Source organism: Bacteroides sp. OF03-11BH (assembly GCF_003604005.1).
Taxonomy (GTDB): Bacteria; Bacteroidota; Bacteroidia; order Bacteroidales; family Bacteroidaceae; genus Bacteroides; species Bacteroides ovatus.
The window spans coordinates 1-57,671 of sequence record NZ_QTMW01000012.1 but is presented as its reverse complement, the minus strand read 5'-3'; the positions used below and the strand labels follow the sequence as shown (position 1 = coordinate 57,671).

Sequence of the window (57,671 nt, the reverse complement as noted above, 5' to 3'; positions counted from 1 at the left end):
TCCGGCAAGTAGTCAATGTATATATTCTGTCGGAATAATTTTCGTTCGATATTAGTCTTAGAACTTTTCATGTTCTTTTGCAGCCATTTTAGGTCGATTGCCATATTAGTTCCCAATAAATTGGATGACAGTCCGAATTGTGTATTGCCGGCTCTACAGAGGCTGTTTTTTATTTCCTCACGTATAGCCCGGAAGCGATTACGGATGCCTTTGCGGTTTTCTACTATCGTATGTAGTTGGATGGCTTGTACACCGGCATCATAGGCATTATATATCTTATTCAGGAATTGCGGAGATAAAGCGCATGCTGTATTGGACAGGAAGAGAACCAGATCATATCGTTCCTGATCTAAACTGTTGATTGCCTGATATAGATCGCTGTATGTGATAAACTCGTACTCTTCTTCTTTATACACATCCGGAAGAATACTTCCCTCCGGAACGAGAATGGCGCAACCATATTCCTTTTGAGCCTTCGGGTAGGTGATATGTTTGAAATGTGAGGCTATGGCCATCACAAAGAGGTATAGGAGCAAAAGCCCTGTACAGAAGAATACCAGATCATCTATTATGTAGATATAAGAGCCTATCATCTGGAAGGAGATTATACGTTCTCTTTTTGAATGAATGCAGTAACTGTTTTCAGAATAATCTTTATATCCAACCAGAAAGAGAATGTCTTTGCATAGGTGATATCCAATTGCTTGCGTTCTTCAGCAGAAAGTTTACCGGCTTCGCCTCTTTTCTCTACCTGCCATAAACCGGTCAATCCGGCCGGACCCATGAAACGGTCGATGTGTTCATCGCTTGTCAGCAACTCGGCTTCATAGAGTGGGAGAGGGCGGTTGCCTACTATTGACATATCCCCTTTTAAAATATTAATAAGCTGGGGTAACTCGTCAATACTATATTTACGTATAATACGTCCAATCTTAGTTATTCGAGGGTCATTTTCCAGCTTAACGAAAGCATTGCTTTTTTCCTTGGACTTCTTGTTTATGTAGTCTTCTTCGGAGATTACGAAATCGTCAGATATCAAGAGGATTTCTTCTTCATCGATTTCTTCATTCACTTCCGCTTCCGGTTCTTCTCCCCAAATATCCTCATCTTCCTGCTGATATTGGTTAAGGGCATTGAAATCCTTTAAATGCTTGTCTGCATCAGTATACATCGAACGGAATTTAAGGAAGTCGAATATCTGATAATTACTTCCTACGCGCTTGGATTTGTAGATAATAGGACCCTTACTTTCTATCCGGATAGCTAGTGCAGTAAATATTAAGAGAGGAGAAAGACATAATATCGCCATTCCTGAAAAGAAAATATCAAAGGTTCTTTTCCATAAAGGCAGGCGGAAAGCATTTATATTTTGTGCTTTAAGTTGAAGTGCCTTTATTTTCTGATCTTTTCTTCGTTTAAGGAAAGTTGATAAATCTTTTAAAGCCTCCTGGCTTGTTTCATATTTTATCGTATTGTTGATACCGGCTTTAAGGTATTCGGATGCTTCTTCCTTAGATAAGGAGTCGATAACGAGTACCATATAAAGCCCCGGATACTTTTTACGCATGTATTGGATATCTGCAATATCTTTGGATATGTTCACTTGTTCGAAAAATAGAGCTGCGTCATATTTTTCGCGTATTTTCTCCAATACTTTGACAGCTTTGCTACAATTGGGTGCAGCATAGAATACCCCAATACTTAGTCGGGAGAGTAGTTCTATTGTTTTGCTATCTCTGCCTATATAAACAAAATATTGCATGTGTAGAAGACCCGGTATTAGTCAATAATCTTTTTGATTCGGATTTTGAGTTCCAAAGGGTTGAATGGTTTCAGGATATAGTCTTCTGCTCCTTCTTCCAATAGTCTGATTCTTTCCGTTGTACTTTCCTCACTGGATAACATAACGATAGGAATTGACTTGAATAATTCATTGTTCTTCATGTATCTTAAGAATTCATCCCCCATCATGAGAGGCATACGAATGTCTGAAATAATGAGGTCAGGTACATTGCCTTCATTAAGCCATTCTATTGCTTTGATGGGATCTTCCAAATAGGTAAAATCATACTCTTTTCCTAGATACACACCGGCCACTTTTCCGATTGTCGATTTATCGTCGACTAGTAATATTTTTTTCTTCATACGAATAGACCTTTCTATCGCTTGCTTTGTTATTTGATTTATAGATTAAGATTGTTGTCACATAATATTTGTGATACACTGCAAATATAGATATTATTTTAGAATAATCCCCAATCAGGAGAGTAAAATTCGTGATATATCTTTTTTTTCTATTAATTGCAACTTACAGCATCTTAATGAAAAAACACGGATTCCATAAAAACTGGAATCCGTGTTAAAGATTAATTGTTAGGCTTATTTATATACTCTTGATGAATCAAAAGTTTTCCACCATTCTTCATTCTTAGTACCGCCACTGGTCACCCAACTTTCGAATAACGAGTAAGCTGATTTGATATTCACATATTCCAAAGGCCATTTGAAGTCTGTCGGAACCATGATTCCCCATGCCAGGTTATCTTTGCTGATGTAATATCTCTTGCGGGAAGTAGAACTATCGTCGTTGTTGCCTCCGAACAAGTCGGTATTTGCCAACTTAGTTGGTTGATAACCGACAATATGAATCTCCTTACGCTGGTTTCTGTTTCCTTCTACGAAAATGAAAACATTCAGTTTATTGATATTAAGCTCATCCACAGAGATAGGATTGCTGAACTTTATAGTGAAACTGATATTTTTAGGACTCGTATTGGCAGAGTGACCTGCAATCGTATTGATCTGTTCGTAACGGTCTCTTCCCAATGCTTTGTGAGCATCGTCAAATAATGGAATAACCGCATAGTCCTGTCCGTTCTCAATCAGATTACTATTCACATTGAAACCTTTAAAAAGAGAGTTGTCACTGAATTCCACCGGCTGCGTAATGGCACTGGCAGGAACACCGTCCAGCATGATAGCAGCTCCAATACTCTTGGTAGCTCCGGCAGCCGATAAATCAAGACTTAACGTGAACTCTTCTGCCTTATTGCTCTTATTGATGGAGATCTTTCTTTCCTTGATAATCAGAACAAGGTCGTTCATATCGTAATCCCCATATAAAGGCCATTGGTCTTCAAACAGATAAGCATAATTGCGATTATCATCCATGATGATCGGGAACTTAGGATCTTCAGGATCTCCTCCTTCATTTCCACCATTTTTAATTCCTGTACAAACATCGATGATGACTTTAGAGTCTCCCATTTTGGTGAAGTATGCGCCATTCAGTACATGGAAGTTTTCCCACCATTGGTTCTTTTCAACGTGGCTGTCACATTCAATAACCAAATTTCCATCATATGTGAAACCTTGTCCGGTGATAACCGGTGATTTTATCATAGAAGTATTTTCACCTTTTCCATAAAACTTGGCATAACCGGGAGGTATGCTGATACTTGTCGTAGCATCCAGCATAGAACCATCACTTAAATTTACTGTTCCATTAACAAACTCCATTTTAGGAGCTTTCAAATATCCTTGAGTAAAGTTAAACGTCGCTCCGTTGGCATAGAAAGAAGTCGTTGCTTCCATGCTACAAGCGTTGTTGACAGTCGTATTGGTGAGACTGATGGTTGTAAACTTCATGATGTTGTTGTTGGTAGCAACAGCGTCGGAATTTGCAATTAATTTCTCTCCATAAATCTCTCCGTTATTTTCCAAAGAGAAATTAGACGGCAGATTTAATTCTCCTTCCAAACTGATTTTATTGTCATTTACAATTTTCGTATTGGAATTGATTGAGATATTCTTGCTGGTTATGGTTCCTTTGTTGTAGAGTGTTGCACCGGAATGTAGTGTCATTGTGTTCGCTACAGTCAGTGCACCCCAGTTTCTTAATGCAGCAGGCGCTCCATTGGTGAATGATATATCCTCTGCATTCACTTCTCCCTTTTCCATAATGGTCAACATGGAGTTTCTAATGAACGTCATGGTTCCTGATGCTTCAATTTTAGCATTATTCATCACAATGATTTCAATACCGTTTTGGAATTGGAATGTTGCGGGAATCGTCCATTTAGCATCTACATAAACTTTGGTTGCAATTTCACCGTCATAACCGTCAAACTTGAATGTGCCGGCATAGTCAGAGGTGATTTTGTAAGAAGCATCACGCAGCAAAGTGGTTCCTGACATTTCAGTCACTTCTTTTGCATTAGCAGGTATGGAATAGTAATCCGGCTTTTCAAATGAAAGGCCTCTTGTAGCAGCGGCACGACTCATCAACGCTCTATTTTGTGCAGTAGATCCTGCATAATAGAGTTTACAGGTAATATTATCGCTGTTTTCCGGCACATCGAACTGATATACCTGTTCACGTCCTCTAGGGTCGGTTTGCTTCACATAAATACCCTTTTGAGTTGGCAGCAGACTGACAGCGGTTGTAAATTTAAAGTTGTTTTCTTTATTAGCTGTCCTTGCAGCGAGCACGGAAGCGCTTTCATTAGTCAAAGGATCTTCTGCATATATTTCAACTAAATAAGCAAATAGTCCTCCTTCTTCATCTTTCACTTCGACCGAGACATTTTTAGTGGTTATCATGTTCCAATCGATATCATCGGGAGCAGCAAAGCCATCTCCCATCGGGTTAGGTGTTTCGTAAGACGGATCATAGAGATCCTTTCCAGAGTCAACACAACTAGACATAGTACCTGCCATCGCTATTGCAATGATGGGTACAAATTGAATTGTTTTCTTCATCATAATGTATTATTGCTTGATTGTTTGTAACCAAATCCATCACAAAAATAACTGCATATCTTTTATTGGAAATGTTTTTTCTGTTATTTTATGGAGTGAAAACAACTATACTTCCGTTTTGGTTCTTCTTTGGCTCTTTTAGGTTTGATTCGGTCTTGATGATGATGAAGAGAAATCCCCTGATTTTCACTTTTATACAACTGTTTAAAATGAAAATCAGGGGGTTACAATAGATGGATTTAACTTAAGACTTGGTGATTTCTCCTATTAAGCAGGAGTTCATTTTATATCGGATATCCTTGTTGGGTAATCCATGTCCCAATAAAAACATGAGCTTTGTTATGGCACATTCGGGGGTACTGTCATATCCACTGATTACACCTGCTTCCAGAAGATGCATTCCTGTTTCGTAACGTCCCATTTCTACTGCTCCGGAGGCACATTGTGTAATGTTGACAATGATAATTCCACGATCGGTAGCTTCCTTTAGTTGGCGGATGAACCATTCTTTTTGCGGAGCATTTCCCGAACCGAAGGTTTTCATGACAACCGCTTTCAATCCCGGAACATGAAGCAGAGAAGTCACGATACTCTCTTGAATGCCCGGAAAAAGCGTTAGAATAACTACATTGGTGTCAAACAGGTAATGCGGCTTTAACGGTTTTGTCGGGTCTGGTTTTCGAATGAGATTAGGCTCATATTTAATGTGGATACCTACCCGTGCCAATGGCGGATAATTGAAAGAGCGGAAAGCATTGAAATTCTCCGCATTGATTTTGGTGGTACGGTTGCCACGCATCAAATGATTCTCAAAGAAAATACAAACCTCCGGAACAATGGCTGTACCATCCGGATTTTTAGCTGCTGCAATTTCGATGGCTGTGATGAGGTTTTCCTTTCCGTCTGTGCGCAAAGTCCCGATCGGGAGCTGGGAACCTGTGAGGATGACAGGTTTGCTTAGATTTTCGAGCATGAAACTTAGTGCAGAGGCAGTGTAAGCCATTGTGTCTGTTCCGTGAAGGATGACGAAACCATCGAAATAATCATAATTGTAATTGATGATCTTTACCAGTTTTGCCCAGTAAGCAGGTTCCATGTCCGAAGAGTCGAGAGGGGGATCGAATTGGTAGGAGGAAATGCGGTAGTTGAATCTTTTCAGTTCGGGGACGTGCTTAAGCAAATGATCGAAGTTGAAATTTTCTAAGGCACCTGTTTCCGGATTCTCTATCATTCCGATAGTCCCACCCGTGTAAATTAACAAAACGGAAGGAGTTTCTGCTCTCATAATTGTTGAATTACTGTTAAAACATTGGCAAAGATACGGATTAAATGCGAATAATGAGTGCTAAACGACGAATTATATAAAGTTGGAAGGACAAGACTATAAAAAATATCTATGTTGCATTTTTGCGATATGTAGTATGAAAAAATGTCCCCATCTTTGGGGCAGGTTGGACGAAGTGTCCGGCTTTAAATAAAAAACGAAAGAGAAAATGAAAAATGACCGGTATTTTCCGTTAGAAATCTGTTTTTGGGCAGGCGACAATTTGAGCGTCATGATGTATCAGACAGGGGGAGTGCAACTTGTAGGGATTTATGTGTTGTTGCTGTATCTGTGTGCAAAGAATGACTACAGCAAATCAGTGGTTAATAGTATGCAAAAACCAGTGGAAAAAGTGCAGTGGAAAAAAACTCTGAAACGCCGATGGATAAAGGGCAAAAACCGAATGAAACCCAAGAGAGTAGAAGAGAAATATTACTACTGTTGTAAACAACAGCAGCAATATTGGCGAGGAAAGGAAGACTGCTGCTGTTGTTGTTCGGACTTCGGATTCGGTGAATGACAGGGGCAACGAGATTGTCAGCCCACGCCTCGATCCTGTTCAGTCCACGTCTTGTTTTTGTTCAGCTCACGGCTTGTCTCTGCTCGTCCCACGGGTGAAGTACGGCCTCCCCACGGCTTGCAGAAATAGCCCCACGGTTTGCGGAAATAGCCCTGCGGCCTGCGGAAATTTTCATCCGAGGCTCTTACTTCAGGGCTTCTTTCAGTCTGGTAATCGCCTTTTCCGGGTCTTTTTCTTCTTCGAGCAGAGTGACGAACTTACTGCCGATGATAGCTCCGGAAGCGTGTTCGCAAGCTGCTTGGAATGTTGCTTTATTGGAGATACCAAATCCCACCATCAACGGATTGTTCAGATGCATACCTTCAATCTTTTTGAAGTAAGCCCGTTTTTGTTCGTTGAAATCTTGTTGCGCTCCGGTGGTTGCTGCTGATGAAACCATATAAATAAATCCGTCGGTATGTGTATCTATCTCGCGTACCCGTTCTTCGCTAGTTTCCGGTGTGATGAGCATAATCACTCTGATGTTATAGCGTTCGGCAATGATACGATAATGTTCTTGGTAATCACGGAAAGGGAGATCAGGGATAATGACGCCGTCGATACCACATTCCACACATTTACGGCAGAAATTCTCAAATCCGAATTGCATGATTGGGTTTAAATATCCCATAAGCACAAGTGGGATTTTTACGTCCTTGCGAATATCCCGTAATTGTTCAAAAAGAAGTTTTAGAGACATACCATTGCGCAATGCCTGCGTAGCGGCATTCTGAATAACAATGCCATCTGCCATCGGATCACTGAAAGGAATGCCGACTTCAATCATACTCACTCCGTGCTTTTCGAGCGTGCGGATTACATCAGCGGTACCATCCAAAGTAGGAGTACCGGCACAAAAATAAATAGAAAGTATGTCTTTCTTGTTGCTATTGAAAAGTTGATTAATTCTATTCATGACGTTGGAATTTTTAGATTATGATTTTAATTCGTTTAAAAATGTCCGGATACGCTCCGGATCCTTTTCTCCCGGTTTCAATTCAAAACGGCTGTTGAGATCGTATCCGGCAAGCCGGGGATGTTTAAACTCTTTCAGGGCATTGGCACTGTATGAGTTAATGCCTCCGCTCAATAGGAAGGGTACATGTCCATTGTACATATCCAGAATACTCCAGTCGAATTGATTTCCCGAACCACCATACTGTTCGCATTTGGTATCGAACAGAAAAAGATCACAGACTTTTTCGTAGTCATATACCTTTCTCAAATCTTTGGGACGGTCTACTGAAAAGGCCTTGATGATTTTCAATCCAGTGGAATGTAAGGACCGGCAGTATTCCGGCGATTCATTTCCGTGGAGCTGTACATAATTCAGTCCGAAACGATCAGCATACATGCTGATTGTCTGCTTGTCTTCGTTGACGAAAACTCCGACACGCCGGGCATGAATGGGCAAGTAAGCCGGAAGCTCGTAGACATATCGGGGAGATTTAGGATAGAAGATGAATCCCAGCATATCTATGCCTTCGATAGACTCTACGTCCTGTATGTTTTCAGCTTCACGCATACCGCATACTTTGATAATTTTTCCGTTAATCATAGGGCTGTCCGTTTTGAATAATTAGTTTATTGGATTGCTTGCAGGAAATTCTGTAAAGTTTCTCCCGGTTGCTGTGTTTTCATAAATGTTTCACCGATCAGGAATCCACGGAATCCGGCTGCCCGAAGTCGGTTTACTATTTCCGGATCGGAGATGCCGCTTTCGGATACCAATACAGCATCTTGGGGAAGCTGTCCGGCCAAGCGGAAAGAGTTTTCTACATCAGTGAAGAAAGTACCCAGATTACGATTGTTGATTCCTACCATATCTATTTTCTTGTCGATGTATATTAATTCCTCGGAGCTATGAATCTCCAGAAGAACTTCCAGACCTAGTTCATGAGCTTTTTCTGCAAGTTCATTACATTTCTCCGGTTCTAATGCGGCTGCGATAAGAAGTACGGCATCGGCACCGACAATTTTGGCTTGATAAAGCTGGTATTCGTCAATGATGAAGTCCTTCCTAAGAATGGGGATCTCTACCAAAGGGCGTGCAGTGCGGATGTCCTTCAGGCTTCCTCCGAAAAATTTCTCGTCGGTGAGGATGGAAAGGGCAGAGGCTCCTGCTACTGCATAGGAGGGAACAATTTCTTCCGGGCATGCTTCTTCCTTTATCCATCCTTTGGATGGAGACCGACGCTTGAATTCAGCGATAATACCCGATGCAGACGAGGCTAATGCCTGCTTCATAGAACGAGAGGTCGGAACTTCGCTGATACCTTCCTGTAATTGCTCGATGGAGATAGCCTGCTTTTGCAGGTCAACTTCAAATCGTTTGTTTGCTATAATCTCTGATAATATATCTTTCATTGATGTGGGATTATTAATTGTAAATGATGGATTTGCAAAAATAAAACATTAACTGTTCAATTCAATGAATTTTTTTAGGGTAGCTAATGCGCGTCCACTTTCCAATGACTCTTTGGAGAGAGCAATACATTCTTCAATAGTCTTCTCCGGACAAATCACATGGATGGCGAAAGCTGAATTGACTACCACTACATTTTTTTGAGCTTCCGTAGCCGTGTTATTCATGATCTGGTCGAAAATCTTAGCTGCATCTTCCGGTGTTTGTCCACCATCCAGGTCAGTTTCCTTATAGCGGGAGAATCCGAGACTCTCGGGAGCGTAAATCTTTTCATGATCGCTGGTCGCCACTTTAAACTCATTTGTCAGAGAGATTTCGTCATATCCGTCGAGACTATGAACAACGGCAAATTTCGTCTTGCTTTCCTGATAAGTATAGGTATAGAGGCGAAGTAACGGGAGGTTGTAAACTCCTAAAAGCTGATAGGCCGGTAATACCGGATTAACCAACGGACCGAGCATATTAAAGAAAGTGCGCACTGCCAATCCTTTACGAACCGGAGCAACTGCCTTTAATGCCGGATTGAATAAAGGAGCATGCAGATAGGCAAGATTACATTTCTCCATGCTACGGCGCAGTTGATCGACGTTACTGGTGAACTTTACACCGTGTTGCTCCATTACATTACTGGCACCGCTGACTGATGTTGCTCCGTAATTACCATGTTTCACAACCGGGAAACCGGCTCCGGCAACAGTAAAACAGGAAGCTGTAGAAATATTAAATGTATTTTTTCCATCACCTCCGGTTCCTACGATATCTATCGGAGCAAATTCACTTAAATCAACCGGAATACGCATTTCAAGCAATGCATCGCGGAAACCGCATAATTCTTCCACAGAGATATTACGCATCAGAAAGACGGTAATTAAAGAGGCTACCTGTACATCATTATATTTTCCTTGTGCGATGTTCTGTAAAATGGTGCGAGCCTCATCGCGTCCCAAATATTGATGTTCGAAAAGTTTGTATAGAATCTGTTTCATAAGTTTAATCGTTTAAGAAGTTTTTAATAATTTCTTTTCCTTGCGGAGTTAATACTGATTCGGGATGGAACTGAATACCATGTACATTGTAGGTCTTATGGCGGATTGCCATGATTTGTCCTTCCTGACTTTCTGCCGTTATTTCCAGGCAATCGGGAAAACCTTCCCGGCTGACTACCCAGGAATGGTATCTTCCAACAGGGATTTCTTTTCCCAACCCTTCAAAAAGCAAATCCTGGTGAAGGATGGTAATCGGAGTCTGTACCCCATGATATACTTCTTTGAGATTTTCCAGACGTGCTCCGAAAGCTTCGCCGATGGCTTGATGACCGAGGCAGACACCCAGAATGCTTTTGGTCGGAGCATATCTTTTAATAATAGGTAATAGCAGTCCGGCCTCTTCGGGTATGCCCGGTCCGGGAGACAGGATGATTTTATCAAATCGGTCTACTTCATCAAGCTCTATCTGGTCGTTGCGAACTACTTCTACATCTGTAGCCCCTAATTCTTTCACTGCGTGCAGTAGGTTATAAGTGAAAGAGTCGTAGTTATCTAAAAGTAATATTTTCATTTTTATTGTCATTGTAAAATGGTTGTTCAAATACTATCTCTGCTTTCAATTTTTTAATTTGACAGCTAAATCAATCGCCTTTTTCAGTGCTCCCAGTTTGTTGTTCACCTCTTGCAGTTCATATTCATCCTGACTGCGTGCTACAATACCTCCTCCGGCTTGGAACCAGAGTTCATTGTTGCGGCTTACAAAAGTACGGATAGTGATAGCCTGATTTAATTCGCCGTTCAATCCGATAAAACCGATACAGCCACCATAGGCTCCACGATTATGTGGTTCGATTTCGCTGATTAACTGCATAGCGCGTACTTTGGGAGCACCGCTTAATGTGCCGGCAGGAAACGTATCAATAAACGTTTTTATTTTATCTGCGCCCTCATTCAACATACCGCTGACACGGCTTACCAGGTGAATGACATGACTATAATATTGTGGTTCCTTATAGAATAGTACGCGTACATCATGACAATTACGGGAAAGGTCGTTTCTGGCAAGATCAACCAGCATGACATGCTCTGCATTTTCTTTAGGGTCAGCCAATAAAGCTTCTGTCAGTTCCCGGTCTTTTACTACATCTCCGGTACGGCGGGTAGTTCCGGCAATCGGATCGATGTAAGCACGACCATCTTCGATTTTGCAATGTGTTTCCGGTGAAGAACCGAAGATGCGGTATCCTCCGAAATCGAAGTAGAAAAGATAAGGAGAAGGATTGATGCTGCGGAGTGCGCGGTACACTTTGAAATCATCTCCGGCATAAGGTTGGATAAATCTTCTGGAAAGTACGATTTGGAAAACATCTCCACGCATACAGTGCGCGATTCCTTTGCGGACATTGGCTTTATGCTCCTCGTCGGTGATAGGGCTAGTAACGGGACCTGTTACAGAGAAGTTGTAAGAAGCATAATTCCGGTTTTCGATGGCTGCTTCCAGTTCCGGTAAGCCGCTTTCTTCTCCTTCGGACAACATTTCAACGAGTGTCAATTCATTTTTGAAATGATTGAAAACAATGACATACTTATATAATATGTATAGCAAATCCGGAGCGTCATTTTGCTCATCGTGACTTTCTTTCACCGGGATGTGCTCGAAGTATTTCACAGCGTTGAACGTCGTGTATCCGTAAAGTCCACATACATTCTTATTATCCCCGGTCACCTGGAATTGATTGATAAACCGGTTCATGGCCTTTTCTACATGGAAGGTTTTTGTCAGGGGTTCTTCCGTGCGGCTGTTATCGGGATAGTTGGAAGTGACAATGCCGCCATTTATACCGATACTTGCCAGGGGACAGAGGGCTATAAATGACAAGGAATTTTCTCCGGCATGATAGTCGGAACTTTCCATTAATGCAGATTGCGGATACATGTCGCGCACTTTCAGGTAAATGCTGACAGGAGTATGCATATCTCCGAGCACTTGTTTGCTATGAGTTGTATAATTAAATGTTTTCATTTCTATAATTGCTTGATTATTGATTACGAATGATGGTTTACTAATTACTTATTGCTGTTCATTAAACGATAAATAGGTTTCAATATCTTTGTCTCCTCGTCCTGAAACAGTCAATACAACGATATCTTCCGGTTTGAACTTCAATTTTCTCAAAGCTCCTAATGCATGGGCGGATTCCAGTGCAGGGATAATACCTTCGAGTTTAGTCAGTTCGTAAGCGGCTTCTATTGCTTCGTCGTCATTGATTGCCAAAACGTTGGCACGTCTTTGTGCGGCAAGATTGGCGTGTATCGGACCAATGCCCGGATAATCCAGTCCGGCGGAAATCGAGTAAGGCTCTTCAATCTGTCCGTCTTCGTTTTGGATGACGTAAGTACGCGCTCCGTGGATAATTCCCATTTTACCGAGTTGGATGGTGGCGGCGGTCATTCCGGTTTCTATTCCTTTACCTCCGGCTTCCGCCAGAATGATGCCTACCCGTTCATCATTGATATAATGATAAATCGTTCCGGCAGCATTACTTCCTCCTCCAACGCAGGCTATCAGATAATCCGGATAGTCACGTCCTTCTTTTTCTTGCAGTTGTTTTTTTATTTCTTCGCTGATAACAGATTGCAGGCGTGCCACCATATCAGGATAAGGATGAGGGCCTACGGTAGAGCCGATAATATAATAAGTGTCGGCAGGATGGCAACACCAGTCGCGGATCGCTTCGTTGGTTGCGTCTTTCAAGGTCATGTTTCCGGAAGTAACGGGAATAACGGTAGCTCCCAGCATTTTCATTTTCTCCACATTGATATGTTGGCGTTCTACATCCGTCTTTCCCATATAAACGATACATTCCATATCCATCAACGCACATACGGTAGCTGTTGCTACTCCATGTTGTCCGGCTCCGGTTTCGGCGATGATGCGTTTCTTTCCCATGCGGCGTGCCAGCAAGATTTGTCCGATGGTGTTGTTGATTTTGTGTGCACCGGTATGATTCAGGTCTTCCCGTTTCAGATACAACTTGCAACCATACTTTTCGGAAAGGCGTTTTGCTAGATAGAGTGGGGAAGGGCGTCCTACGTAGTCGCGTAATAATTGCTCAAATTCCTTTTTAAACTCTTCGCTTTCAATCACTTCGAGGTACTTGTTTGTCAGTTCCTCAACACATTTGTGGAGGATTTCCGGTACATAAGCACCACCGAATTCTCCGTAATAGCCATCCTGGTCAACTAAAAAACTTTTCATAATCCTATCTATTTTTTTATGTTATTATCTAAATCTGTTCGAAAATGGGCAAATAAAAAGAGCCCTGCCGCAAGTTGCGACAGGGCTCTTTCAAATCTGTTATATCTTTAATGAGGTATATACATACGAGCACTGCTCCCTTACGACTGTCGGAGTTGTAACGGGTGCCACCACCAATATGTATTTACTAACATTGTTCTCATTGTCTTTTGTAATTTTATGGGGGCAAATATAGACACTTTGTTTGAAACAGCAAACAAAAAATGACTTTTTTTCTCTTTTGCCTTCATTTTTCTGATATAGAACAATTTTCAACCTGAACTGTTCTTATAAATATTGAATATTTAAACAAAAACAATTATGAAACAGAGAAAAGTTTTAGTAGGTATCGCTATTGCCATTTTCATTATATTATTATTGTATTGGTTATTGGTAGCAGAGGATATGAAACCCTGGTTGTCGGCTATGGTTCCTTCCGTGGCACAACAATTCTTCGCTTGATTCTGACAGGGTTCGGATAAATCATATATCTTTGCAAGGATAGTGGCTAATAACCAAAATAATAACAATAGACTAAGATATGGAAAATTTTATTTTTCAAAATCCCGTGAAACTGATAATGGGAAAAGGGATGATTGCTCGGTTGGCTAAAGAAATACCGTCCGACAAGCGTATTATGATTACTTTTGGCGGTGGAAGCGTGAAGAAAAACGGAGTGTACGATCAGGTAAAGGAAGCATTGAAGAATCATTTTACAGTAGAATTCTGGGGAATCGAACCCAATCCTGCCATTGAAACTCTCCGTAAAGCTATTGCTTTGGGAAAAGAAGAGAAAGTAGATTATCTGCTGGCTGTTGGTGGTGGTTCCGTTATTGACGGTACGAAATTGATTTCCGCAGGAATCCTGTATGATGGTGATGCCTGGGATTTAGTACTTGCCGGACGTCCAGTCACTCATACTGTACCTCTTGCCACTGTATTGACTTTGCCCGCTACCGGTTCGGAGATGAATAACGGGGCAGTTATTTCCCGTCGTGAAACAAAAGAGAAATATCCTTTTTATGCTAACTATCCAATCTTCTCTATTCTTGACCCGGAAGTAACTTTTACCTTGCCTCCTCATCAGGTGGCCTGTGGTTTGGCTGATACCTTTGTTCATGTGATGGAGCAATATATGACTACTCCCGGGCAGAGCCGCATTATGGATCGTTGGGCGGAAGGCATTTTACAAACTTTGGTAGAAATAGCTCCGAAAATCCGTGAAAACCAGCATGATTATCAACTGATGGCTGATTTTATGCTTTCGGCTACAATGGCATTGAATGGATTTATTGCTATGGGAGTGTCGCAAGACTGGGCAACTCACATGATTGGTCATGAAATTACTGCTTTGCACGGATTGACACATGGTCATACGTTAGCCATTGTTCTTCCTGCCACTTTACAGGTGCTTCATGAAGAAAAAGGAGATAAACTTTTGCAGTATGGTGAAAGAGTCTGGGGAATTACTTCCGGTACGCGAGAAGAACGGATTGATGAAGCGATTTGTCATACCGAAGAGTTCTTTCGTTCGCTTGGGCTGACTACACGTTTGCATGAAGAGAACATCGGACAGGATACTATTCTGGAAATCGAACGCCGATTCAATGAACGTGGTGCTAAATATGGAGAGAATGGAAATGTAACGGGTGCTGTTGCCCGCAGGATATTAGAGACTGCACTTTAAGTATACTCTTACATTAAAAATATAGGATAAAGAGGATATTGGAACATACTTTTCACAATATCCTCTTTTCTTTTTATTATTTCTCAATTTTCTCTGACCTTGGAATTCTGAACCAGAAGCGAGAGCCTTCTCCTTCTTTAGATTCCACTCCGATAACCCCGCCCAGTCTTTCTACTATGACACGGCAGATGGCTAGTCCGAGTCCTGTCCCTTTAATAAAGGAGTTCAGTTTGACGAAGCGCTCAAACACTTTATCTATCTTGTCAGCAGGAATTCCGATACCTGTATCTTTTACATAAAAGTATATTTCATCTTTGGCTTCTTCAATCCGGTATCCCATTTCGATAGAACCTTTAGGGGTGAATTTCAAAGCATTATTTGTAAAGTTGATGATAACCTGTGATAGACGTATGCGGTCGGTATACATCATGCATTGATCTGCTTTCTCTGTGAATAAGATTTGAATGTCTGGGGAAGAATTCTTTTCTTGCATTTGTCTGCAAATACCTTCCATCAATTCGTTGATATCAGTCTGTGCAAATGTGAATTCCATAGTACCGGCTTCAATTTTAGAAAGATCGAGGATGTCGTCTATTAGTTGCAATAATAAGATATTGTTGCTGGAGATGATTTTTACAAATTCTTTTCTCTCTTCCTCTTCCTCCGTTTGGCAAACCATTTCGGAGAATCCTACAATCGCATTTAGCGGGGTTCGTATTTCATGGCTCATATTAGCGAGAAAGGCAGATTTGAGCCGATTGGATTCTTCGGCTTTTTCCTTTGCTTCCTGCAGCATTTTGTCCATCTTTAATTTTTCAGTGATGTTTTCAAAACGAAGTAATCCTCCAATAATTTCAGTTTCCTTTTCATCGCCGAATACAGGTGTTGCGGTCACTTCAAAATCTACATCGTCTACTCTGATGGTATGCCGGATAATTTTGCCCTGTTCGATAGCTTTCTTGAAAGCACATTGTCCACACGGTTCATTACGAAGTGCACTGGTCTGATAGCAAATTTTTCCCGGTATGTATCGTCTGCCTTTTACCAGGCTGGCTATTTGTCTTGTTTCCTCCCATTGTACCCGGTAATTTTTATCAATATAGATAAGGCCGAAGTCGATACTTTTTAGAGCTAGTTTTTGCTTCTTCAATGCTTTTTCCAGTTCTTCCTTGGCGGCAACTAATTCTCTTTCATAATTCTTGAGTTGTGTGATATCCCACCGGGTTGCCAACAGCCATTTCTTTTCTCCTTCCCATGAAATAATAGATTTAACGGCAATAGTATCATGGGTGATTCCATCGGGAGTGGTGTATTTCTCTTCTTTGCGATATACTTTGCCTGCTTGTATGAGTTCTTTGTCGATATGCCGGTATTTTTCACCTCTTTCTTCTCCGTAAATTTCATAATCAGTATGTCCGATGGCCTCTTCACTGCTAATGCCGGATTGAGCGGCTGATTCTTTATTCCAGTAATAGTATCGGAAATCGTTTGTAATATCTTTTACAAAGATGGGGAAAGGAAGGTTATCGAGAATATCAAAGGAGAAACGGTAGGAATGATTGGTCTTTTTAATCGTTTTTTGCAATTTTCGGATTCTATATAGTAAGATGCTGATGACAAGGAGCAAAATAACTACTAGTAAATAATTATAACCCCAATGAACTTCGTTAATCCAATAATTTAACAAATAATTGTTTGCCATAAAATGTTTGATATAAATGAGGTGTAAAGATATGAATTGTTCTTTAACTTTCAAAAAATAATACATAAATATATTGTCTTTCAACATTATATTGTGAGACTGTAATTATATGCGATGAAGAAATAGTGGAGGTATGGTGTCTTGTAGTTCTTGTATGGTATCATATTTTGCTTGATTTCGAGTCTTTTTTCAGAAAGAAAATGTATTAAAATATTAAATGATGTCTCATGAACTAAAATCATTTCTAGTTTGTTTTAATAACGCTGGAGTATTTTCTATTTTTGTTCACCTAAATAAGTTTTGATAGAGTCAAAATAAAACAATCATTTAATTACGTATGCTAATAACCATTATTATTCTCGTTCTTTCGGCTGTCTTTTTCGTGAACGGCAAGGTTCGTTCGGATATTGTGGCACTGTGTGCACTGATAGCCTTACTTATTTTTCAGATATTAACTCCTGATGAAGCACTTTCCGGTTTTTCCAATTCGGTAGTCATTATGATGATCGGATTGTTTGTAGTGGGAGGGGCTATCTTTCAAACGGGATTGGCAAAGATGATTAGTTCCCGTATTCTTAAACTTGCGGGAACCAGTGAGATCCGGTTATTTCTGTTGGTGATGTTGGTGACTTCGGCCATTGGTGCGTTTGTCAGTAACACAGGAACGGTGGCACTGATGCTTCCTATTGTTGTCAGTCTGGCAATGAGTGCCGGTATGAATCCGAGCAGGCTGTTGATGCCGTTGGCTTTTGCAAGTAGTATGGGAGGTATGATGACTTTAATCGGTACTCCGCCGAACCTTGTGATACAAAATACGTTGACTTCTGCCGGACTTGAACCGCTTTCCTTCTTCTCTTTCCTGCCTGTCGGCATTGTCTGTGTGATTGTCGGTACGCTGGTATTGATGCCACTTAGCAAATGGTTTCTTTCTAAAAAAGGCCAGAAAGATGATAATAAACGTTCGGGTAAGTCACTGAAACAGTTGGTAAATGAATATGGGCTTTCCAGCAATCTGTTTCGTTTGCAGGTAATAAAAGATTCCCGGCTTTTGGGCAAGACGATTATTGACTTGGATATTCGTCGCAAATATGGTTTGAATATCATGGAAGTGCGTCGTGGTGATGCATCGCAACATCGTTTTCTGAAAACGATTACCCAGAAGTTTGCTGCACCGGACACGATGTTGCAAGCCGAGGATATTTTGTATGTGACAGGAGAATTTGATAAGGTACAGCTTTTTGCAGAAGATTTCCTGCTAGAGATTTTAGGTGACCATGCAACGGAAGAAACAAAAAGTACGACTAATTCGCTGGATTTTTATGATATCGGTATTGCTGAAATAGTATTGATGCCATCCTCTAATTTGATAAACCAGACCATTAAAGAAGCTGGCTTCCGTGATAAATTTAATGTGAACGTATTGGGGATTCGTCGTAAAAAGGAATACTTATTGCAAGATTTGGGGAATGAGCGTATTCATAGTGGTGACGTGCTTTTGGTGCAAGGAACATGGAATAATATAGCCCGTCTTAGCAAAGAGGATTCTGATTGGGTTGTTTTGGGACAACCTTTGGCGGAAGCGGCTAAAGTTACGTTAGACTATAAAGCTCCGGTGGCAGCTGCTATTATGGTGTTAATGGTGGCAATGATGGTTTTTGACTTCATTCCGGTTGCTCCGGTTACAGCTGTTATGATAGCGGGTATATTGATGGTGCTCACGGGATGTTTCCGCAATGTAGAAGCGGCTTATAAAACGATTAACTGGGAAAGCATTGTATTGATTGCAGCCATGCTTCCTATGTCTCTGGCATTGGAGAAAACGGGAGCTTCGGAATATATTTCCAACACATTGGTGAACGGCTTGGGATCATACGGACCGGTTGCATTGATGGCAGGTATTTATTTTACAACTTCGTTGATGACGATGTTTATTAGTAATACGGCTACCGCTGTTTTGCTTGCTCCGATTGCTTTGCAAAGTGCCATACAGATTGGAGTCAGTCCGGTTCCTTTCTTGTTTGCTGTGACGGTAGGTGCAAGTATGTGTTTTGCTTCTCCGTTCTCTACACCGCCTAATGCCTTGGTGATGCCTGCCGGTCAATATACCTTTATGGATTATGTAAAAGTGGGATTGCCGTTGCAGATTATTATGGGAATCGTGATGATTTTTGTATTACCATTGATTTTCCCCTTTTAGTTTTTAATTTTTATCCTTTTAATAAGGAGATGAAAGAGCTCGGTATTTTGTAGTTGTAGTGCTTTGTAACACTGGATCTTTGTCGTTTAATTGAGAGTTGCATAGAATCTGCAACTCTTTTTTTTGATTGCATATTGCATATTTGTACTTCTAAGCTTTTAATATTCAATAATGTAATAGGTCGTTTTTTATTGGGAGTAATTAAAGCCTTATCTTTTAAAAGATGTTAACCGTAGGTCGAAAAATACAACTTTATCCGTTTCTTATTTGTAAATACAACTATCTTTGTACATTCATTGCTGATTGTTGATTCGTAATGATTTTTATTTTTTGTGCAAATAAAGCAAACTTAAGTATTTAAAGATTATGAAACAAAGCATTGTAAAAATCTTCACATTTTCGTTGTTAGTATCTTCTATCAGTTTTATTAGTTGCGTTGATAATGAGAAAAATCTGTTTAATGCAGATCAACTGAAACAAATTTACGAAGAAACTTTTCCTGTAAAAAACATCGACTCTGATGGTGATTGGACAATGTCACGAAGTGTAACGGCACATGTGTCAATCAATGGGGATCAAGGAGTAGATTATAAGATACAGATATTTGATGCCGATCCATTAAGCCCGGAAAGTACAGCAAAACTCTTAGCGGAAGGAACTGTCACTCAAAGTATGACTTTGGATGTGGTGATGGATTGCGCAACATCTCTTGATAAAGTGTTTGTTGCGCGTATAGATGAACACAAACGTTATCTGGTCCAACCGACAGCGATTGAAAATGGTACAGTGACAGCGCACTTTGGAGACAAAGGTACGCCAACACGTTCTATATCACGAGCTGTGATGACTAGTATACCAGTCATGGAAGCTCCTTATACAGCCGATTTTATTAGTGCTAAAAAGGCAATTTCTACTGTCATTCAGGCTAATTGGGATCTTTCTGCAAAGTCTGGCTGGGGTGGAAGTTATGGTCAATTTCCTGTTTTTACAGAAAGTGAGCGTTGGTTTAAGATTCAGGAAGGAACTTTTAAAGCTGGATTTAGTGCAACTGGAAATAGAGATGGAAAAATAAGTGCTGTGAAAGTAATCGTTCCTCAAGGAAGCACATGGGTTATAGAGAATAGTAATCAATTTTCTGATATTACAGAAATTATCGTTGAGAATGGTGGAAAGATAGAGATTGCTAAAAATGGGAGTCTGATATTAACGCGGGCTTCTTATATAACTGTGATGCAGGGAGGAAGTATTGTTGGTGACAGAGGTATTCAGATAACAAATAGTTCGGCTGGGCGTACAAACTATAATGCGGGTACGATTGATTGTGACTTTTTGAAAATTGATGGAAGTGGAAACGGAGTTGATTTTGTGAATTATGGAACACTTAAACTGAATTCTTATAATGCTTCTACAAATGGTACGACATTGATAAATCATGGAACCATTGAAGTCGAAAATATAGATGGCAACAATAATACTAATATTAAAAACGGTTGTTATCTGAAAGCTGGAAAATTACAATTTGGTACGCTTGTTATGGGAAATACTTCCGAAGCTATTTGCAAAGAATTGACGGGTAATGGAAATGATAATAATATCGTGATGGAAGCACAATCCATGTTGACTTGTACGGGCAAAGCTAATTTATTCAGAACAGTTTCCGGTCCGACACAAGGAACTGCCTTATTAAGAATTCACGAAATAGATAATACTTCCGGTCTGGCTCAATCTGCTTCTAAAGTAAGTAATAATATCATTTGTGAAATAACAGATCAAACATATAAAGGCGAAGCACATTATAACTGGTCTCCTTTTGCATGGCTAGTAAATAAGGGATTACAGCAAGGTGCTACCTATTGTAATCCGGGCAAAGCAGAATTTATACTTCCTGCTGACGGTGACTGTGTTAAAGAAGGGTATAACTCTGATGAAAAACCGGATGATGTAGAAATTCGATATGCAGTTTATTCTTATGCTTTCGAAGATAACTATCCGAAAGCAGGAGATTACGATTTCAATGATATTGTGTTGAATGTAACTTTGCCTGCAGCCGGTAATGATGTGAAAGAACTAAAATATAAAATTGACCTTCGGGCAGTTGGTGCCGTGAAACAATTAGGTGCTGGTTTGAGAATACGAGGAATAGACAAAAATAATGTGGAAGAGATAAGTTTTGGTGCAGGCGCTGCTCAACGTACCGGCTCATTAAATTCTGGTATATTTGAAAATGCATCTTATGAAGCCAATGGCAATGAACTTGTGATTCCTTTATTTGGAGACGCACATTATGTATATGGATATACAGGAGCACAACGCCCCATGTTGAATACTGGGAATGCTAGTACTCCTCTTACAGATATATATACTCTTGAAGTGAACGTCAAACTTAAAAATGAAATATCCGTCCCTAGTGTGACAGATGGTTTAGACTTCTTCATTGCTTATCAGGGGATAGGTCAAAAGAGAACAGAAATCCATTTGACTCATTTTAATTCGGCTACGGCGAATGGACAATTGGCGGATAATGAGGTGCTTGAGGTAATCAAGGCAGTTAATAATACATGGGCTTTGTGTGTTCCTGATAAATTTGCTTATCCAACAGAAACAACAGTGATAACGAACGCATATTCTAAATTTGCAGATTGGGCACACGATCAGAGCTCAACTACTGATTGGTATAAGACAGTTAGTAGTGATAAAGTGATTCAGTACTAAAACTATTAAAGAGAAATATTGCAAACAGTTTTATTCGAAAAGAACTTGTGTGCATTGATTATGGGGAGATTGTAGGGAAGTAAGTGCTGCCTTAATGCTCCCCTTTTTTATGTAATTACCCATTCGATGACAAAGTAAATACATAAAGTTTTAGAATCTCTGATTATTCTGACGATTGTTCGTGTAATCAAGGGTTTTGCTATCTCTCATGTTCTATCATTCTTCTCTATTAGCAGGAAAATCCCCATGATTTATTGAAAAACAATGCCTTTATTGCGTAAAGCACCGCATATTTACATCAAAAGCGCCGCTATATTTGTAAAAAACATAAGGATAAAGTAAGTAAAAGATGCGGATAATGTCATCAAAAGCTATGGATGAAGTAAACAAACCATTGGGATAGTGTCGCTATATCGTAAATGTTGTTAGAATTTCCTACTTTCTTTCCATTGATTTTTCTATTTGGGGCTTTGATAATGGTAAAAAGAAAAAAGTAAAAGGGAACTTTATTAGTACATGTGATGCCCGTTTGATTGTAGAAATGCTGTGCGCGTATTAAAATGTATATATATCATGCTTAATTGTAGAATAGTGAATTGAATAAAGCCCTCTACAGTGGCAGAAAAATTTTACTTCAGCCAAAGGGAGGAAAGAAGCGATCCCTGATAGATTAAGAATTACAAAGTGTCAGTAGTATCTTTTTGTAAATTCAAATTTCTCATGTTGAATGTTTTGTAACTGCAAAGATACGAAGAATGGTAACTATATTGAATGATAGTTGCTTAATATCATAGCAGGACCGAGCTCCAGAGATGTACAAATCAGGCGATTTAGGTTATTCAACCTTAATTCGCTTTTTTCTGCATCACTACTATCTGATTAAACCGTTTTTGTGACGGAGTACCAACTACCATTTCTTTTGGAGGAAATCGCTTGTCGAACTCATTAGCAGCAGATTTATCAATCTGATATATTTTATCTTCTATATAACGGCCTTTTACATTGGCTAAAGCATTATCATATAATTCACAAACATGAAGAGCAGTAGCATACATATTGTCTTCAGTGCGAATCCCTAATGTTTCGGCAGGAATGAATCCTTGTCGGAGATAATAATCCGGGTCACCACAAAGTAAAATAGCACGAAATCCCATTTCGGAAGCTAATTTTTTGGTAAGTGCAATCATTCTTCCTCCGATACCTTGCTGTTGGTATTCGGGGAGGACAGAAATGGGCCCCAGGCTCAAAACCTCATATTGGTTACCGTCATCTGCCATGATAAATGATTTGAGGCAGACAACATTACCGACAATCTTGTTATTATGTTCTGCAACAATATCGAGCTCCGGCACAAACTTAGGATGGTTACGCATAATATGAAGGAGGTAATGTTCGTCACATCCCGGAGAATAATGATTCCAGAATGCTTCCCGTGTAATGTTTTCGGTTTCATGATAATCCGAAGATTGCTCAATTCTAAGTTTTATATCCATATTGTTTCAAATATATAGTTGCACAAATATAAAGAACAAAATCCGAATACCTAACTCTTTTAAAGATGAATCTATACATTATAGCAAGATGAGACAAAAACTCCCGATACTAGTATATCCAGACTTAGTATCAGGAGTTTTTTATATATTCATTCATCGAGATTGCGGAGAATCAGGCCTGTTCATGTTTTGCGTGTACAAGCTGTCTATAATACCGTCGGACAGTCCGATGGTAGGTACAATAATTCCGGTAGCTTTTACATGAGTAGCTATCTCGAGAAATATCTCTGCAGCAGGAACAATAACATCGGCCCGGTCCGGTTTCAACTTATATTGCTTAATACGTTGTTCGGTAGAGAGGGCTTTTAATGTTTCATATATATCTTGCAGTGATTCGATGGGTAGGAGAGACGCTTTTTTGTCTTTCTTGTCCGCTAAACGAAATAACTTATTAATATTTCCTCCCGAACCGATGATGCTGATAGGGGTATATTCTGTGGCAAGCCCTATCAGGTCAGTGCGCAAAGCTTCCTTTTCTTCTTCCTTTACCATACCGCTAAGCATACGTACCGTACCTATATTATATGAACGGGAATTTTTCAGTTCACCGTTGCTGATGAGATTAATTTCCGTACTACCACCTCCTACATCTACATACAAGTAATTTTGTCCTGAAGCAAATAACTGTTCGATATGATTGTCGTAAACAATATGCGCTTCTTCCTGCCCGTCGATGATTTCTACACGGATACCCGTCTTTTTGACGATCTGCTGAACGATATCCTTGCCATTACGTGCATCACGCATGGCAGAGGTGGCACACGCACGATAGTCTACCACATCATATATCTTCATTAATTGTTTGTAGGCTTTCATCAGCCGAATCAGTTTCTTCTCTTTTTCTGTAGAGATAACCCCCACAGTAAAGGCGTCTTCTCCCAACCGTAACGGAATACGGATGAGCTGTACCTTACTCATTAATTCGGGCGCATTCTCCTCGTTTACACATTTTATCAGCAGTCGCACCGCATTAGAGCCTATATCTATTGCCGCATAATTAACTTTCTTCATACTTATCATAATGTATTCTTGTATTCGTTATATAATTTTTCTTGTGAGCGGAATGGGACACTGTTCTCTTCCCGTTCTTTTTCCCGGTTCTCGCCTGTACCATCCACAATTCTTCCTTTTGCCGTATCCCGGAATCCGTAGCAGACAATTCGTTTTAAATCTGCCTGGATTTCTTTATCATAGACCGGTGCCGCCACCTCAATACGATTATCCAGGTTGCGAGGCATCCAGTCGGCAGAACCAATGTAGTATTTTTCTTCTCCACCATTGGCGAAGATGAAAATGCGCGAATGTTCGAGATAACGGTCGATAATACCATTGATGTGTATATTCTCGCTGATACCCGGAACGCCTGTCACTAAAGAACAGTTACCGCGTACTACCAGTTCCACTTGAACACCCGCTGTTGAGGCTTCGTATAGCTTTTCAACAAGTGCACGGTCAGTAATATGATTTACTTTAGCAAGGATATAAGCCTCTTTTCCCTGTTCCTTATTTTTTATCTCTTTGTTGATAAGCGCAATGAATCGTTTACGCATATCATTGGGAGAAACGAGCAATTCTTTGAAATCAACAGGAGTATAAGGCTTTTCGATAAAATCGAATACGGCATTGACTTCCCGGACAATGGGACGGTGAGCAGTCATAATGGTATAGTCAGTATACATACGTGCATTTCCTTCATGGAAATTTCCTGTACTGATGCAGGCGATATCTCCGTGCCGAGTGCCGATATGCAGCAATTTAGAATGAATTTTCAAACCCTCTACTCCGAAAATAACATGAATCCCCGCATCCTGCATTTTCTTGCTCCAGTTGATATTAGACGCTTCATCAAAACGTGCCAACAGTTCGATAACTACTGTGACTTTTTTTCCGTTTTTGGCTGCACTGATTAAAGCCTTTATCACTTTGGAGTCTTTAGCCAAACGATAAAGCGTCATCTTGATACTTTTTACTTCTTTACTGATAGCGGCTTCTCGCAACACACGGATGAAAGTATCGAAACTATGATAAGGATAATGTAAGGAACGATCTTTCCGACGAATCAAAGTGAGCAGACTTTCCATGCCATTCAGTTCAGGCTTGAAGATAGGTTCCCAAACAGGATATTTCAGTTCATGATGACCGCAAACCGGAAATTTCATCAAATCCTTGAAATTGTGATAGCGTCCTCCGGCTACACGCGTGTCATTCTTATCCACGTTCAGGCGGCCGGTCAACTTTTTCAGCAAGTCTTTAGGAATTTGTTCGTCATAGACGAAACGGATCGGTTCCCCTTTCTTCCGGCTTTTCACACCTTTGGAAATCTTCTGAAGTACCCCTGTCCGCAGATCACTGTCAATTTCCATTTCGGCGTCTTTAGTGAATTTGAAAGTGTACGCCTCATAATCTGTGTACTTCATGCCAACAAAAATCATCGGCAAACAATAGCGGATCACGTCATCAAGAAACATGAGATATGTTTTTCCATCCGAATCAGGTAATTGAATAAAACGGCCGAAGTCTCCGGTCGGCAGTTCAATCACTGCATAGTCTTTCTCCTTTATCTTTCCCGTTTCATCTTTGCGCAGCAGACGGATGGCAAGGTAAATATCCTCATCTGTCTGATCGTCCAGCGGGCGGGTTCCATTGAGGAAAAGCGGATTGGTAGAACCATTCAGTTTGTTGCGATAGAAAGAAGTGACGAATGCTTTCTGTTCGTCCGTCATTTCCGCATCTTTGATGACGTAGATATTCTCTTTCTTCAATTCCTCCATAATGGAAGCGAATATCTCCTCAAACTGCTTGTAGTAACGATTGTGCAGCTTTCCTATTTGTTTCAGAGTGCAGGCGGCGGTTTCTTGTTCTGCTTGTATGTTTTTATCGGCATATTCTACGATCCGGTTCAGAGTCGCTACACGGACACGGAAGAATTCATCCAGGTTATTTGAATAGATGCCAAGAAAAGTGAGTCGTTCCAGCAGTGGCACTTCTGGACGGGCGGCTTCTAGCAGAATACGTTGGTTGAAGTACATCCAACTGATGTCACGCTCTACATAAGGGTATTTCTTTTTTATTTCGCTTTGTTTCATTGTGAAAAAGGAACTGTTTAAAATTTCTGCAAAAATATCAATGTGAGATGTAATCGTCATAACGATATTATTACGAACTTATTACAATGTTTATTTGTTATTTTTATATATCAGTAGAAACACTTATATTCGCAAAAGTATTGGAACAGACTCGGTTAAAAAATATAGAATTTATGAAAACAATGAATTATTCCCTTATTCGCATTCTCTTCGCACTTGTGATTGGATTGGTACTCGTGATTTGGCCCAATGCGGCTGCCAGTTATATTGTCATTACGGTAGGTGTTGCCTTCTTGATTCCCGGTGTTATCAGCCTTTTTGGCTATTTCGGCCGGAAAAGACCGGAAGGTGAAGCAGCTCCCCGTTTTCCGATAGAAGGAATCGGTAGCTTATTATTCGGACTTTGGTTGATTGTGATGCCTGAATTCTTTGCAGATGTCCTGATGTTTTTATTGGGATTTATCCTGATTATGGGAGGAGTGCAACAGATTGCTTCTTTGTCGATGGCTCGTCGGTGGATGCCCGTTCCGGGAGCTTTTTATCTGATTCCTTCGCTGATTCTTATTGCGGGTATTATCGCTTTGTTCAATCCGACAGGAGCGCGTAATACTGCATTTATAATTATTGGTATCAGCAGTTTGGTTTATTCTCTTTCCGAATTGATAAACTGGTTCAAGTTTGCCCGTCGCCGCCCGAAGGCTCCGGTTATGCATGACGATGATGATATTGAAGACGCAAAGATTATCGAATAAAAAAAGAAGAGGACTGCTTCACAGCACCCCTCCCCGCAAACTTAAAACAACCAACAAAAGAAATAGATAATTTTTTTTCTATCTCACAAATAACAGTTCCCTGTATTTTGGAAGCGTCCACATCTGATTGTCAACAATCAGTTCCAACTTGTCGATGTGATAACGGATTTCTTCTAGTGCCGGGACAATCGTGTCGTGGTAGGCAATGGCTTTTTCCCGTTCGCTTTCTATCTTGTTTGCAACCTTACGAGCCTCAATCATTGCATCTACATGCTCCTTGATGAAAGCTGTACGGTCGGCAATCTCTTCAATAAGCTCCAGGTTCTTAGCAGACAATTTCGCTGCCTTTTCTGCTGGGAAAAGAGATTGCATCTTATAGACATTATTAATTAAGTCCGTCTGGTATTGAGTGGCAACCGGAATGATATGATTCATTGCCAAGTCACCCAATACACGTGCCTCAATCTGAATCTTCTTCGTATAAGTTTCCCATTTCACCTCGTTACGGGCTTCCAGTTCTTTCTTGGTCATTACACCGGTAGCTTCGAACATGGCAATTGTTTCCGGTTTCAGGTAATTGTCGAAGATAACAGGAACACTGGTTTCGCAATCCAGTCCACGACGGGCAGCTTCTTTCTTCCATTCGTCACTGTAACCGTTACCGTCGAAATGAATGGCTTTACATTCTTTGATATATCCGCGGATGATTTCAAGAATGGCGGAAACTTTGGGTTCTCCCTTTTCAATCAACGCATCCACGTCCTTTTTAAACTTCACCAATTGATTTGCTACGGCCGAGTTCAATGCAATCATGGCAGAAGCACAGTTTGCTTCGGAACCTACGGCACGGAACTCAAAGCGGTTGCCTGTGAAAGCAAATGGAGAAGTACGGTTACGGTCTGTATTATCGATCAGTAATTCAGGAATCTGCGGAATATCCAACTTCATTCCCTGTTTACCGCTAAGGCTGATTAAATCATCTTTCGTACTGTTTTCGATATGATCCAATACCTGCGACAACTGTTTTCCAAGGAAAGAGGAGATAATTGCAGGAGGTGCCTCATTCGCTCCCAGACGGTGGGCATTGGTAGCACTGGAGATAGAAGCTTTCAGTAGTCCGTTATGATGATAAACTGCCATCAATGTATTGACAACGAATGTAACAAAACGCAGATTGTCTTCCGGAGTCTTGCCCGGTCCCATCAATAAGATACCTGTATCAGTGCCCAAAGACCAGTTGTTGTGTTTACCCGAACCATTGACACCTTTGAACGGCTTTTCATGAAGCAGTACACGGAAACCATGACGGCGGCTTACCTTACGCATTAATGACATAATCAGTAAGTTATGGTCATTAGCAAGGTTACACTCTTCAAAGATAGGAGCCAACTCGAACTGGTTCGGGGCAACCTCGTTGTGACGAGTCTTAACAGGAATACCTAATTTTAACGCTTCAATTTCAAGGTCCTTCATGAAAGCGGCTACGCGGGTGGGGATAGCACCGAAGTAGTGATCCTCCAACTGTTGGTTTTTGGCACTGTCATGTCCCATCAAAGTACGACCGGTCATTAGTAAGTCCGGACGTGCGGCATACAATCCTTCGTCTACCAGGAAGTATTCCTGTTCCCATCCTAAGTAAGCAACTACTTTTTTCACTTCCGGATTAAAATACTGACATACGGCTACGGCTGCTTTATCTACAGCACGCAATGCCTTCAGTAAGGGAGCTTTATAGTCAAGAGCTTCACCGGTATATGCGATAAATACAGTCGGGATGCAAAGTGTATCATCCACGATGAAAGCAGGTGACGAGGGGTCCCATGCGCTGTATCCGCGAGCTTCGAATGTATTACGGATACCGCCATTCGGGAAAGAAGAAGCATCCGGCTCCTGCTGTACGAGCAGTTTACCTGTAAATTCTTCCATCATACCACCTTTGCCGTCATGTTCAACGAAGGCATCGTGCTTTTCTGCCGTACCCTCGGTCAGCGGTGCAAACCAGTGCGTGTAATGAGTGACACCCATTTCGATAGCCCATTTTTTCATGCCGGCAGCTACCTCGTCGGCAATGCTGCGATCTAGCGGAGCACCATTGTCAATTGCATCAATCAGTGCATTGTATACCTTACTGGGAAGGTATTTGAACATCTTTTCCTTGTTGAATACATACTTGCCGAAGTATTCCGAAGGACGTTCGGCAGGTGTTGCTACCTCAACAGCCTTTTTCTTGAAAGCTGTCTCTACTACTCTGAATCTAAGTTTTGACATAATACCTAATTTGATTTGTTGTTAAATATGTTAGAGCAAATAATTTTCTCTGTGTGGTTCCCGGGAAGGCGGTCAGGCCCGCCCGGGATAAATCTTTTTAATCTATATAGCCTAATTCACTTACTGATGAGTAGACTTACTTTTAATTATAAGTAACTTAGTTGTAAGCAGATTCACCGTGTTCGTAAATGTCAAGACCTTCTTCTTCGACACGTGCCGGAACGCGAAGTCCGTGAATCTTATCAAGCGTTTTGAAAATGATGAATCCCATGCCTGCTGCCCATGCACTTACTACCAATGCTCCGAATAGTTGTGCACCGAGGAATCCGAAACCGTATCCATAGAATAAACCTTCACTGGTAGAGAACAAACCTGTGAGAATCGTTCCTAAAAAACCACACACACCATGTACGGAAGATGCACCTACCGGATCGTCTATCTTTAAAACCTTGTCAATGAAGTCAACGGAGAATATCATTACGACACCACATATCGCACCTATCAAGGCTGCTCCTGCGGGAGATACTGCGTCACATCCTGCTGTGATACCTACCAGACCTGCCAAGATACCATTCAGTGTCAATGACAGGGATGGTTTTCCATATTTCATCCAGCTCACCAACAGAGCAAAGAAACCACCGGCACAAGCAGCCAGGTTCGTTGTCAGGAATACGTGGGAAATAGCGATTGCGTCGGCTTCGGTTGCTGCTGCCAATTGAGAACCGGGGTTGAATCCGAACCATCCGAACCAAAGAATGAATACCCCCAGTGCAGCAATAGTCAGGCTATGGCCTGGGATAGCTTTTGATTTGCCGTCTTTACCATATTTACCGATACGGGGACCAAGAATGGCAGCACCTACCAAAGCAATCCATCCACCTACAGAGTGAACGACTGTAGAACCGGCAAAGTCATGGAATGTAGTGCCGAAGTGACTCATCATGAAAGAACCTTCTTCACCGTTCATCAGCCAGCCTCCGCCCCATGTCCAGTGACCGGATATCGGATAAATCAGTACACTGATAAAGATGGTGTAGACTATATACATGGAGAATTTTGTTCGTTCTGCCATGGCTCCTGATACAATTGTAGCTGCTGTCGCACAGAATACGGTTTGGAATATGAGGAATCCTTCGGTTGGCAAACCATTATTAATGAAAGAAAGGTCGCAGAAGTGAGGCATTCCGATGAATCCGCCTGCGCCGAACATCAATCCGAAACCGATAAACCAGTATAGTAAAGAGCCGAACATGAAGTCTACAAAGTTCTTCATCAGAATGTTGGCAGTATTTTTCACTCTGGTAAAACCTGCTTCTACTAATGCAAATCCCGGCTGCATGAAGAATACGAGCATTGCTGCAAGCAACATCCATACAGTATTTAATCCAAGAGCTAATTCACCAACCGTATCGGGAGCTGCTGATGCTTCTTCGGCAGGAGCTGCAACGACTTCGGTAATTGTTTCTGTAACTGCTGCAACTGTATCGGCAGCGGCTGCGTTTTGTGCCGACATATCAGTAGTAAAACAGCACAAAATGAATATAGTAGTGGCTATCCACAACTTTATGAAGCTATGGCTTTTATATTTTGTATCCATAATAATTATCTTATTTTATACCTATTATTTATTAGTGATGTTGTAAACCTCTTTATAAACGTTATAATCCGCAAGGAAACCTGGGAGCGGCACCTTGCCGCTGCCGATTAACGTTCTTGTTCTGCATTGTAGAGGGCTATGTCACCACGTTCTGCAGTGCGTATGCGGATAGCGTCTTCGATAGGAATGACGAAAATACGTCCGTCACCGATTTCTCCGGTCTGTGCAGCTTTGATGATAGCTTGCACTGTTTTCTCGGTATTTTTGTCGCGTACGACAATAGAGATCAGAATTCGTTCAATGGTGCTGGTGTCATATACTACGCCACGGTAGATACGTCCTTGCCGTGCTTTTCCAATACCTCTTACATCGTAATAAGAGAACCATTCAATGTCCGCTTCGAGTAGGGCGTCTTTTACGTCCTCGAATTTGGTTTTACGGATAATAGCTTCAATCTTTTTCATATACCTTAAATATTAGTGTTGACCTGTAAAAGAAAGAGGTATAGGGTGTGGCAGCCATAGTAGGTTACCATACAACAAACCGATAAAATCTAAACTCTAACTACCTGATCCCTATACGCTCTTTGATATTCTATATTCTCTCTCTTAAAAACTTAATCCGAATGCGAAGTAGGCTCCTTCTGTCCGTGGATTGACAGATACCTTGGCAAATGCCGGAACGGAGAAGGAATCTGTGATTTTGATATCCTTGGAAGCTCCGAGACTTACGTCTGATACGCAGAACCCACTTGTATAGCCATTGTAGAAAGTTGTCTCCCAAGGAACCATACCTAAATCTACTGTCCAGTCGAGACCTCCCAATTTGAATGGTGCGCTAAGTGCGAGGTAAGAAGAATAAGCCCTTTTGCCATTTTCTTTCACGTCGTCGGCACCTGCAAAATTTGTATACCAGTTGACTGCCAGTGGTCCGAAGTCATATCCGACTTGTGCTTCAAATACATGAGCCGTTGAATGAGCTCCGTATTTAAAATACTTGTTAGTTGCAAAGATCGTTTCTCCATCATCGTCTATGCCAGTTTCTACTTGGGTATTAAACCAATAATCCGTCACTGAAACGCTAAAACCGCCTATCGAATAACCAAGAGTTAAATCGAACTCTTTTGTGTCCGTCGATTCGAATCCTACCGATCCCCATGCTCCGAGTGAGAAACCTTTGTAAGAGATTTCCAGTGAGGGTTGAACGCTCACTCCGCCTAAATCCTGGCCGCGCCAGATGTAACCACTTACCAGATCTGCTCCAACGGAAGCTTCTACCTTATCTTGTGCCATCATTGTAGACGGGACAAGCCCTGACAGTAATAATGCTACTGTTATTACCCTCATTTTTTTGTTAATCGTCGTTTTCATCGTCTTTTTACCTTTAATAGTTAGAAAAATGTGGATGTACGGTCCATGTATATATAGTAGCGCGCGAAATACTATCAAGTAAATTGAAAAATCACTGGTTATGAATAGACTAGGAGAAGTTATTCAAAATTCTTATAGCCAGTTTTTTATTCTTCTCATTGCTTCGATACAGTCGTTACGTTCGCCAAAGGCAGTCAGGCGGATATATCCTTCACCGCTTGGTCCGAAGCCTACACCGGGGGTACCGACCACATTGGCTTCATACAACATCTGTTCGAAGAATCGCCATGACGAAAGCCCGTTCGGAGTTTTCACCCACAAGTAGGGAGCGTTGACTCCTCCATACACTTTCAGTCCTGTGGCTTCCAATCCCTCTTTCATAATTTTGGCATTGGTCATATAATAGCCGATTGTTTCTTTAATCTGTGCTTTGCCTTCTGCACTGTAAACGGCTTCTGCTGCCCGTTGGGTAATGTAAGAAGTACCGTTGAACTTGGTGCATTGGCGGCGGTTCCACAATCTGTTGAGTGGGATGCGGTCTCCTTCCAATGTGGCGGCAGTAAGCTCTTTCGGAACTACGGTATATCCGCAGCGTACTCCGGTAAATCCTGCCGTTTTTGAAAAACTACGGAATTCGATCGCACACTTTTTAGCTCCCTTAATCTCATAGATAGAGTGGGGGACATTTTCGTCCTGGATATATGCTTCATAAGCGGCATCGAACAGAATCAATGTATCGTTTGCCAATGCATAGTCCACCCATTTCTTCAGTTCCGGTTTGGTTAAGGTTGTTCCTGTCGGGTTGTTCGGATAGCAGAGATAAACAATGTCTATCCGTTTGTCTGGAATTTCCGGAATAAAGTTATTCTCACTTGTGCAAGGCATATAAGTAACATTACTCCATTTACCCGTTTCTTCTTCCAACACTCCGGCGCGTCCGCACATGACATTGCTGTCTATATAAACCGGATAGATGGGATCTGTAACACCTACGCTATTGTCATGGCGAAGAATATCGCCTATATTTCCGGTATCGCTTTTGGCACCGTCACTGACAAATATCTCGGATGCCGAGAAATGAATCCCACGTGGAATAAAGTCATTTTTTATAATTGCTTCAATCAGAAAATCATATCCCTGTTCAGGACCATATCCGCGGAATGTATCCTTGCTGGCCAGCTCTTCTACCGCTTTGTGCATGGCTTCGATACACGCTTTCGGAAGCGGTTGGGTGACATCACCGATACCCAACCGGATAATATCCTGTTTAGGATGTGTTATCTTGAAGGTATTTACCTTTTTCGCTATGTCCGAGAATAAATAGCTTCCCGGTAACTTCAAAAAATGTTCGTTTACTAATGCCATCTTGTTATTGTTTTAAGTTCTGCAAAATCTAATACTCAATACCTGATACTTATTACTTATCCTCAATCTCCCCATCGAAAACTTTGGTTGCCGGTCCGGTCATTAATATATGTCCGGAGATTTCATCCCATTCAATGGTGACTGTCCCTCCATCCATGATTACATCGCTTTTTCTTCCTGTAAGTCCGTTGATGAAGGCGGCTACTGCTGTGGCGCAAGCACCTGTCCCGCAAGCTTGAGTGATTCCCGATCCTCTTTCCCACACCCTCATCCGTATGGTGTCTTTGCTGACAATCTGTGCAAACTCCACATTGGTTCTGTCGGGAAAAAGAGGATGATTCTCCAGTTCAGGACCGATTTCCGGTAAATTAATCTGGGTGATGTCCTCAACAAATGTGACGAGATGCGGATTACCCATTGATACTTTGGTCGACCGGAAAGGATACTTTCCTCCCCACTGAATCTCTTCTGTTTCCAACGGGCTACCCATGTCTACGGTGACTGCACTAACTGTTTTTCCCTCTACATGCAGTTTCAGGATTTTTATTCCTGATCGTGTATCCAGCGTAATTTCTGTTTTGTCAGTCAAGCCGTATTCATATACATATTTGCCTACACAACGGCTTCCGTTACCGCACATCATAGCTTCCGAACCGTCCGCATTGAAAATGCGCATGCTGAAATCCGCTTTATCAGAGACACCAATCAATATAAGTCCATCACTTCCGATTCCTGTATGAAACTTGCTCCATTCGATTGCCTTCTTTGCAGGGTCGGCTATCGGATATTGGCTTGTGTCTACATATATGTAGTCATTTCCCGCTCCATGCATTTTTGTGAACTTAATCTTTGTTGTCATTTTGATTTATATTTGTTGATTGTTGTAACCTTTTGTTTTATTATGATGCAAAGATATGACTTTTTGCTTTATATTTTACTAAAAAGTATATCTAATATCTATTTATTTTCTTCAAACTTATAATCGCTTTATATACGGCCACATTTAGTTATAATTTGAAATTATACCTGTTTATATATTAATAAACTGTTATTTGGATGAATTGTTTTGCATATTCTTCCATAATATATGAAAAATATTTAGCCTTGATAATCGGTGAAATCAGCTATAAAAACAAGAAATATATCCTTTTCCTTTTGACGATATGAAAGTGAAAACCCCTATTTATCTATCATATTGCTCACCGGATATGCTGAAGAACCTTTTTCTGTATTCATTGTTTTAGCACTATCATTAATATAAAAACGTAGAGATATGAATATAGAGAAACAATTAGAAACAGCAGTTAAGACCAACCATTTGGTGTTGGTAGTATTTTATGCCGACTGGTCACCTCATTATGAGTGGATAGGTCCTGTGCTTCGGACTTACGAAAAGAGAACTGTAGAATTGATAAGAGTGAATGCTGAAGAAAATAGAACAATAGCCGATGCGCATAATGTAGAAACAGTGCCCGCCTTTCTTTTATTGCATAAGGGACATGAATTATGGAGACAGGTAGGAGAGCTTACGGTAGGAGAGCTGAAAGAGGTATTAGATGATTTCCAGTAAATCGTTTGTAATCTTTTATTGGCATATATGAAAATGACCTTTTCTTTTTCAGATGAAAAAATGAGTGTTCTTAATATGCTGGTATTTAGTTTGTTATAAAAGCTCATTTTTCCTTTAAAAGAAACGGGTGGTTCCTTTAAAAGGGACCACCCGTTCGACACCGAGAAACATCCTGTTTCTTTTAAAGGAACGAGCTGTTTCTTTAAAGACGGATATTAAATAGTTTACTTTGTAATGATTTTATCTTATTGATGTTTTTTCAGTTCTTCTTGTAAGATGACTGGTTCGTTGGTGGTAATGAAATCTACTTTCTGTTCGATCAGCGATTTCATATCTTCCACTTCGTCCACAGTCCACACATTTACTTTCAAGCCGAGTTCATGAGCTTCTTTGATCCATTCGGGGTGTTTCTTAATCACTCCCATGTGATAATCAAGACCGGCAGCACCGAGTTCCTTTAATTCTTTGGGAGACAGTTCCCCGTTAAGGTAAAATACCGGAGTACCGGCAGGAGCCAGGCGGATAAACTCTTTCATGGCATGCAGGGAGAACGTGATATATTCCATGCGGTTTTCCAGTCCCATTTTCTCCACCATGGCAAGGATTCCCTGTACGGCTTTGGTTTCACGTTTCTTATTGCTATGTGCTTTCAGTTCGAGAATCAGTCGGGTATTACAGTTTTTCCCGGCTTCCAGATACTCTTCCAGGCTAGGTAGGTTTTCTCCGTTGGATAATTTAAGTCCGGTCAGTGCGTCGCCTTTGGAATACTCCATCGGTCTCATCTTGTATACGGGATCATGGTTGACCACCAACTTGTTATCCTTAGCGATCCATACGTCAAATTCTGAACCGTAACAACCGATGGAATCTGCTTTTAGAAGTGATGAAATACTGTTTTGTGATGATCCCGGAGTTTTCCAGAATCCACGGTGGGCTATCACTTTTGTCTGTGCCTGCATACAGCAAGCAACCATTAGAAGGGCAGAAGCCATCATCATTTTTTTTAAATTCATTTGTTTGGTCTTTTAAAAGTTTGATAGATTTAATTTGGTTTGGCCTCAAAATTATAAAAAAGAAAACGCAAATCAGACAATAATATGCTAATCTGCGTTAATCCTTGAGATTTTAAAATAGAAATGTTACAAAAGAATAACAGAAAGAGCAGATTCTGTTATTCTTATCAGTTAAGTATAGGCCTCTTCGTGTATTCCTCTCACCGCACGTCCGCTAGGCTCATTCAGATTCCTGAAAGCAATATCCCACGCCAGCGCTTCTGCTGTGGAGCAGGCCACACTGGGAACACTGGGTACGGTGCGTGCTGCACTTTCACTGGGGAAATGCTCTTCAAAGATACTGCGATAATAGTATTCTTCTTTATTTTGTGGCGTGTTGATAGGGAAGCGTTCGGCAGCATGTTCCATTTGCTGATCGCTCACAGCAGCAGCTGTGATTTCCCTCAATGTGTCAATCCATGAATATCCTACACCGTCACTGAACTGCTCTTTTTGTCTCCACGCCACACTTTCCGGTAACATCTCGGCAAAGGCTTCGCGAACAATCCGTTTCTCAATTTCCTTTCCGGGGCACATTTTAGCTTTCGGATTCAGGTTCATGGCTACGTCGAGGAATTCTTTATCAAGGAAAGGAACACGTCCTTCTACTCCCCATGCTGACAAACTTTTATTGGCGCGGAGGCAATCGTACATGTGCAACTTTGAAAGTTTACGTACTGTTTCTTCGTGGAATGCCTGTGGAGTGGGAGCCTTGTGGAAATACAGATAACCACCGAAAACTTCATCGGCGCCTTCACCGCTCAACACCATTTTGATACCCATCGATTTGATGACACGTGCCAGTAGGTACATGGGAGTGGAAGCGCGTACCGTGGTTACATCGTATGTCTCGATGAAATAAATGACATCACGCAGGGCATCCAAACCTTCCTGAACAGTATAGTTTATTTCGTGATGGACAGTACCGATATATTCAGCCACTTCACGTGCTTTAATCAAATCGGGAGCACCTTTTAGTCCGATGGCGAAGGAGTGGAGTTGAGGCCACCACGCATCACTCGCTCCGTCTGTTTCTATACGCTTTGCCGCATATTTTTTGGCAATGGCGGAGATGACAGAACTATCCAACCCGCCCGAAAGAAGCACTCCGTACGGTACGTCACTCATTAACTGGCGGTGTACAGCCTCTTCTAATGCTATTTTCACATCAACGGTTTGTGCATCATTCTCTTTTACGGTTTCATATTCTGTCCAGTCGCGCGAATACCAACGTTTCATTTTTCCCTCTTTACTATAGAAGTAATGTCCGGGGAGAAATATTTCATATTCGTCGCAAAATCCTTCAAGGGCTTTCAACTCGCTGCCGAAGTAGATTTTTCCCTCTTTATCTTTTCCTATATATAAAGGAATAACCCCTATCGGATCGCGGGCAATCAGAAATTCATCCTTTTCCTCATCATAAAGAACGAAAGCAAAGATACCGCTAATATCTTCCAGAAAATGGATGCCTTTATCTTTGTAAAGGGCAAGAATTACCTCACAGTCACTTCCGGTCTGAAAGTTATATTTTCCCGCATATTTAGCGCGAATATCACGGTGATTGTAAATCTCACCGTTGACGGCGAGCACCTGTTTACGATCGGGAGAGTATAACGGTTGTCCGCCACTCTGCGGGTCGACAATAGAAAGACGTTCGTGTGCCAGGATGGCACTTCCGCCTACATAGATTCCGCTCCAGTCCGGTCCGCGATGACGGATCTTCTGGGCCATTTTCAGTACTTTATCTCTTAGTTCTTTCGTTTGAACTTTGATGTTGAGTATACCTGCTATTCCACACATAACTTTAATTTTTAGAGGGGGTAATGTAATCTGTTGATTGTTTATTCGCTATTTCTAAGAAGCTGACTAGCTATTCTTAATTCGTTCCGCCTTGGTTTCCCTTTCGTTCCACCAAGGTTATCTTTCCGTTCTACCTGGGTGTTTCTTTCGTTCGACCATGGTGGAACGAATCGGATAGTACTAATCAAACTTCTGCTTTTTCCTTACTGCAAAGCTATTTCGTCAGATAAGCATCTATTTCCGCAGCAGCCTTTCGTCCTCCCGCCATGGCGCGTACCACCAGGCTGGCACCCGTCTCGGCATCACCGGCAAGAAATACATTCTTTGCAAATTTGGGTTGTTCCGGTTTCAGGAATCCCATCGCCAATAATACCATATCAGCCTCGATGACTTCCTTCTTCCCTGTTGGTTTCATTGTGGGACGTCCGCCATCTGCTGCCGGAATCCATTCTACTTCTTCCACTTCTACACCTGTCACTTTTCCATTCTTTCCGAGGAACTGATTGGAAGCCAGGCACCAGCGGCGTGTACAACCTTCTTCATGGCTGGAAGTCGTTTTGAAGACTGCCGGCCATTGTGGCCAAGGAGTAGCCGGATTGTAGCCGACAGGAGGTTTCGGCATGATTTCGATTTGAGTGACACTGACGGCTCCCTGTCTCACACTGGTTCCGATGCAGTCGGAACCAGTGTCTCCGCCACCTATCACGAGAACCTTTTTGCCTTTGGCATTTACCAACTTGTCTTTCGGGAAAGTCTGTCCTGCCAGAATCCTATTCTGTTGTGCCAGCATTTCGAGTGCGAAATGAATCCCTTTCAGTTCACGTCCCGGAATACTCAAGTCACGTGCAGTGGGGGTTCCGGTACAGATGCAGTAAGCATCGAATCCTTCCGGTAAATGATTAACGTCTATTTCTACTCCCATCTCAAACTGTATTCCTTCTGCAGCCAATATCTTCATCCGTCGGTCAATTACATTTTTATCCAGTTTGAAATTAGGAATACCGAATCGTAATAATCCTCCGGGCGCTTCATCCTTATCGAATAAAGTAACGCTATATCCTTTTAAATTCAGCTGATTAGCCACCACCAATCCAGCAGGACCTGCACCAATCACCGCCACTTTCTTTCCGTTTCTTTCCGGCGTCTTTACTTGTATATATCCTTCACGAAAAGCCGCTTCTACGATAGCTGCTTCATTCTCGCGAATAGTCACCGGCTGATCGCAGGAAAGTTTCAACACACACGATTTCTCGCAAAGAGCAGGACAAATACGTCCTGTAAATTCAGGAAAATCGCAAGTAGACGACAATACTTCGTATGCCTCCTTCCATTTTCCCCTGTATAATGCATCCTGCCATTCCGGTTGTTTATTTCCTATCGGGCATGCCCAATGACAGAAAGGTACACCGCAATCCATACAGCGTGACGCCTGCAATTTACGGCTGTTTGTATTCAAAGTCTGTTCTACCTGACTATAGTCAGCGATTCGCTCGTTTACAGGGCGGTATCCCGCCTCTTGTCGAGGTATATTTAGAAATGCTTTAGGATCTCCCATCTTGTTATTTACTATTTGACGATTTACTATTTCTAGACTATCTTATCATTTGCTATTTGACTATTTACAGACTATACTATACATTCAAATAGTAAATTGTAAATAGTCAAATTGTAAATCTAATAGTCTCTTTGCATATCTGCAATTTTTTGTTGTAACTTTCTCATTTGTTCTTCCTGCAGTACTTTTTTGTATTCGATGGGCACTACTTGGATGAATTGATCTACGTAATGATTCCAGTTGTCGAGCAGGATGCGTGCCAGTTTCGAGCCTGTGTAGAGGTAATGCTGGCGGATTAGTTCGTGCAACTCTTTCCGGTAGCTGGCTTCTTCGATGAGTGACAGTTCCACCATTTCCATGTTACAGAAATAATCGAAGTTGCCGTCTTTGTTCCATACATAAGCTACACCGCCACTCATACCGGCTGCAAAGTTACGTCCGGTTTGTCCGAGGACTACCACACGACCTCCGGTCATGTATTCGCAACAATGGTCACCCACGCCTTCTACGACGGCAACTGCGCCGGAGTTACGAACAGCGAAACGTTCTCCTACACGGCCGTTGATATATACTTCACCGCTTGTTGCGCCATAAAGCAAGGTATTACCGGCGATTGTATTTTTTTCGGCTTCGAAATTGCTGCGGATAGGAGGCAATACGGAGATACGCCCGCCGCTCAATCCTTTACCTAGGTAATCATTCGCTTCACCTTCCAGTTTAAAGTTAACTCCCGGTACGAGAAAAGCTCCGAAAGATTGACCTGCCGAACCTTTGAATTTTACATTCAGCGTATGTTCCGGCAATCCTTTGGCACCATATTTCTTGGCGATTACTCCGGAAAGCATAGCACCTATTGCACGGTCTGTATTGGCAATCGTATATTCTAAAGAAATCTCTTTCTCATGTTCGATAGCTTCTTGTGCGGCATCGATGATGGTTACATCCTTTACAGCAGAAATTCCATGATCTTGGTCGATGACATGACGGATAGCCGCACTGTTGTCAACACGTGCCAGCAATTTGGTGAAGTCGATTAAAGCATGTTTCGGATTTGGGTCATTGGCATCGGACTTGCGCTCGATTAAGTCTGTACGCCCGATGATATCATCCATCCGGGTGAATCCCATTTCAGCCAAATGCTCGCGGACTTCCTGTGCCAGGAATGTGAAAAAGTTTACTAAATATTCACTGCGTCCATGAAAGCGTTTACGTAACTCTTCATTCTGTGTGGCAACTCCCACCGGACAAGTATTCTGATGGCATTTGCGCATCATTACACACCCTAATACAATCAATGCCGAGGTGGCGAAGCCATATTCTTCGGCACCCATTAGTGCCATTAAGATGATGTCACGTCCGGTTTTCAGTTGTCCGTCGGCTTGCAGAACTACTTGGCCACGAAGTCCGTTCAGAACCAGTGTTTGCTGTGTCTCGCTCAATCCCAATTCCGGTGAGATACCCGCATAGCGGATGGAAGAAGCCGGAGAAGCACCTGTTCCCCCTTCAGCACCAGAGATGACAATTAGGTCCGCCTTTGCTTTTGCCACACCCGCAGCAATCGTACCGACGCCGCTTTCTGCTACCAGTTTCACACTGATTTTGGCCTGTGGATTTACATTTTTCAAATCGAAGATTAATTGTGCCAAATCCTCAATCGAATAAATATCATGATGAGGCGGAGGAGAAATCAGCGAAATTCCCGGAATGGAATGACGTGTTTTCGCAATCACATCGTTCACTTTAAATCCCGGTAGTTGTCCGCCTTCACCCGGTTTGGCTCCCTGTGCTATCTTGATTTGAATTTCGTCCGCATTAACCAGATATTCTGCCGTTACACCGAAACGACCGGAAGCTACCTGCTTGATTGCACTTCGTAAAGAACTGCCATCGGGCAGCGGTTGGAAACGGGCAGCGTCTTCGCCACCTTCACCGGTATTACTGCGTCCGTGAATTTTATTCATGGCAATAGCCATTGCCTCATGAGCCTCTTTGCTGATAGAACCAAAAGACATAGCCCCCGTGACGAAACGATGCAGAATGTTTTCCACCGGTTCTACCTGATCGATTGAAATCGGATTACGACGGAATCCCAGAAAGTCACGAAGGAAAATAGGCTTCTCTTTTTCGTCTACCAGATGGGTGTACTCTTTAAATTTTTTATAACTCCCCAGTCGTGTAGCCAATTGCAGAGTGCTGATTGTTTCCGGATTCCATGCGTGCTTTTCTCCATCTTTACGGAAAGCATACAAACCGTTATTTTTTAATAACTCTTCATTTTTAATACTTTCAAATCCTTCTTTATGGAAAGCAATGGCATCTCTGGCTATTTCTTCCAGACGGATACCTTCGATCGGTGAACCGAGTCCTCCAAAATAAGCCTTGCTCAATTCTTCACTCAAACCGACAGCTTCGAAAATCTTAGCACCACGATAGGAGCGGATCGTAGAGATACCCATCTTACTCATGATTTTAAACAAGCCTTTACAGATGGATTTGATATAGTTCTTTTCAGCAGTGGTATAATCTAACTGAATATCTTTGTCTTTTACCAGTCGGTCGAGGACAGCGAATGCCATGTAAGGATTCAGGGCACTTGCTCCGAAACCCAACAATAACGCGGCGTGCATCACTTCACGTATTTCACCACTTTCTACGATCAATGCTGTTTGCACCCGTTTACCAACTGAAATCAGGTGGTGATGAACAGCGCTTACTGCCAGCAATGATGGAATGGCAGCATGGGTAATATCCACCTCACGGTCGGTCAGGACAATGTAGTTTACACCTTCCGTCACGGATTCTTCCGCCATTTTACAAAGATGGGTCAGTGCTTCCTGCAGTCCGGCTTTCCCTTTTGTAACCTCAAACAACATGGGTAGTTTGACTGTTTTGAAGCCTTTATACCGGATATTACAAAGAATATCCAGTTGGGTATTGCTTAAAATCGGATGATTCAGGCGTACCATTTTGCAATGACTTTCACTGGGCGTCAGAATATTCATACCGACTGCTCCAATGTATTCCGTCAATGACATCACCAGTTCTTCACGAAGGGGATCAATGGGCGGATTGGTTACCTGTGCAAATTGCTGACGGAAATAGTTGTAAAGCAACTGTGGTTTATCTGAAAGTACGGCGAGTGGCGTATCGTTACCCATTGAATTGATCGGTTCTGCTCCGGTGCTTGCCATCGGCATAATCAGCCTTTCGATGTCCTCTTTGGAGTAGCCGAAAGTACGAAGCATCCGGTCGTAGTTTGCTACGTGATGAGGAACTTTGCGCCCGCTTTTCAGTTCATCCAGTTCGATTCGGTTGGTAGATAGCCAGGTGCGGTAAGGCTTGGCTTCAGCCAACTGTTTTTTCAGTTCGCCGTCATAGTAGATCTCGCCTTTTTCCGTATCCACCAGCAGGATTTTGCCGGGCTGTAAGCGACCTTTTTCTTTGATGTCTCCCGGTTCGAAATCCATAACACCGACTTCCGAAGCCACTACCATCATATCGTTTTTAGTAATCAGATAACGGGCAGGGCGCAGGCCATTGCGGTCGAGCATACCTCCGGCAAATCGTCCGTCGCTGAATAGTAGTGCGGCCGGTCCGTCCCACGGTTCCATCAGGATGGAGTGGTATTCGTAGAATGATTTCAGATCCTCACTGATCGGGTTCTTCTCGTTGAAAGATTCCGGCACGAGCATAGCCATGGCATGTGGCAGGCTCAATCCTGACATCACCAGGAACTCCAGTACATTGTCCAGAGAAGCACTGTCGCTCATACCCGGTTGTATAATCGGGCGGATTTCTTTTATATCACCTAAAGTGGGAGTGGAGAGTACACTTTCACGGGCTTCCATCCATCCTCGGTTACCACGGATAGTATTGATTTCACCGTTGTGTGCCAGCAGACGGAACGGCTGTGCCAATCCCCATGTAGGGAATGTATTGGTACTGAAACGAGAGTGCACCAATGCCAGTCCGCTGGTAAAATAGCTATTTGTCAGGTCCGGATAATAGTTGCGCAGCTGTAATGATGAAAGCATACCTTTATATATAATACTTTTGGTAGAGAGTGACACAACATAAAAATCGTCTTTTGCCGGAATAGATGACAATCTGACTTTATTTTCGATTCTTTTCCGGATCAGATATAACTTCCGGTCGGCAGTTTCCGTTTCCGTAAATCCGGTGATGAACACTTGTTTGATGTCCGGTTCGTTTGCCAGAGCCGATTCTCCCAGGATTTCGGGGCAGGTGGGCACATTGCGCAAATGCATCAATGTGAGTCCTTCTTTTTCAATTTCTTCAATAATAATACTTAGAATAGCTGCCTGGTCTTTTTCGTTTTTCGGTAAAAACAATAACCCTGTGCCGTACCGTCCTTTTTCGGGGACAGGAATACCTTGTAATAAAATAAACTCATGCGGAATTTGAAGCATGATACCTGCACCGTCACCGGTCTTGTTATCCGCACCCTCGGCACCGCGATGGCGCATGTTTTCTAATACCTTTAAAGCCGACTCAACAATGTCGTGTGACTTTTCTCCATGAATGTTAACCAGCATACCGACACCGCAGGCATCGTGTTCGTATGCCGCATCGTACAAGCCCATCTGTTGGGGCTGTCGTTGGTAAGGGAATCCTTCTGTTACGTTGTTAAAAAGTTCTTGTTTCTTCATTCTTACTAGCTTTATTGTATGATAATACCTGTTTGATGTATCAAATTGTTTGGCAAAGTTAATATTTTAATTTCAAAATGATAGTGAAATTTAGCTTTTGTGTGACGCGAAATGAGAATAGGAATCTTTATTCTTTTAATTTGTTATTAAAAACAGGAAATTTGCTTTTAATTTGTTAGCTTATTTATCCTTATTTGAAGCTGATTGTAATTTGTTTCTTTTTGAGCTAAAAATAATATATTATTTAACTTTTTGATGTGTTTGCAACTTTTTTATGCGTTTCTGTCAAATAAATATGCTTTTTGTTGTCTTTATGTTATTTGTAATGTGTATATTTGCAGGCGAAATAAAAATATCATAATATGTGTGGAATAGTAGGCTATATTGGTAAACGAAAAGCCTACCCTATCCTTATCAAAGGGCTGAAGCGACTGGAGTATCGTGGATATGACAGCGCGGGGGTAGCAATCATTAGTGATGACCAACAGTTAAATGTGTATAAGACGAAAGGAAAAGTCTCTGATCTTGAAAATTTCGTCACACAGAAAGATATTTCCGGTACAATCGGAATTGCCCATACCCGTTGGGCTACTCACGGGGAACCTTGTTCTGCTAACGCCCACCCTCATTACTCTTCTTCCGAAAAGCTCGCTCTCATTCATAACGGTATTATTGAAAACTACGCCGTTCTCAAAGAAAAACTTCAAGCCAAAGGCTATATTTTTAAAAGTAGTACAGATACCGAAGTCCTCGTTCAATTAATAGAATACATGAAAGTCACTAATCAGGTCAGTCTGTTGACGGCTGTTCAGTTGGCGTTAGGGGAGGTAATTGGTGCTTATGCGATTGCGATTCTTGATAAGGAGCATCCCGATGAGATTATTGCTGCCCGTAAGAGCAGTCCATTGGTAGTGGGGATTGGAGAGAATGAGTTCTTTCTTGCTTCAGATGCTACTCCGATTGTAGAATATACTGATAAAGTGGTTTATCTGGAAGACGGGGAAATAGCTGTTTTGAATCTGGGGAAGGAGTTGAAGGTAGTCAACTTGAACAATGTCGAAATGATACCTGAAATAAAGAAGGTGGAACTCAACCTCGGTCAGTTGGAAAAAGGGGGATATCCGCACTTTATGTTGAAAGAGATTTTCGAACAGCCCGATTGTATTCGTGATTGCATGCGCGGACGTATCAATGTGGAAGCTGATAATGTGGTGCTTTCTGCTGTGATAGATCACCGGGAAAAGCTGCTGAATGCCAAACGGTTTATTATTGTTGCTTGCGGAACTTCCTGGCATGCCGGACTGATCGGTAAGCATCTGATTGAGAGTTTTTGCCGCATACCGGTGGAAGTGGAGTATGCTTCCGAATTCCGCTACCGTGATCCGGTGATTGACGGGCAGGATGTGGTGATAGCAATCTCCCAGAGTGGCGAGACGGCAGATACATTGGCTGCTGTGGAATTGGCGAAAAGCCGCGGGGCATTTATATATGGCATTTGCAATGCGATCGGCTCTTCTATTCCCCGTGCCACTCATACCGGTTCATATATTCATGTGGGTCCAGAAATCGGGGTGGCTTCTACCAAAGCATTTACCGGACAGGTTACTGTATTGGCGATGTTGGCATTGACACTTGCCAAAGCGAAAGGAACCATTGACGAACAGTATTTTCTTTCAATCGTACAGGAGTTAAATCATATTCCGGAAAAAATGAAAGAGGTGTTGGAATTGAATGATACTTTGGCGGAGTTATCGAAAACTTTCACTTATGCGCATAATTTTATTTACCTGGGACGCGGATATAGTTATCCCGTTGCTCTGGAAGGTGCATTGAAATTGAAAGAAATATCGTATATTCACGCCGAAGGTTATCCGGCTGCGGAGATGAAGCATGGACCGATTGCCCTGATTGATGCGGAAATGCCGGTAGTGGTGATTGCTACCCAGAATGGGTTGTATGAGAAAGTATTAAGTAATATTCAGGAGATTAAGGCACGGAAAGGAAAAGTGATTGCATTTGTGACGAAAGGAGATACCGTTATCAGCAAAATCGCTGACTGTAGTATCGAACTTCCTGAAACAATCGAATGTCTCGATCCGTTAATTACTACGGTACCTCTGCAACTTCTTGCTTACCACATTGCGGTATGCAAAGGGATGGATGTGGATCAGCCGAGAAATCTGGCGAAGTCGGTAACAGTAGAGTAACTTTAAGTAGTAACTAGTATATAGAGAGATGGAACAATTGAAACATGAATGTGGCGTTGCCATGATACGCTTGCTCAAACCGTTAGAGTATTACGAGAAAAAGTACGGGACATGGATGTATGGTCTTAATAAACTCTACCTGTTGATGGAGAAGCAGCATAATCGTGGACAGGAAGGTGCGGGACTGGCATGTGTGAAACTGGAAGCAAATCCGGGTGAAGAATATATGTTTCGTGAACGCGCTTTAGGTTCCGGAGCCATTACGGAAATCTTTGAAAACGTTCAAAACAATTTTAAGGATCTCACTCCCGAACAGTTGCACGATGCAGCGTATGCCAAACGAACTTTGCCTTTTGCCGGTGAAGTATATATGGGACATCTTCGTTATTCCACTACGGGAAAATCCGGAATCTCTTATGTGCATCCATTTTTAAGAAGAAATAACTGGCGTGCCAAGAATCTGGCCCTCTGCGGAAATTTCAATATGACAAATGTGGACGAGATATTTGCCCGTATCACTGCCATTGGTCAGCATCCGCGTAAATATGCCGATACATATATCATGTTGGAGCAGGTGGGACACCGTCTTGATCGTGAAGTGGAGCGTGTATTCAATCTTGCCGAAGCCGAGGGGCTTACGGGCATGGGAATCACTCATTATATAGAAGAATATATTGATTTGGCAAACGTGTTGCGCACTTCCAGCCGCGAATGGGATGGGGGATACGTGATCTGCGGATTGACCGGGAGCGGCGAGTCCTTCGCCATCCGCGACCCGTGGGGAATCCGGCCTGCATTCTGGTATCAGGATGATGAGATAGCTGTTCTTGCTTCCGAACGTCCGGTGATCCAGACTGCTTTGAATGTTCCGTTTGAGGAAATCAAAGAATTGCAACCGGGGCAAGCATTGTTAATCAGCAAAGAAGGTAAAATCCGTACTTCGCAAATTAACAAGCCGCGCGAAAATCATGCCTGTTCTTTCGAACGTATCTATTTCTCCCGTGGGAGTGATGTCGATATTTATAAGGAAAGGAAACGGTTGGGTGAAAAGTTGGTTCCGAGAATATTGAAAGCTATCAATAATGACATCGATCATACGGTTTTTTCTTTTATTCCCAATACTGCGGAGGTGGCTTTCTACGGAATGTTGCAGGGACTGGACGATTACTTGAATGAGGAGAAAGTGCAGCAAATTGCTGCATTAGGGCATCATCCGGATATGGAGGAACTGGAAGTCATTCTTTCCCGCCGCATCCGTAGCGAAAAGGTGGCGATCAAGGATATCAAACTCCGTACGTTTATTGCCGAAGGAAACAGTCGTAATGATCTGGCAGCCCATGTGTATGACATTACATACGGAAGTCTGGTACCCGGTGTTGATAATCTGGTGATTATTGACGACAGCATTGTGCGTGGTACTACGTTGAAACAAAGTATTATCGGTATTCTCGACCGTCTCGGTCCGAAGAAGATTGTGATAGTATCTTCTTCTCCGCAAGTGCGTTATCCTGACTATTACGGTATCGATATGGCAAAGATGAGTGAGTTTATCGCTTTCCGAGCTGCTGTCGAACTTTTAAAGGAGCGGGATATGAAAGATGTGATTGCGGCTGCCTACCGTAAATCGAAAGATCAGGTGGGACTGCCGAAAGAGCAGATGATAAACTATGTGAAGAATATCTATGCTCCGTTCACCGATGAGGAAATCTCTGCCAAGATGGTGGAACTGCTGACTCCCAAGGGAACAAAGGCGAAAGTGGAAATTGTCTATCAACCGTTGGAGGGATTGCACGAGGCTTGTCCGCATCATAAAGGCGACTGGTATTTTAGCGGTAACTACCCTACACCGGGAGGTGTGAAAATGGTGAACCGGGCGTTCATCGACTATATAGAACAAATGTATCAATTCTAACAACCATACAACGATTCAATAATAAGAATGAGAAATGTGACATTAATCCTTGACGACGGGAGCCGGTTTTCCGGTAAGTCGTTTGGCTACGAGAAGCCGGTGGCAGGCGAAGTAGTTTTTAATACTGCCATGACCGGATACCCGGAGAGCCTTACTGACCCTTCATACGCCGGACAGTTGATGACGCTTACCTATCCTCTGGTAGGCAACTACGGTGTTCCTCCTTTTACCATCGAACCGAATGGACTTGCCACTTTCATGGAAAGTGAGAAAATCCATGCGGAAGCGATTATCGTAAGTGACTATTCTTATGAATACAGCCACTGGAATGCGGTGGAAAGTCTCGGTGACTGGTTGAAACGCGAGCAGATTCCCGGTATCACAGGCATTGATACGCGCGAGCTGACTAAGGTTCTTCGTGAACATGGAGTAATGATGGGAAAAATCGTTTTCGATGATGAACCGGATAATGTGCCTGAAGCAGTATACGCAGGCGTCAATTATGTAGATCGTGTATCTTGCAAAGAGATTATTTGCTATCTTTCTGCCGGAACTTCACAAACTTTCTCCGTAAATAGTTCCTATGCGCAGCTTAATTCTCAATTCTCAACTTTCAATTCTCAATTTAAGAAGGTTATCCTGGTAGATTGCGGTGTAAAGACAAATATTATTCGTTGTCTGCTGAAACGTAATGTAGAAGTGATCCGTGTACCTTGGGATTATGATTATAGCGGACTCGAATTTGACGGGTTGTTTATCTCCAACGGACCGGGTGACCCGGATACTTGTGATGCTGCGGTACAGAATATACGGAAGGCGATGGTAAATGAGAAACTGCCTATCTTCGGCATCTGTATGGGTAACCAGTTGCTTTCAAAAGCGGGCGGAGCCAAGATTTATAAATTGAAATACGGACATCGTAGCCACAATCAGCCGGTGCGTATGATAGGTACGGAACGTTGTTTCATTACTTCACAAAATCATGGTTATGCCGTAGACAATAATACGTTGAGTGCAGAGTGGGAACCGTTGTTTATCAATATGAACGATGGGTCCAACGAGGGAATCAAACATAAAAAGAATCCCTGGTTCTCTGCGCAATTCCACCCGGAAGCTGCGAGTGGACCTACGGATACGGAATTCCTGTTCGACGAATTTGTAAAACTATTGTAACAATGAAAGAAAATATAAAGAAAGTATTGCTATTAGGTTCAGGTGCCCTGAAAATCGGTGAGGCTGGTGAATTTGACTATTCCGGTTCACAGGCACTTAAAGCCTTGAAAGAAGAGGGTATTGAAACCATTCTTATCAATCCGAATATTGCTACGGTGCAGACTTCCGAAGGAGTGGCAGATCAAATTTACTTTCTTCCGGTGACTCCGTACTTCGTAGAGAAAGTGATCCAAAAAGAAAAACCGGAAGGTATTATGCTGGCGTTCGGTGGTCAGACGGCTCTGAACTGTGGAGTAGCATTGTATAAAGAAGGTATTCTTGAAAAATATAATGTAAAAGTGTTGGGTACTCCGGTACAGGCCATTATGGATACCGAGGACCGTGAACTTTTTGTTCAGAAATTGAATGAGATCAATGTAAAAACCATCAAGAGTGAAGCCGTAGAAAATGCGGAAGATGCACGTCGCGCAGCAAAAGAACTGGGCTATCCGGTGATTGTTCGTGCTGCTTATGCGTTAGGAGGCTTGGGGTCCGGTTTCTGTGATAATGAACAACAGCTGGATGTGCTGGTAGAAAAAGCATTCTCTTTCTCCCCACAGGTATTGGTGGAGAAATCACTACGCGGTTGGAAAGAAGTGGAATATGAAGTGGTACGTGACCGCTTCGATAACTGTATCACCGTTTGTAATATGGAAAACTTCGATCCGCTGGGTATTCATACCGGTGAGTCTATCGTTATTGCTCCTTCACAGACGCTTACCAATAAAGAGTATCATAAACTTCGGGAATTGGCAATACGTATCATCCGCCATATCGGTATCGTGGGTGAATGTAACGTACAATATGCCTTCGATCCCGAATCCGAAGATTACCGGGTGATCGAAGTAAATGCCCGCCTTTCCCGTTCATCGGCTTTAGCATCTAAGGCAACCGGTTATCCGCTGGCTTTCGTTGCTGCCAAATTGGGATTGGGTTATGGACTCTTCGACCTGAAGAATTCTGTAACCAAGACTACTTCCGCTTTCTTTGAACCGGCACTGGATTATGTCGTATGTAAGATTCCTCGTTGGGATTTAGGTAAATTCCACGGTGTAGATAAAGAGTTGGGTTCTTCTATGAAATCTGTGGGTGAAGTGATGGCTATCGGACGCACTTTTGAAGAAGCTATCCAGAAAGGTCTTCGTATGATCGGACAGGGAATGCATGGTTTTGTGGAGAACAAAGAATTGGTTATTTCCGACATTGATAAAGCCTTGCGCGAACCGACCGATAAACGTATTTTCGTGATCTCGAAAGCGTTTCGCGCCGGCTACACCATCGATCAGGTGCACGAATTGACTAAGATTGATAAATGGTTCTTGCAGAAGTTAATGAATATTATGAAGACTTCCGAAGAACTGCATAGTTGGGGAAACAATCACAAACAGATTGCCGATTTGCCGAACGAATTGCTCCGTAAAGCTAAGGTTCAAGGTTTCTCCGATTTCCAGATTGCCCGTGCCATCGGTTACGAAGGTGATATGGAAGATGGAATTCTTTATATCCGCAAACACCGTAAAGAGGCAGGCATTCTTCCGGTAGTGAAACAGATCGATACGTTGGCAGCCGAATACCCGGCACAAACCAATTATCTGTATCTTACTTATAGCGGTGTAGCAAATGATGTGCGTTATCTGGGCGACCATAAATCCATCGTCGTATTGGGTTCCGGTGCTTATCGTATCGGTTCTTCCGTAGAATTCGACTGGTGTGGCGTACAGGCTTTGAATACCATTCGCAAAGAGGGATGGCGCAGTGTCATGATTAACTATAATCCTGAAACCGTATCTACGGATTACGATATGTGCGACCGTTTGTACTTTGATGAATTGACTTTTGAACGTGTGATGGATATTCTGGAACTGGAGAATCCGCATGGGGTAATTGTATCTACCGGCGGTCAGATTCCAAATAACCTTGCTTTGCGTCTGGATGCACAGAAGATCAATATTCTAGGTACGAGTGCCAAGAGTATTGATAATGCCGAAGATCGTGAGAAATTCTCTGCCATGCTTGACCGTATCGGTGTGGATCAGCCCCGTTGGCGTGAATTAACTTCTATGGATGACATTCAGGAGTTCGTTGAAGAGGTAGGTTTCCCCGTACTTGTTCGTCCGTCTTATGTGCTTTCGGGAGCTGCGATGAATGTTTGTTCCAACCAGGAAGAATTGGAACGTTTCTTGAAACTGGCAGCTAATGTATCGAAGAAACATCCGGTGGTAGTAAGCCAGTTTATCGAACACGCCAAGGAAGTGGAAATGGATGCGGTGGCGCAGAATGGAGAAATTGTAGCATACGCTATAAGTGAGCATATCGAATTTGCGGGAGTACATTCCGGCGATGCAACAATCCAGTTCCCGCCGCAAAAGCTGTATGTAGAAACTGTTCGCCGTATTAAGCGTATCAGCCGTGAGATTGCTAAGGCTTTGAATATCTCCGGTCCGTTTAATATTCAGTATCTGGCGAAAGACAACGATATCAAGGTGATTGAATGTAATCTGCGTGCCAGTCGTTCTTTCCCGTTTGTCAGCAAAGTGTTGAAGATCAACTTTATCGAGCTGGCAACGAAAGTAATGCTCGGTCTGCCTGTGGAGAAACCGGAAAAAAATCTCTTCGAACTGGATTATGTGGGAATCAAGGCTTCCCAATTCTCTTTCAACCGCTTGCAGAAGGCTGATCCGGTGTTGGGAGTAGATATGGCTTCTACCGGTGAAGTGGGTTGTATCGGAATGGATACTTCCTGTGCCGTACTCAAAGCGATGCTTTCCGTAGGCTATCGTATTCCGAAGAAGAATATCCTGCTGTCTACGGGAACAATGAAACAGAAAGCCGATATGATGGATGCGGCCCGTATGTTGGTGAATAAGGGATACAAACTCTTTGCAACGGGTGGTACACACAAAACGCTTGCAGAGAATGGAATTGAAAGTACTCATGTCTATTGGCCGAGTGAGGAGGGACATCCGCAAGCATTGGAGATGCTTCATCGCAAGGAGATTGACATGGTAGTCAATATCCCGAAGAATCTGACAGCCGGAGAATTAAGTAATGGGTATAAAATCCGTCGTGCTGCCATTGACTTGAATATACCGTTGATTACGAATGCCCGTCTGGCTAGTGCATTTATCAATGCCTTCTGTACGATGAGTGTGGATGATATAGCTATCAAGAGCTGGGCAGAGTATAAATAAGCAGAATGTCATCTTTTTGAAAAGAGGCTGACATCATATTGAAATGAAAATGGTAAGGCCGTTCCTGTTATTCGGGAGCGGCCTTTGTTGTTGTAGAAATGTAATAACTCTGTCATTCATTGGTATTTCCATGTCGTTTACTTTGCGCCTGCAAAACGATAGAGATACGATATGAGAAAAAGAAACATGATTCTGGTTGCCGGTCTGCTGGCATTTACTTCAGTATGGGGACAAAACACGACTTCCGGTTGGGAAGATGAATCGGGTAAGATACCTGTAAAGGCTTATTTTGAGAGTGGAAAACTTCACTTTGCTTCTAAAAATGAAAACTTTCATTTATGGTTTGATAATCGAATTTATTTGGATGCAGCGGTTTATTCGCCCACGTCGAATGTGGATGATCTGACATCCAAAACGAACAAGGATCTGGAGGACGATGACAATCAATTCCGTTTTAGCAACGGGGTGAGTATTCGTCGTGCACGTTTCGGTGTGAAAGCCACTTTATACAAAAAATGGTTTGCAGAACTGGATCTGGATTTCGCTTACAATGAAGTGGAAATAAAAGATATGTATCTGGGCTATAAATTTAATAATCATTTCTTTGTAAAGGCGGGAAATTTTAAAGTTCCGATGAGTATGGAACGTACAACGAGTTCTAAATATCTGATGGCTTCGGAACGTCCGATGGCAGTGGAAGCTTTTGCTGACGGGCGCCGTCTGGGACTTGCCGGAACTGGTTGGGGAAAACATTGGTGGGCTTCCGCTGGAGTATTTGGTAGGGAAGTGGATATCATTCAGAAAGAGCGTAATAGAGGGAATGACGGTTATGCTCTGGCTACCCGTGTAGCAGTGTCGCCTATTTACAATGAAGATATGACGATTCATGTCGGCGGATACTTTAACTATCAGACACCTTCCGGTTCAGGGCTGGAGGATAAGACGGTTCTTTTCCGGACTTTCCCGGAGAGCAGGGTAGACCGTCGCCGATTTGTGCAAGCCGAGATTTCGAATGTCAATCATTATTATACTACAGGCTTCGAACTGGGATTCCGTTATCGTAAGTTACTGACTTATGGAGAATATATTTATAACAACATATCCCGCTATATCTATGGTGCTAATAATCAAAAGACTGATTTGAAAAATGCAGTATTTAATGGTTGGTATGCTACGGCATCTTATATGATATTGGGAGAAAACCGTCAATACTCCCCGGATGAGGCGGAATTTGGTCCAATGAAAATGCGTCGTAAAGGGGGGAATTTGGAAGTTGCGGCTCGTATCAGTAATATAAATATGAATGATTTCCATGATCCGGCTGCGTATATTACAGGAGGTAAGGCAACCAGCTATTCTGCTTCGTTGAACTGGTATCCTGTACGTAATGTGGTGATTGGACTGAATTACATTTATATGAATAATGATAAATATGCCGACTCTAAAGGACAAATTACCAAGGGAGGTAAACCTTTAAGTGAAGTAATGCCTTCAGGAATCGATTTTAATGTATTTCAGTTGCGTACAATGATTTCTTTTTAAACGCGAATAACGATATAAATTAAAAAAAGATGATTATGAAAAAGTTTTTGCTGATGAGCACACTTTGTGCTTTGGCTTTGGTTGGATGTAAAGATGACTCGGAACCGGAAATTCCTACTGATATTGATTATTCAGGATTGGTATTGAATGAAATTTGTGGAAACGATGGGAATGCAAGTGAAGAAGATTGGATTGAGATTTATAATACTTCCAATACAACAATTAATCTCAATGGCGTTAAACTGGTGAAAACTGATGAAGAAGGTGTTTCGGAGATTATTTATACATTTGGGGAAGGGGCAGCCATTGCCGGTAAAGCATATTTGCTGAAAGTCAAAGGCGTTGATTTTACTCAAGGAATATCAAATACTAAATCTGTTTCTATCACTTTGCAAATGCCCTCTGGTAAAGATATAGACAAATTTGATAAGGATGCGGAATTTGGTGATGGAGGTAAACATGAAGTGGGAGGAAGTTATTCACGTATTCCTGACGGTACGGGAGAATGGACTGTTGTATTGAAAGCTACTAAAGGAACGGCTAATAAAGTTACGGAACCTGAAGGACCTTCCGGTATTGATTATACTGGATTGGTGCTGAATGAGTTGAATGGTAATAAACCCAAATATATTGAGTTGTATAATAGTACAGGTCATGAACTGGATATAACCGGAGTAAAGATTAAAAAAGATGATGGGGATATTGTTTATATAGCTCCCGAAGGAACTAAAATACAGTCTCATGGTTTTTTAGTGCTTCTTTCGGATCAAGCGGATTATTCTACAGGCTTTACAAGTGGACTCTCTGCTAAAAAATCTGTGAAGATTGAGCTTCTTTCACCGGAAGAAACTGCCATAGACGTATTTAAGAATCTAACGGATGCCGGTGAAGAGGTTTGGGGAGAAACACCTAAATACAATGGAGAAACAGAGGGAATGGCGTATGCCCGTAAGGATAACGGTGCTGAATGGTATATGATGAAAGCCACTCAAGGTGAGAGTAATAGCACCACTGCCGGACTAAGTACAAAAATAGAATGGTAAGATTATAATTGTAAGGAATGAGAAAGCTAATCCTTTTATTATTTACGGGAATTCTTCTTTTTAGCTGCACCGCTGCCGGAGCAGACGAAGGAAGAATTCTTCGTTTTATATATTGTTCAGACGTACATTATGGTCTTGAACGTGAATTTCGGGGAAAAGAAGTGGGAAGTGATGAGGTAAGTCGTGCTATGTTGGCAACCTTCAAATTGCTTTCTGAAACTCGGCTGCCGGAAGATAGTGGGGTGGGCGCAGGAATAAAATTCGGTTCTCCTGATTTTGTTGTTTGTACGGGTGATATTGCCAATCGGATGGAAGAAGGAGTTCAATCTGCTACTACATCATGGAGTCAATTTTGCAGTGATTGGGATTCATCGATAAGTTCTCCTTTGTATCTGGTACCGGGTAATCACGATATTTCTAATGCGATAGGTTATTCCAAGGTTTTATCTCCAGAAAAAGATGCATCCAGTGCTGCCGGTATTTTCAACCGGATGATGCGCCCTGCGATGGAACGTACGGCGGAGACTTTTAATTATCAAACGGATAAGGTGCATTATTCCTTTGTAAAGGACGGGGTACGGTTTGTTTTTATGGGAATGTGGCCTGATGCATATATGCGTCAATGGTTCGATCAGGAAATAGGAACTGATACGATTACTCCTGTTATTTTATTTACCCACGATCCTCCCATTGCCGATACCAAGCATTTTACGAATCCGAACGGTAAGCATACGATCAATTCAGTAGATAAGTTTCAGAATTTGTTGGCAGATACCTGTCTGGTGGCTGATGTCAAAAAGAAAGCCACAAAGAATTGGGAAAAGCTGGAGCAGTTTATCCATTCTCATTCTATGATTAAGGCTTACTTTCATGGAGATAAGAATTACAATGAATTTTATACCTGGAATGGGGTAAATGGAACAATTGATTTACCTGTTTTCCGGGTGGACTCCCCTATGAAAGGTGAGTATTCTTCTGCTGACGAACGTCTACTTTCCTTTATTGTAGTTACCATGGATGTGAATCAACGCTTGTTAACGGCTCGTGAATGTTTGTGGAATACGGAAAACAAAACCAGTATCCAATGGGGAAGTTCTTGCACTATCACTTTCTGATAAATAGCCAAATTTAGTATTAAATCGTATAGGTTACTAAAAACTTTATAAGAAAACGACCGTAAATCACCTTCTTTGTTGTAAATTCGTTCTATTTCTCGTAATATCAAACTTATTTTAATCAATTAATATAGAAAGTAAATTATGAGAAAAGACGGATTTACCGTATGTGCAAATAATTATATAAATTGTTTGCGTCAGGAAGGGCGTTATGCCACAGCACATGTTTATGAGAATGCACTTCGCTCTTTCACCATATTTTGTGGAACAGAGTGTGTGTCATTCAGTTTGATTACTCGTGAGAACTTGAAGCGGTATAGCAGTTATCTGATGTCCTGCCGCTTGAAGTTGAACACGATTTCCACCTATATGCGAATGTTACGTTGCATATACAATAAGGGAGTAGATACTCATCAGGCTCCTTATATTCATCGCTTGTTTCGTGATGTCTTTACCGGAGTAGATACTCGTCAGAAAAAAGCAATTCCTATAAACGAATTACACACGCTGCTTTATAAAGATCCGCAGTCCGAAAAACTTCGCCGGACGCAAGCCATCGCTAATTTGTTATTTTTATTTTGCGGAATGCCTTTCGCCGATCTTGCTCATCTGGAAAAGTCGAATTTGGAGGGGAATATATTGAAGTACAACCGTATCAAGACTGGAACCCCAATGAGTATAGAAATCTTAGAATCGGCTTCATGTATTGTTTCCCGACTTCGTAATACGCATTCTGCTGTTCTCCCCGAGCATCCGGATTATCTTTTTTATATATTAAGTGGAAAAAATAAACGGGATGGGGAAGCGGCATATAGAGAATATCAATCCACACTGCGTCGTTTTAATAATGATTTGAAGAGTTTAGCTAAAAAATTACGTATCCATTCATCCGTGACTTCTTATACATTTCGTCATTCCTGGGCAACTACCGCTAAATACAGGGGAGTACCTATCGAAATGATTAGCGAATCATTGGGGCATAAATCTATTAAGACAACACAAATTTACTTGAAAGGCTTTGAATTGAATGAGCGTACCAAAGTAAATCGACTGAATTATTCTTACGTCAGGAATTATAGGGGAATTCTTTGAAAAGTATATTAAGTCTTTGATAACCAGTCTAAATACGCAGCTGTTACTTCTTAGGTAACGGAAATTAT

Annotated in this window: 41 protein-coding genes (1 of these 41 running past the window's edge); 15 read left to right on the top strand and 26 right to left on the bottom strand. The window is 41.9% G+C overall.

Annotated features, from left to right (window positions below; translation table 11 throughout):
• From DXA54_RS11345 to DXA54_RS11325, 5 genes are all read right to left on the bottom strand, one after another.
• Positions 1–593, bottom strand: partial view of a glycosyltransferase family 2 protein gene (locus DXA54_RS11345; RefSeq protein ID WP_120079505.1) — the 5' portion only. 355 nt of this gene lie to the left of the window's left edge; 593 of the gene's 948 nt are visible here — the first part of the coding sequence; its start codon is at positions 591–593; its stop codon lies beyond the left edge, outside the window.
• An 11-nt stretch (positions 594–604) separates the two neighbouring features.
• Positions 605–1,762 (bottom strand): sugar transferase, encoded by a 1,158-nt coding sequence (locus DXA54_RS11340; RefSeq protein WP_004300115.1) that lies wholly within the window; start codon positions 1,760–1,762, stop codon positions 605–607.
• Positions 1,763–1,779: 17 nt separating this feature from the next.
• Positions 1,780–2,145, bottom strand: coding sequence for a PleD family two-component system response regulator (locus DXA54_RS11335; RefSeq protein WP_004300114.1), 366 nt, complete (start codon positions 2,143–2,145; stop codon positions 1,780–1,782).
• A gap of 234 nt (positions 2,146–2,379) precedes the next feature.
• Positions 2,380–4,764, bottom strand: coding sequence for an LruC domain-containing protein (locus tag DXA54_RS11330; RefSeq protein WP_004303725.1), 2,385 nt, complete (start codon positions 4,762–4,764; stop codon positions 2,380–2,382).
• Positions 4,765–5,005: 241 nt separating this feature from the next.
• Positions 5,006–6,046: an asparaginase gene (locus DXA54_RS11325; protein ID WP_004300111.1), complete on the bottom strand. Its 1,041-nt coding sequence runs from the start codon at positions 6,044–6,046 to the stop codon at positions 5,006–5,008.
• A gap of 208 nt (positions 6,047–6,254) precedes the next feature.
• Here DXA54_RS11325 and DXA54_RS11320 point away from each other — a divergent pair, with 208 nt between their 5' ends.
• Positions 6,255–6,605, top strand: coding sequence for a hypothetical protein (locus DXA54_RS11320; RefSeq protein ID WP_234115671.1), 351 nt, complete (start codon positions 6,255–6,257; stop codon positions 6,603–6,605).
• 184 nt (positions 6,606–6,789) lie between these two features.
• Here DXA54_RS11320 and trpA read toward each other — a convergent pair whose 3' ends face one another.
• The 7 genes from trpA to trpB are packed head-to-tail and all read right to left on the bottom strand — an operon-like array spanning position 6,790 to position 13,314.
• The gene (trpA, locus tag DXA54_RS11315) at positions 6,790–7,560 is read right to left on the bottom strand and encodes a tryptophan synthase subunit alpha (RefSeq protein WP_004303723.1); all 771 of its coding nucleotides are present in this window, start codon (positions 7,558–7,560) and stop codon (positions 6,790–6,792) included.
• An 18-nt stretch (positions 7,561–7,578) separates the two neighbouring features.
• The gene (locus DXA54_RS11310) at positions 7,579–8,202 is read right to left on the bottom strand and encodes a phosphoribosylanthranilate isomerase (RefSeq protein WP_004300108.1); all 624 of its coding nucleotides are present in this window, start codon (positions 8,200–8,202) and stop codon (positions 7,579–7,581) included.
• Between the two features lie 26 nt (positions 8,203–8,228).
• Positions 8,229–9,011: an indole-3-glycerol phosphate synthase TrpC gene (gene trpC, locus DXA54_RS11305; protein WP_004311855.1), complete on the bottom strand. Its 783-nt coding sequence runs from the start codon at positions 9,009–9,011 to the stop codon at positions 8,229–8,231.
• A 48-nt stretch (positions 9,012–9,059) separates the two neighbouring features.
• A complete protein-coding gene (gene trpD / locus DXA54_RS11300) occupies positions 9,060–10,055 on the bottom strand; it encodes an anthranilate phosphoribosyltransferase (protein ID WP_004317865.1) in 996 nt (331 codons plus the stop codon).
• A 4-nt stretch (positions 10,056–10,059) separates the two neighbouring features.
• Positions 10,060–10,626 (bottom strand): anthranilate synthase component II, encoded by a 567-nt coding sequence (locus tag DXA54_RS11295; RefSeq protein WP_008651733.1) that lies wholly within the window; start codon positions 10,624–10,626, stop codon positions 10,060–10,062.
• A 45-nt stretch (positions 10,627–10,671) separates the two neighbouring features.
• Positions 10,672–12,078 carry an anthranilate synthase component I family protein gene (locus DXA54_RS11290; protein WP_004311853.1) on the bottom strand — a complete coding sequence of 469 codons (1,407 nt, stop codon included), beginning with the start codon at positions 12,076–12,078 and terminating at the stop codon, positions 10,672–10,674.
• A 48-nt stretch (positions 12,079–12,126) separates the two neighbouring features.
• The gene (trpB, locus tag DXA54_RS11285; protein WP_004303719.1) at positions 12,127–13,314 is read right to left on the bottom strand and encodes a tryptophan synthase subunit beta; all 1,188 of its coding nucleotides are present in this window, start codon (positions 13,312–13,314) and stop codon (positions 12,127–12,129) included.
• A gap of 360 nt (positions 13,315–13,674) precedes the next feature.
• Here trpB and DXA54_RS28210 point away from each other — a divergent pair, with 360 nt between their 5' ends.
• Together DXA54_RS28210 and DXA54_RS11275 are read left to right on the top strand one after the other, a co-directional pair.
• Positions 13,675–13,815: a hypothetical protein gene (locus DXA54_RS28210; protein ID WP_004300101.1), complete on the top strand. Its 141-nt coding sequence runs from the start codon at positions 13,675–13,677 to the stop codon at positions 13,813–13,815.
• Between the two features lie 79 nt (positions 13,816–13,894).
• Complete coding sequence (locus DXA54_RS11275; RefSeq protein ID WP_004300100.1) at positions 13,895–15,040, top strand: iron-containing alcohol dehydrogenase; 1,146 nt, start codon at positions 13,895–13,897, stop codon at positions 15,038–15,040.
• 76 nt (positions 15,041–15,116) lie between these two features.
• Here the strand turns inward: DXA54_RS11275 and DXA54_RS11270 are convergent, their stop codons facing one another.
• Positions 15,117–16,742, bottom strand: a complete 1,626-nt coding sequence (locus DXA54_RS11270; RefSeq protein ID WP_032848889.1) for an ATP-binding protein — start codon at positions 16,740–16,742, stop codon at positions 15,117–15,119.
• 337 nt (positions 16,743–17,079) lie between these two features.
• On the opposite strand from DXA54_RS11270, the gene DXA54_RS11265 reads away from it, so the two are divergent.
• Positions 17,080–18,939: an SLC13 family permease gene (locus DXA54_RS11265; protein WP_070782551.1), complete on the top strand. Its 1,860-nt coding sequence runs from the start codon at positions 17,080–17,082 to the stop codon at positions 18,937–18,939.
• A 366-nt stretch (positions 18,940–19,305) separates the two neighbouring features.
• A complete protein-coding gene (locus DXA54_RS11260) occupies positions 19,306–21,651 on the top strand; it encodes an LruC domain-containing protein (protein WP_008651577.1) in 2,346 nt (781 codons plus the stop codon).
• 845 nt (positions 21,652–22,496) lie between these two features.
• Here DXA54_RS11260 and DXA54_RS11255 read toward each other — a convergent pair.
• The 3 genes from DXA54_RS11255 to DXA54_RS11245 all read right to left on the bottom strand — a co-directional run bounded on the left by DXA54_RS11255 (position 22,497) and on the right by DXA54_RS11245 (position 26,290).
• Entirely contained in the window at positions 22,497–23,144 is a 648-nt protein-coding gene (locus tag DXA54_RS11255; protein WP_120079503.1) for a GNAT family N-acetyltransferase, read from the bottom strand.
• 153 nt (positions 23,145–23,297) lie between these two features.
• Entirely contained in the window at positions 23,298–24,224 is a 927-nt protein-coding gene (locus tag DXA54_RS11250; RefSeq protein ID WP_004317877.1) for an exopolyphosphatase, read from the bottom strand.
• Positions 24,221–26,290, bottom strand: a complete 2,070-nt coding sequence (locus DXA54_RS11245) for an RNA degradosome polyphosphate kinase (RefSeq protein WP_032846627.1) — start codon at positions 26,288–26,290, stop codon at positions 24,221–24,223. Before DXA54_RS11245 ends, DXA54_RS11250 begins: the two co-directional genes overlap by 4 nt.
• A gap of 173 nt (positions 26,291–26,463) precedes the next feature.
• Here DXA54_RS11245 and DXA54_RS11240 point away from each other — a divergent pair, with 173 nt between their 5' ends.
• Positions 26,464–27,042: an HdeD family acid-resistance protein gene (locus DXA54_RS11240; RefSeq protein WP_004303713.1), complete on the top strand. Its 579-nt coding sequence runs from the start codon at positions 26,464–26,466 to the stop codon at positions 27,040–27,042.
• A 78-nt stretch (positions 27,043–27,120) separates the two neighbouring features.
• On the opposite strand, the gene DXA54_RS11235 is transcribed toward DXA54_RS11240, so the two are convergent.
• From DXA54_RS11235 to dapF, 6 genes are all read right to left on the bottom strand, one after another.
• Complete coding sequence (locus DXA54_RS11235) at positions 27,121–29,310, bottom strand: glutamine synthetase III (RefSeq protein ID WP_004303703.1); 2,190 nt, start codon at positions 29,308–29,310, stop codon at positions 27,121–27,123.
• A 157-nt stretch (positions 29,311–29,467) separates the two neighbouring features.
• Entirely contained in the window at positions 29,468–30,907 is a 1,440-nt protein-coding gene (locus DXA54_RS11230) for an ammonium transporter (RefSeq protein ID WP_032846623.1), read from the bottom strand.
• A 107-nt stretch (positions 30,908–31,014) separates the two neighbouring features.
• Complete coding sequence (locus DXA54_RS11225; RefSeq protein WP_004303701.1) at positions 31,015–31,371, bottom strand: P-II family nitrogen regulator; 357 nt, start codon at positions 31,369–31,371, stop codon at positions 31,015–31,017.
• Positions 31,372–31,515: 144 nt separating this feature from the next.
• The gene (locus DXA54_RS11220; RefSeq protein WP_120079501.1) at positions 31,516–32,277 is read right to left on the bottom strand and encodes a hypothetical protein; all 762 of its coding nucleotides are present in this window, start codon (positions 32,275–32,277) and stop codon (positions 31,516–31,518) included.
• 132 nt (positions 32,278–32,409) lie between these two features.
• On the bottom strand, positions 32,410–33,642 hold the full coding sequence (locus tag DXA54_RS11215) for an LL-diaminopimelate aminotransferase (protein WP_004303699.1): 1,233 nt from the start codon (positions 33,640–33,642) through the stop codon (positions 32,410–32,412).
• A 52-nt stretch (positions 33,643–33,694) separates the two neighbouring features.
• Entirely contained in the window at positions 33,695–34,501 is an 807-nt protein-coding gene (dapF, locus tag DXA54_RS11210; protein ID WP_008651586.1) for a diaminopimelate epimerase, read from the bottom strand.
• Positions 34,502–34,915: 414 nt separating this feature from the next.
• On the opposite strand from dapF, the gene DXA54_RS11205 reads away from it, so the two are divergent.
• Complete coding sequence (locus DXA54_RS11205) at positions 34,916–35,212, top strand: thioredoxin family protein (protein ID WP_004300083.1); 297 nt, start codon at positions 34,916–34,918, stop codon at positions 35,210–35,212.
• Positions 35,213–35,457: 245 nt separating this feature from the next.
• Here DXA54_RS11205 and DXA54_RS11200 read toward each other — a convergent pair whose 3' ends face one another.
• The 4 genes from DXA54_RS11200 to gltB all read right to left on the bottom strand — a co-directional run bounded on the left by DXA54_RS11200 (position 35,458) and on the right by gltB (position 44,289).
• Positions 35,458–36,225 carry a glycerophosphodiester phosphodiesterase family protein gene (locus DXA54_RS11200; RefSeq protein ID WP_165863240.1) on the bottom strand — a complete coding sequence of 256 codons (768 nt, stop codon included), beginning with the start codon at positions 36,223–36,225 and terminating at the stop codon, positions 35,458–35,460.
• A 171-nt stretch (positions 36,226–36,396) separates the two neighbouring features.
• Positions 36,397–38,064: an asparagine synthase B gene (gene asnB, locus DXA54_RS11195; RefSeq protein WP_004317886.1), complete on the bottom strand. Its 1,668-nt coding sequence runs from the start codon at positions 38,062–38,064 to the stop codon at positions 36,397–36,399.
• A 214-nt stretch (positions 38,065–38,278) separates the two neighbouring features.
• Positions 38,279–39,619: a glutamate synthase subunit beta gene (locus tag DXA54_RS11190; RefSeq protein WP_004317887.1), complete on the bottom strand. Its 1,341-nt coding sequence runs from the start codon at positions 39,617–39,619 to the stop codon at positions 38,279–38,281.
• A gap of 119 nt (positions 39,620–39,738) precedes the next feature.
• Positions 39,739–44,289, bottom strand: a complete 4,551-nt coding sequence (gltB, locus tag DXA54_RS11185) for a glutamate synthase large subunit (RefSeq protein ID WP_120079499.1) — start codon at positions 44,287–44,289, stop codon at positions 39,739–39,741.
• 362 nt (positions 44,290–44,651) lie between these two features.
• Between gltB and glmS the strand changes: the two genes are divergently transcribed.
• The 8 genes from glmS to DXA54_RS11145 all read left to right on the top strand — a co-directional run bounded on the left by glmS (position 44,652) and on the right by DXA54_RS11145 (position 57,603).
• Entirely contained in the window at positions 44,652–46,496 is a 1,845-nt protein-coding gene (gene glmS, locus DXA54_RS11180) for a glutamine--fructose-6-phosphate transaminase (isomerizing) (protein ID WP_008651597.1), read from the top strand.
• Between the two features lie 28 nt (positions 46,497–46,524).
• On the top strand, positions 46,525–48,408 hold the full coding sequence (locus tag DXA54_RS11175) for an amidophosphoribosyltransferase (protein WP_004309300.1): 1,884 nt from the start codon (positions 46,525–46,527) through the stop codon (positions 48,406–48,408).
• Between the two features lie 27 nt (positions 48,409–48,435).
• Entirely contained in the window at positions 48,436–49,581 is a 1,146-nt protein-coding gene (gene carA, locus DXA54_RS11170; protein ID WP_120079497.1) for a glutamine-hydrolyzing carbamoyl-phosphate synthase small subunit, read from the top strand.
• A gap of 2 nt (positions 49,582–49,583) precedes the next feature.
• Positions 49,584–52,811 carry a carbamoyl-phosphate synthase (glutamine-hydrolyzing) large subunit gene (carB, locus tag DXA54_RS11165; RefSeq protein ID WP_004309296.1) on the top strand — a complete coding sequence of 1,076 codons (3,228 nt, stop codon included), beginning with the start codon at positions 49,584–49,586 and terminating at the stop codon, positions 52,809–52,811.
• Between the two features lie 171 nt (positions 52,812–52,982).
• Positions 52,983–54,353 (top strand): OprO/OprP family phosphate-selective porin, encoded by a 1,371-nt coding sequence (locus DXA54_RS11160; RefSeq protein ID WP_224262689.1) that lies wholly within the window; start codon positions 52,983–52,985, stop codon positions 54,351–54,353.
• A gap of 35 nt (positions 54,354–54,388) precedes the next feature.
• Positions 54,389–55,396 carry a lamin tail domain-containing protein gene (locus tag DXA54_RS11155; protein ID WP_243647652.1) on the top strand — a complete coding sequence of 336 codons (1,008 nt, stop codon included), beginning with the start codon at positions 54,389–54,391 and terminating at the stop codon, positions 55,394–55,396.
• A gap of 17 nt (positions 55,397–55,413) precedes the next feature.
• Entirely contained in the window at positions 55,414–56,511 is a 1,098-nt protein-coding gene (locus DXA54_RS11150) for a metallophosphoesterase family protein (RefSeq protein WP_120079493.1), read from the top strand.
• A gap of 144 nt (positions 56,512–56,655) precedes the next feature.
• On the top strand, positions 56,656–57,603 hold the full coding sequence (locus DXA54_RS11145) for a tyrosine-type recombinase/integrase (RefSeq protein ID WP_004317894.1): 948 nt from the start codon (positions 56,656–56,658) through the stop codon (positions 57,601–57,603).
• Positions 57,604–57,671 lie beyond the last annotated feature (68 nt).

Coding starts and splice junctions, on each gene's coding strand:
- DXA54_RS11340 (WP_004300115.1), bottom strand. CDS start 1,762: ATGCAATATTTTGTTTATATAGGCAGAGATAGCAAAACAATAGAACTA.
- DXA54_RS11335 (WP_004300114.1), bottom strand. CDS start 2,145: ATGAAGAAAAAAATATTACTAGTCGACGATAAATCGACAATCGGAAAA.
- DXA54_RS11330 (WP_004303725.1), bottom strand. CDS start 4,764: ATGATGAAGAAAACAATTCAATTTGTACCCATCATTGCAATAGCGATG.
- DXA54_RS11325 (WP_004300111.1), bottom strand. CDS start 6,046: ATGAGAGCAGAAACTCCTTCCGTTTTGTTAATTTACACGGGTGGGACT.
- DXA54_RS11320 (WP_234115671.1), top strand. CDS start 6,255: ATGAAAAATGACCGGTATTTTCCGTTAGAAATCTGTTTTTGGGCAGGC.
- trpA (WP_004303723.1), bottom strand. CDS start 7,560: ATGAATAGAATTAATCAACTTTTCAATAGCAACAAGAAAGACATACTT.
- DXA54_RS11310 (WP_004300108.1), bottom strand. CDS start 8,202: ATGATTAACGGAAAAATTATCAAAGTATGCGGTATGCGTGAAGCTGAA.
- trpC (WP_004311855.1), bottom strand. CDS start 9,011: ATGAAAGATATATTATCAGAGATTATAGCAAACAAACGATTTGAAGTT.
- trpD (WP_004317865.1), bottom strand. CDS start 10,055: ATGAAACAGATTCTATACAAACTTTTCGAACATCAATATTTGGGACGC.
- DXA54_RS11295 (WP_008651733.1), bottom strand. CDS start 10,626: ATGAAAATATTACTTTTAGATAACTACGACTCTTTCACTTATAACCTA.
- DXA54_RS11290 (WP_004311853.1), bottom strand. CDS start 12,078: ATGAAAACATTTAATTATACAACTCATAGCAAACAAGTGCTCGGAGAT.
- trpB (WP_004303719.1), bottom strand. CDS start 13,314: ATGAAAAGTTTTTTAGTTGACCAGGATGGCTATTACGGAGAATTCGGT.
- DXA54_RS28210 (WP_004300101.1), top strand. CDS start 13,675: ATGAAACAGAGAAAAGTTTTAGTAGGTATCGCTATTGCCATTTTCATT.
- DXA54_RS11275 (WP_004300100.1), top strand. CDS start 13,895: ATGGAAAATTTTATTTTTCAAAATCCCGTGAAACTGATAATGGGAAAA.
- DXA54_RS11270 (WP_032848889.1), bottom strand. CDS start 16,742: ATGGCAAACAATTATTTGTTAAATTATTGGATTAACGAAGTTCATTGG.
- DXA54_RS11265 (WP_070782551.1), top strand. CDS start 17,080: ATGCTAATAACCATTATTATTCTCGTTCTTTCGGCTGTCTTTTTCGTG.
- DXA54_RS11260 (WP_008651577.1), top strand. CDS start 19,306: ATGAAACAAAGCATTGTAAAAATCTTCACATTTTCGTTGTTAGTATCT.
- DXA54_RS11255 (WP_120079503.1), bottom strand. CDS start 23,144: ATGGATATAAAACTTAGAATTGAGCAATCTTCGGATTATCATGAAACC.
- DXA54_RS11250 (WP_004317877.1), bottom strand. CDS start 24,224: ATGATAAGTATGAAGAAAGTTAATTATGCGGCAATAGATATAGGCTCT.
- DXA54_RS11245 (WP_032846627.1), bottom strand. CDS start 26,290: ATGAAACAAAGCGAAATAAAAAAGAAATACCCTTATGTAGAGCGTGAC.
- DXA54_RS11240 (WP_004303713.1), top strand. CDS start 26,464: ATGAAAACAATGAATTATTCCCTTATTCGCATTCTCTTCGCACTTGTG.
- DXA54_RS11235 (WP_004303703.1), bottom strand. CDS start 29,310: ATGTCAAAACTTAGATTCAGAGTAGTAGAGACAGCTTTCAAGAAAAAG.
- DXA54_RS11230 (WP_032846623.1), bottom strand. CDS start 30,907: ATGGATACAAAATATAAAAGCCATAGCTTCATAAAGTTGTGGATAGCC.
- DXA54_RS11225 (WP_004303701.1), bottom strand. CDS start 31,371: ATGAAAAAGATTGAAGCTATTATCCGTAAAACCAAATTCGAGGACGTA.
- DXA54_RS11220 (WP_120079501.1), bottom strand. CDS start 32,277: ATGAAAACGACGATTAACAAAAAAATGAGGGTAATAACAGTAGCATTA.
- DXA54_RS11215 (WP_004303699.1), bottom strand. CDS start 33,642: ATGGCATTAGTAAACGAACATTTTTTGAAGTTACCGGGAAGCTATTTA.
- dapF (WP_008651586.1), bottom strand. CDS start 34,501: ATGACAACAAAGATTAAGTTCACAAAAATGCATGGAGCGGGAAATGAC.
- DXA54_RS11205 (WP_004300083.1), top strand. CDS start 34,916: ATGAATATAGAGAAACAATTAGAAACAGCAGTTAAGACCAACCATTTG.
- DXA54_RS11200 (WP_165863240.1), bottom strand. CDS start 36,225: ATGAATTTAAAAAAAATGATGATGGCTTCTGCCCTTCTAATGGTTGCT.
- asnB (WP_004317886.1), bottom strand. CDS start 38,064: ATGTGTGGAATAGCAGGTATACTCAACATCAAAGTTCAAACGAAAGAA.
- DXA54_RS11190 (WP_004317887.1), bottom strand. CDS start 39,619: ATGGGAGATCCTAAAGCATTTCTAAATATACCTCGACAAGAGGCGGGA.
- gltB (WP_120079499.1), bottom strand. CDS start 44,289: ATGAAGAAACAAGAACTTTTTAACAACGTAACAGAAGGATTCCCTTAC.
- glmS (WP_008651597.1), top strand. CDS start 44,652: ATGTGTGGAATAGTAGGCTATATTGGTAAACGAAAAGCCTACCCTATC.
- DXA54_RS11175 (WP_004309300.1), top strand. CDS start 46,525: ATGGAACAATTGAAACATGAATGTGGCGTTGCCATGATACGCTTGCTC.
- carA (WP_120079497.1), top strand. CDS start 48,436: ATGAGAAATGTGACATTAATCCTTGACGACGGGAGCCGGTTTTCCGGT.
- carB (WP_004309296.1), top strand. CDS start 49,584: ATGAAAGAAAATATAAAGAAAGTATTGCTATTAGGTTCAGGTGCCCTG.
- DXA54_RS11160 (WP_224262689.1), top strand. CDS start 52,983: ATGAGAAAAAGAAACATGATTCTGGTTGCCGGTCTGCTGGCATTTACT.
- DXA54_RS11155 (WP_243647652.1), top strand. CDS start 54,389: ATGAAAAAGTTTTTGCTGATGAGCACACTTTGTGCTTTGGCTTTGGTT.
- DXA54_RS11150 (WP_120079493.1), top strand. CDS start 55,414: ATGAGAAAGCTAATCCTTTTATTATTTACGGGAATTCTTCTTTTTAGC.
- DXA54_RS11145 (WP_004317894.1), top strand. CDS start 56,656: ATGAGAAAAGACGGATTTACCGTATGTGCAAATAATTATATAAATTGT.